This is a genomic window from Cohnella boryungensis, from assembly GCF_042651945.1.
GTDB classification, from domain to species: domain Bacteria; phylum Bacillota; class Bacilli; order Paenibacillales; family Paenibacillaceae; genus Cohnella; species Cohnella boryungensis.
On record NZ_JBHSED010000038.1, the window covers coordinates 57672 to 115342 of the forward strand.

General features: G+C 53.5%; 48 protein-coding genes, 2 tRNA genes and 1 pseudogene (2 of these 51 cut by a window edge). 12 read left to right on the top strand and 39 right to left on the bottom strand.

Features of this window, described 5'->3' with window-relative positions:
* On the bottom strand, positions 1 to 206 hold the 5' portion of the coding sequence (locus ACFO1S_RS18215) for a response regulator transcription factor (RefSeq protein ID WP_204604274.1). 1408 nt of this gene lie to the left of the window's left edge; 206 of the gene's 1614 nt are visible here — the first part of the coding sequence; its start codon is at positions 204 to 206; the stop codon falls past the left edge of the window.
* Positions 187 to 2031: a sensor histidine kinase gene (locus ACFO1S_RS18220; protein ID WP_378127299.1), complete on the bottom strand. Its 1845-nt coding sequence runs from the start codon at positions 2029 to 2031 to the stop codon at positions 187 to 189. Before ACFO1S_RS18220 ends, ACFO1S_RS18215 begins: the two co-directional genes overlap by 20 nt.
* Positions 2032 to 2176: 145 nt before the next feature.
* Here ACFO1S_RS18220 and ACFO1S_RS18225 point away from each other — a divergent pair, with 145 nt between their 5' ends.
* Entirely contained in the window at positions 2177 to 3130 is a 954-nt protein-coding gene (locus tag ACFO1S_RS18225; protein WP_204604275.1) for an ABC transporter permease, read from the top strand.
* 75 nt (positions 3131 to 3205) lie between these two features.
* Positions 3206 to 4078: a carbohydrate ABC transporter permease gene (locus tag ACFO1S_RS18230; RefSeq protein ID WP_204604276.1), complete on the top strand. Its 873-nt coding sequence runs from the start codon at positions 3206 to 3208 to the stop codon at positions 4076 to 4078.
* 174 nt (positions 4079 to 4252) lie between these two features.
* On the opposite strand, the gene bglX is transcribed toward ACFO1S_RS18230, so the two are convergent.
* Entirely contained in the window at positions 4253 to 6436 is a 2184-nt protein-coding gene (gene bglX, locus ACFO1S_RS18235; protein WP_204604277.1) for a beta-glucosidase BglX, read from the bottom strand.
* A gap of 227 nt (positions 6437 to 6663) precedes the next feature.
* On the opposite strand from bglX, the gene ACFO1S_RS18240 reads away from it, so the two are divergent.
* From ACFO1S_RS18240 to ACFO1S_RS18250, 3 genes are all read left to right on the top strand, one after another.
* Positions 6664 to 7644 (top strand): LacI family DNA-binding transcriptional regulator, encoded by a 981-nt coding sequence (locus tag ACFO1S_RS18240; protein WP_204604278.1) that lies wholly within the window; start codon positions 6664 to 6666, stop codon positions 7642 to 7644.
* 195 nt (positions 7645 to 7839) lie between these two features.
* Positions 7840 to 8409, top strand: coding sequence for a TetR/AcrR family transcriptional regulator (locus ACFO1S_RS18245; RefSeq protein ID WP_204604279.1), 570 nt, complete (start codon positions 7840 to 7842; stop codon positions 8407 to 8409).
* 21 nt (positions 8410 to 8430) lie between these two features.
* The gene (locus ACFO1S_RS18250; RefSeq protein ID WP_204604280.1) at positions 8431 to 9549 is read left to right on the top strand and encodes a serine hydrolase domain-containing protein; all 1119 of its coding nucleotides are present in this window, start codon (positions 8431 to 8433) and stop codon (positions 9547 to 9549) included.
* Between the two features lie 768 nt (positions 9550 to 10317).
* Here ACFO1S_RS18250 and ACFO1S_RS18255 read toward each other — a convergent pair.
* Positions 10318 to 11421, bottom strand: a complete 1104-nt coding sequence (locus ACFO1S_RS18255) for an ABC transporter substrate-binding protein (RefSeq protein ID WP_204604281.1) — start codon at positions 11419 to 11421, stop codon at positions 10318 to 10320.
* A 211-nt stretch (positions 11422 to 11632) separates the two neighbouring features.
* On the opposite strand from ACFO1S_RS18255, the gene ACFO1S_RS18260 reads away from it, so the two are divergent.
* Positions 11633 to 12736: a FecCD family ABC transporter permease gene (locus ACFO1S_RS18260; protein WP_204604282.1), complete on the top strand. Its 1104-nt coding sequence runs from the start codon at positions 11633 to 11635 to the stop codon at positions 12734 to 12736.
* A 1-nt stretch (position 12737) separates the two neighbouring features.
* Entirely contained in the window at positions 12738 to 13505 is a 768-nt protein-coding gene (locus ACFO1S_RS18265) for an ABC transporter ATP-binding protein (RefSeq protein ID WP_204604283.1), read from the top strand.
* Between the two features lie 130 nt (positions 13506 to 13635).
* Here ACFO1S_RS18265 and ACFO1S_RS18270 read toward each other — a convergent pair whose 3' ends face one another.
* The 4 genes from ACFO1S_RS18270 to ACFO1S_RS18285 form a co-directional block, all read right to left on the bottom strand.
* Entirely contained in the window at positions 13636 to 14736 is a 1101-nt protein-coding gene (locus ACFO1S_RS18270) for a BTAD domain-containing putative transcriptional regulator (protein WP_204604284.1), read from the bottom strand.
* Between the two features lie 131 nt (positions 14737 to 14867).
* Complete coding sequence (locus ACFO1S_RS18275; RefSeq protein WP_204604285.1) at positions 14868 to 16013, bottom strand: cation:proton antiporter; 1146 nt, start codon at positions 16011 to 16013, stop codon at positions 14868 to 14870.
* 294 nt (positions 16014 to 16307) lie between these two features.
* Entirely contained in the window at positions 16308 to 17471 is a 1164-nt protein-coding gene (locus ACFO1S_RS18280; RefSeq protein WP_204604286.1) for a hypothetical protein, read from the bottom strand.
* Positions 17464 to 17991: an RNA polymerase sigma factor gene (locus tag ACFO1S_RS18285; RefSeq protein WP_204604287.1), complete on the bottom strand. Its 528-nt coding sequence runs from the start codon at positions 17989 to 17991 to the stop codon at positions 17464 to 17466. Before ACFO1S_RS18285 ends, ACFO1S_RS18280 begins: the two co-directional genes overlap by 8 nt.
* A gap of 371 nt (positions 17992 to 18362) precedes the next feature.
* On the opposite strand from ACFO1S_RS18285, the gene ACFO1S_RS18290 reads away from it, so the two are divergent.
* The gene (locus ACFO1S_RS18290; RefSeq protein WP_204604288.1) at positions 18363 to 21161 is read left to right on the top strand and encodes an AAA domain-containing protein; all 2799 of its coding nucleotides are present in this window, start codon (positions 18363 to 18365) and stop codon (positions 21159 to 21161) included.
* A 51-nt stretch (positions 21162 to 21212) separates the two neighbouring features.
* Here ACFO1S_RS18290 and ACFO1S_RS18295 read toward each other — a convergent pair whose 3' ends face one another.
* The 7 genes from ACFO1S_RS18295 to ACFO1S_RS18325 form a co-directional block, all read right to left on the bottom strand.
* Positions 21213 to 23204, bottom strand: a complete 1992-nt coding sequence (locus ACFO1S_RS18295) for an AraC family transcriptional regulator (RefSeq protein WP_204604289.1) — start codon at positions 23202 to 23204, stop codon at positions 21213 to 21215.
* Positions 23205 to 23273: 69 nt separating this feature from the next.
* Entirely contained in the window at positions 23274 to 24281 is a 1008-nt protein-coding gene (locus ACFO1S_RS18300) for a FecCD family ABC transporter permease (RefSeq protein ID WP_204604290.1), read from the bottom strand.
* Complete coding sequence (locus ACFO1S_RS18305; protein WP_204604291.1) at positions 24278 to 25282, bottom strand: FecCD family ABC transporter permease; 1005 nt, start codon at positions 25280 to 25282, stop codon at positions 24278 to 24280. Before ACFO1S_RS18305 ends, ACFO1S_RS18300 begins: the two co-directional genes overlap by 4 nt.
* A 21-nt stretch (positions 25283 to 25303) precedes the next feature.
* Positions 25304 to 26266, bottom strand: a complete 963-nt coding sequence (locus tag ACFO1S_RS18310; RefSeq protein ID WP_204604292.1) for an iron-hydroxamate ABC transporter substrate-binding protein — start codon at positions 26264 to 26266, stop codon at positions 25304 to 25306.
* A 126-nt stretch (positions 26267 to 26392) separates the two neighbouring features.
* A complete protein-coding gene (locus tag ACFO1S_RS18315; RefSeq protein WP_204604293.1) occupies positions 26393 to 28051 on the bottom strand; it encodes a helix-turn-helix domain-containing protein in 1659 nt (552 codons plus the stop codon).
* Positions 28052 to 28309: 258 nt separating this feature from the next.
* On the bottom strand, positions 28310 to 31096 hold the full coding sequence (locus tag ACFO1S_RS18320; RefSeq protein WP_204604294.1) for a glycoside hydrolase family 3 C-terminal domain-containing protein: 2787 nt from the start codon (positions 31094 to 31096) through the stop codon (positions 28310 to 28312).
* 129 nt (positions 31097 to 31225) lie between these two features.
* The gene (locus ACFO1S_RS18325; RefSeq protein WP_204604295.1) at positions 31226 to 31933 is read right to left on the bottom strand and encodes a DNA alkylation repair protein; all 708 of its coding nucleotides are present in this window, start codon (positions 31931 to 31933) and stop codon (positions 31226 to 31228) included.
* Positions 31934 to 32186: 253 nt separating this feature from the next.
* Between ACFO1S_RS18325 and ACFO1S_RS18330 the strand changes: the two genes are divergently transcribed.
* Positions 32187 to 32960, top strand: a complete 774-nt coding sequence (locus ACFO1S_RS18330) for a class I SAM-dependent methyltransferase (protein ID WP_204604296.1) — start codon at positions 32187 to 32189, stop codon at positions 32958 to 32960.
* Positions 32961 to 33109: 149 nt separating this feature from the next.
* Here ACFO1S_RS18330 and ACFO1S_RS18335 read toward each other — a convergent pair whose 3' ends face one another.
* A complete protein-coding gene (locus tag ACFO1S_RS18335) occupies positions 33110 to 33697 on the bottom strand; it encodes a TetR/AcrR family transcriptional regulator (RefSeq protein WP_204604297.1) in 588 nt (195 codons plus the stop codon).
* A 125-nt stretch (positions 33698 to 33822) separates the two neighbouring features.
* Here ACFO1S_RS18335 and ACFO1S_RS18340 point away from each other — a divergent pair, with 125 nt between their 5' ends.
* A complete protein-coding gene (locus ACFO1S_RS18340) occupies positions 33823 to 34677 on the top strand; it encodes an alpha/beta fold hydrolase (protein ID WP_204604298.1) in 855 nt (284 codons plus the stop codon).
* A 114-nt stretch (positions 34678 to 34791) separates the two neighbouring features.
* Here ACFO1S_RS18340 and ACFO1S_RS18345 read toward each other — a convergent pair whose 3' ends face one another.
* From ACFO1S_RS18345 to ACFO1S_RS18380, 8 genes are all read right to left on the bottom strand, one after another.
* Complete coding sequence (locus ACFO1S_RS18345) at positions 34792 to 35226, bottom strand: DUF1801 domain-containing protein (protein ID WP_378127306.1); 435 nt, start codon at positions 35224 to 35226, stop codon at positions 34792 to 34794.
* A complete protein-coding gene (locus ACFO1S_RS18350) occupies positions 35184 to 35594 on the bottom strand; it encodes a VOC family protein (RefSeq protein ID WP_204604299.1) in 411 nt (136 codons plus the stop codon). Before ACFO1S_RS18350 ends, ACFO1S_RS18345 begins: the two co-directional genes overlap by 43 nt.
* 45 nt (positions 35595 to 35639) lie before the next feature.
* Positions 35640 to 36020, bottom strand: coding sequence for a DoxX family protein (locus ACFO1S_RS18355; protein ID WP_204604300.1), 381 nt, complete (start codon positions 36018 to 36020; stop codon positions 35640 to 35642).
* A 144-nt stretch (positions 36021 to 36164) separates the two neighbouring features.
* Positions 36165 to 37277, bottom strand: coding sequence for a glycoside hydrolase family 88/105 protein (locus ACFO1S_RS18360; protein ID WP_204604301.1), 1113 nt, complete (start codon positions 37275 to 37277; stop codon positions 36165 to 36167).
* 26 nt (positions 37278 to 37303) lie between these two features.
* Positions 37304 to 38179, bottom strand: a complete 876-nt coding sequence (locus ACFO1S_RS18365) for a carbohydrate ABC transporter permease (RefSeq protein ID WP_204604302.1) — start codon at positions 38177 to 38179, stop codon at positions 37304 to 37306.
* Between the two features lie 20 nt (positions 38180 to 38199).
* Positions 38200 to 39165: an ABC transporter permease gene (locus tag ACFO1S_RS18370; RefSeq protein ID WP_204604351.1), complete on the bottom strand. Its 966-nt coding sequence runs from the start codon at positions 39163 to 39165 to the stop codon at positions 38200 to 38202.
* A 106-nt stretch (positions 39166 to 39271) separates the two neighbouring features.
* Entirely contained in the window at positions 39272 to 40831 is a 1560-nt protein-coding gene (locus ACFO1S_RS18375; RefSeq protein WP_204604303.1) for an extracellular solute-binding protein, read from the bottom strand.
* A gap of 356 nt (positions 40832 to 41187) precedes the next feature.
* On the bottom strand, positions 41188 to 42720 hold the full coding sequence (locus ACFO1S_RS18380; protein ID WP_204604304.1) for a type 2 periplasmic-binding domain-containing protein: 1533 nt from the start codon (positions 42718 to 42720) through the stop codon (positions 41188 to 41190).
* Positions 42721 to 42855: 135 nt separating this feature from the next.
* On the opposite strand from ACFO1S_RS18380, the gene ACFO1S_RS18385 reads away from it, so the two are divergent.
* A complete protein-coding gene (locus tag ACFO1S_RS18385; protein WP_204604305.1) occupies positions 42856 to 45165 on the top strand; it encodes a helix-turn-helix domain-containing protein in 2310 nt (769 codons plus the stop codon).
* Positions 45166 to 45189: 24 nt separating this feature from the next.
* Here the strand turns inward: ACFO1S_RS18385 and ACFO1S_RS18390 are convergent, their stop codons facing one another.
* The 9 genes and pseudogenes from ACFO1S_RS18390 to nrdR all read right to left on the bottom strand — a co-directional run bounded on the left by ACFO1S_RS18390 (position 45190) and on the right by nrdR (position 50664).
* Positions 45190 to 45909: an SDR family NAD(P)-dependent oxidoreductase gene (locus ACFO1S_RS18390; RefSeq protein WP_204604306.1), complete on the bottom strand. Its 720-nt coding sequence runs from the start codon at positions 45907 to 45909 to the stop codon at positions 45190 to 45192.
* A gap of 42 nt (positions 45910 to 45951) precedes the next feature.
* Positions 45952 to 46710, bottom strand: coding sequence for a DUF4253 domain-containing protein (locus tag ACFO1S_RS18395; protein ID WP_378127308.1), 759 nt, complete (start codon positions 46708 to 46710; stop codon positions 45952 to 45954).
* Between the two features lie 49 nt (positions 46711 to 46759).
* On the bottom strand, positions 46760 to 46993 hold the full coding sequence (locus ACFO1S_RS18400; RefSeq protein ID WP_378127309.1) for a hypothetical protein: 234 nt from the start codon (positions 46991 to 46993) through the stop codon (positions 46760 to 46762).
* Between the two features lie 108 nt (positions 46994 to 47101).
* Positions 47102 to 47530, bottom strand: coding sequence for a hypothetical protein (locus ACFO1S_RS18405; RefSeq protein WP_204604308.1), 429 nt, complete (start codon positions 47528 to 47530; stop codon positions 47102 to 47104).
* Between the two features lie 67 nt (positions 47531 to 47597).
* Complete coding sequence (locus tag ACFO1S_RS18410; RefSeq protein WP_204604309.1) at positions 47598 to 48974, bottom strand: hypothetical protein; 1377 nt, start codon at positions 48972 to 48974, stop codon at positions 47598 to 47600.
* Between the two features lie 497 nt (positions 48975 to 49471).
* A pseudogene (locus tag ACFO1S_RS18415) lies at positions 49472 to 49660 on the bottom strand (stalk domain-containing protein); the annotation flags it as partial.
* 223 nt (positions 49661 to 49883) lie between these two features.
* Positions 49884 to 49959 (bottom strand) — tRNA-Lys (locus ACFO1S_RS18420).
* Between the two features lie 14 nt (positions 49960 to 49973).
* Positions 49974 to 50049, bottom strand: a tRNA-Ala gene (locus ACFO1S_RS18425).
* Between the two features lie 153 nt (positions 50050 to 50202).
* Positions 50203 to 50664, bottom strand: coding sequence for a transcriptional regulator NrdR (nrdR, locus tag ACFO1S_RS18430; protein WP_204604310.1), 462 nt, complete (start codon positions 50662 to 50664; stop codon positions 50203 to 50205).
* Positions 50665 to 50774: 110 nt separating this feature from the next.
* Here nrdR and ACFO1S_RS18435 point away from each other — a divergent pair, with 110 nt between their 5' ends.
* Entirely contained in the window at positions 50775 to 50990 is a 216-nt protein-coding gene (locus tag ACFO1S_RS18435) for a small, acid-soluble spore protein, alpha/beta type (RefSeq protein WP_204604311.1), read from the top strand.
* 105 nt (positions 50991 to 51095) lie between these two features.
* Here the strand turns inward: ACFO1S_RS18435 and ACFO1S_RS18440 are convergent, their stop codons facing one another.
* The 6 genes from ACFO1S_RS18440 to ACFO1S_RS18465 form a co-directional block, all read right to left on the bottom strand.
* A complete protein-coding gene (locus tag ACFO1S_RS18440) occupies positions 51096 to 51665 on the bottom strand; it encodes a lytic transglycosylase domain-containing protein (protein WP_204604312.1) in 570 nt (189 codons plus the stop codon).
* On the bottom strand, positions 51662 to 52258 hold the full coding sequence (gene coaE, locus ACFO1S_RS18445; RefSeq protein WP_204604313.1) for a dephospho-CoA kinase: 597 nt from the start codon (positions 52256 to 52258) through the stop codon (positions 51662 to 51664). Before coaE ends, ACFO1S_RS18440 begins: the two co-directional genes overlap by 4 nt.
* A 12-nt stretch (positions 52259 to 52270) precedes the next feature.
* Complete coding sequence (ytaF, locus tag ACFO1S_RS18450; protein WP_204604314.1) at positions 52271 to 52966, bottom strand: sporulation membrane protein YtaF; 696 nt, start codon at positions 52964 to 52966, stop codon at positions 52271 to 52273.
* 118 nt (positions 52967 to 53084) lie between these two features.
* A complete protein-coding gene (mutM, locus tag ACFO1S_RS18455) occupies positions 53085 to 54002 on the bottom strand; it encodes a DNA-formamidopyrimidine glycosylase (protein WP_204604315.1) in 918 nt (305 codons plus the stop codon).
* A 54-nt stretch (positions 54003 to 54056) separates the two neighbouring features.
* Positions 54057 to 56720, bottom strand: a complete 2664-nt coding sequence (gene polA / locus ACFO1S_RS18460) for a DNA polymerase I (protein ID WP_204604354.1) — start codon at positions 56718 to 56720, stop codon at positions 54057 to 54059.
* A gap of 143 nt (positions 56721 to 56863) precedes the next feature.
* Positions 56864 to 57671: the 3' portion of an EAL domain-containing protein gene (locus ACFO1S_RS18465; RefSeq protein ID WP_204604316.1), read on the bottom strand. 419 nt of this gene lie beyond the right edge of the window; the window shows 808 of its 1227 coding nt (coding positions 420-1227); its start codon lies off the right edge, out of view; it ends in the stop codon at positions 56864 to 56866.

The window sequence follows — 57671 nt, forward strand, 5'->3', positions numbered from 1 at the left end:
ATTTCCCCGATCAGCTCGATGCCCGTCATCTCCGGCATAAGGACGTCGGAAATGACGATATCGATCGGATGCGTCTCGATGATCCGCAGCGCCTCCTGCGCGGAATACGCTTTGTGAACGTGCTCGATCCCCAGCTTGTGCCAAGGCTTCGTCGTGGATAGGTTGTCTACCCAGTGCGCTTCGTCGTCAACGATGATCAGTTGCATTCGTCCCGTCTCCCTCTGTTTGGTGTGTCAGGCCGCTCGCCGTTCCCGCTCCGGGAGACGCGGGCTCCCATACCAGCTCTGCGCAGAGACCGCCAAGTTCCGAGCCCTTGAAGCTCAAGCCCGATTTATCGCCGAATTGCGTCGCGAGACGCTGGTTCGTATTCCAGAAGCCGTAGCCCATATCGTCCTGCAGCGGCCCCCTCATGTTGCGATTCAGACGATCAAGCTGTTCCTCGGTCAAGCCCGGGCCGTCGTCGTCTACGCGGATTTTGCATAGCCCGTCCGCCCGTTCGCCGGATATCCGGATTTCGCCGGAGGAATACGATTTTCCGACCCCATGGATGACCGCGTTCTCCACGATCGGCTGGAGCATAAGACGAGGCACTTGCAGCTTCTGCATCTCCTCGGGGATGTCGATCCGATAACGAATGCGTCCGTTGCGGAGCTTCTGGATATCCAGGTAATTGATAATAAGCTGGATTTCGTCGGCCAAGGAAGCCGTCGGCCGCTCCATCCGCGTGATATAGCGATAGTATGCGCTAAGATTGTAGCCCATCGAGACGACCGCTTCCTCGTCCTTCATTTGGGCCATATTAATCATGTAGCCGATGCAATTGTACAGAAAATGCGGGTTGATCTGCGCCTGCAGCTGCTTCAACGTCGCTTCCCTCGCCCTCAGCTTCTCGTTCAGCACATTCTCGATCAGGCCCTGAATCTGCCGCGACATGTCGTTGAAGCGATAGAACAGAAATGCGAACTCGTTGTTGGCGTTGGCGTCGAGCCGTACCGAGAAGTCCCCGCGCTGTACGCTCTGCAAGCCCCGAACGAGCTTGCGGATCGGGCGCTGCACGTTGCGATAGAGCAGCACGGAAGCGGAAATGCCGACAACGGACAGCAGAACCATCGATAAGTAGAACAAATTGCGGCTGAACGAAATCGGCCCCAGAATCTGATCCACGGGGATGGCGTCAACCAGATGCCAGCCCAATTGCGGCGACAGGACAGTACTCACCAGATAGCTTCTGTCTCCCAGCTTAACCACCGCTTGCGTCGTGTCGGCGAGCTCCTGTCCGTCGAGGTAGGCCGCAAGCCGCTCCGAAAGCTCCTCCGAGGCGCTGCGGTTCACAATCGGCGCCTCCCCCTTGCGGTAGAAGATCGGGTCGCCCCGGCCGCCCTCCTTGTACGTATCCAGCATGTTCTGAATATTGTCATGCTCGAAGCTGGCCTCTACGACCAGATTGCTTCCTTGCAGCACATTTTGCTGACCGTAGGAATCCGTGTACAACCAGTGGAACGCCCGATTCTGTCCCGGCACAGTCTCGGTCCCGTCTCCGTAGATCCATTTGCCGGTTGCGTTCCGTTTCAAGTATTCCTCGTCGTACGTCACCTGATCGTTCGCGTTCGAGATGGCCTCCCGGTTTAATTGCGAATAGACGGTGAATTTAACGGGCCATATGTTCATGACGCCCGACTGCAGCGCCATTTTCTCCTGCAGCACGTATCTGGTCTGCATTTTATCGTACCGGTCGTCCCATATATTCAAGCCGTTGAACTTCCGCACGTTCGGATCTCTGGAGAAGGTTACGACGAAATCCATCGTCTGGTTAATCCGCGAGTCGATCTGACTGGACAGGAAAGAAAGCTGCTTGATGTTCGAAGCCTTGAGCTCCTTGTCCACGACGTCGGTTGCGACGCCGTTCGAATAAGTGAACAGCAGCAGGATCGGGATGAAAAGCAGCAGAATCAGCCCGTTCATTTTCGCGAACAGACTGCCCTTGCGTCCCATTCTGTTTTTCATGTGGTTCATGCTCTTGCCCAGCTTCATCCGTCGTTCCCCCCGCGCAATGTCCCTAACAAAACCCTATCGATCCTAACAATGTCCTATAGTTCATAGCTCATACACGTTGTTACTATGATATAGCAGGCCTTCGCCTGAACTACAATGGCAACTTATGGAACGGGAGAGAGCTATGAACGATACAACGATGCCAAAAGCGAACCTGAAAGCTACCCGGAAATCGGAGAAGAGAAAAGGCTACAAGATTCCGTGGATGCTGCACCTGATGGTGCTGCCGGCTGTTTTGCTCGTTTTTGTTTTTTCCTATTTGCCCATGTCGGGCATTGTAATCGCGTTTCAGGACTACAAGGCGGCGCTCGGAATTACCGGCTCTCACTGGGTAGGCTTGAAGCATTTTCATTATATGTTCGAGAATGATTACTTTGTAAAAATCATCTGGAATACGCTGCTGTTCGCCTGCTCCAAGGTGGCGTTGAACCTGATCATCCCGTTTACCTTCGCCTTGCTGCTGAACGAGGTCAGGCATATGGGCTACAAGCGTTCGATCCAGACGCTCGTCTACTTGCCCCACTTTCTGTCCTGGGTTATCCTCTCGGGCATCTTGATCGACCTGCTCTCCCAGACCGGCATCGTCAATCAATTTCTGATGTATGTGTTCGATCTGCAGAAGCCGATTTTCTTCCTGGGAGACGGAACCTGGTTCCGATTAACGATTATTTTCAGCGATGTATGGAAGGAATTCGGATTCAACACAATCATCTTCCTCGCCGCGCTGGCCGGGATTAATCCTTCGCTGTACGAGGCGGCGGAAGTCGACGGAGCCGGCCGATTCAAGCAGACGATGTTTGTTACGATTCCCTCGCTTGTGCCGATCTTCATCGTCGTCGCGACTTTGGCTTTGGGCAACGTGCTTAACGCGAACTTCGACCAGGTGTTCAACCTGTACAGCCCGATGATCTATCAGCAAGGGGACATTATCGATACGTTCGTCTACCGGGAAGGCCTGTTAAGCGGTCAATTCAGCTTCGCGACGGCCGTCAGCCTGTTCAAATCGGTCATCAGCCTTGTCTTGATCATCATCTCTTATCGGCTTGCCTATAAGCTCGCGGGATATCGCATTTTTTAACCCGATCGGCCACAATCCGACGCGTGCCGCCGTCCTCGGACGGCGAAGCCGTTTTACTTGAAAGGATGACCCTCCATGTACCATAAAACGCTGCCTTATCGAATTTTCAGCGTATTCAACTATGCTCTGCTCGGCGTGATCTCGGTGCTCTGCTTGCTGCCGCTCCTTCACCTGCTGATGGTGTCCCTGAGTTCGACCGCTCCGGCCAACGCCGGTCTCGTCTCGTTCTGGCCTGTCGGCTTCACGTTCGAGGCCTACCTGAAGACGTTCGACAATGTCAATTTCCTGACGTCCCTCGGTGTGTCCTTGAAAAGAACGATTCTCGGAACGGCGCTGGCCCTGATGGTGAACGCCATCGCGGCCTACGCGCTCTCCAAGGATACCCGCGTGTTTCGCGCCCGAAACCTTTATCTTTGGTATTTTGTCGTCACCATGCTCTTCTCCGGCGGACTCATCCCCGGCTACATTCTTATCCTGAAGCTGGGCTTGATGAACAATCTGTTCGCGCTGATTCTGCCCGGTCTGGTCGCGGTCTACAACATCATCCTGCTGCTGAACTTCTTCCGCACCGTGCCCAAGGAGCTGGAGGAGGCCGCCTTCATGGACGGCGCCGGTTATCTTCGAAGCTTCTTCTCGGTCTACCTTCCGATCTCCTTGCCGGCGATCGCGACAATCGCCCTGTTCACGATGGTGGGGCACTGGAACGCCTACTTCGACGGCTTGATCTATATGAAGGAAGCCGAGAAGCTACCGCTCGCCAGCTTTATGCAGACCGTAATCGTCGCCAACGATATGACAGGCTTCGATGTATCCGTAGTCGTCAACAAGTCGCAGCGGACGATCAAGGCGGCTCAGATTTTCATCGGCGCGCTGCCGATTCTGCTTGTATATCCGTTCCTGCAGCGTTTCTTCGTGAAAGGCGTCGTCATCGGCGCTGTCAAGGAGTAAGAGCTTAATCGGAAAGCGCCTCTGCGGAGGCGCTTTTTTCGGTGCTCACGCTTGCAGTGCTCGCCTTACGACCGCTTTATCCGCGCAATCGGGGCTGTCCCATGAATCTTATGGAACAGCCCCGATGCGTTTCTTAATCACAATCTTCTATGCGTCTTCCCTGCCCTGCTGCGCTTACTTCGCCAAGCGGAAAGGCAGCGCCTCGTTCGTCTTGCTGCTTGACCCGACATATGCGATGAAATCTCCTGCGTCGCTGGCGTGCGTCAAATCGGAATGGTAGTAGCGAAGCTGCTTCTCTTCGAGCGCAAAGCTGATCTCCCGGCTCTCTCCCGGCTGGAGCGAAACTTTACGAAACGCCTTCAATTCCTTCACCGGACGAACGACCTCTCCCGACAAGTCCCGCACATAGAGCTGAACCGTCTCGGTGCCTTCCACGCTTCCTTTGTTCCTCACGGTCACCGTTACTTCAATCGGCTTGTCAGCCGTCATCAGCTCCGACGAGAGCCGAGCAGTCCCGTATTCGAACTCCGAGTAGCCTAAGCCGAAGCCGAATGGAAGCAGCGGCTCGTTCGGAATATCCAGATACTGCGACACATATCGTACCTGCGCATCCGGCGCGCCCTGCGGACGGCCCGTGTTATACGCGTTATAGTAAACGGGAACCTGGCCGACGCTGTACGGAAAAGACATCGTCAGGCGACCGGAAGGGTTGGCGTCGCCGAACAGTAGGTCCGCAACCGCGTTACCCGCCTCGCTGCCCGGATACCAGGCTTCGAGAATCGCATCCGCCTCCTCGATGACGCCATGCAGGTCGAGAGGACGGCCGTTGAACAGGACGATGGTGATCGGCTTGCCCAGCGACTTAATCTGGCGAATGAGCTCCAGCTGGATTTCCGGCAGCCGGATATCCGCCCTGCAGCCCGCTTCGCCGCTCATGTCCGAATGCTCGCCCAGCGCCAGGACCACCGTATCCGCAGCCTGTGCCGCGGCAAGCGCCGCCTGCCATTGCGCGGCCGTCGCGGTCTCGATATCGCAGCCTTCGGCGACCAGCAGCTTCGCCGACGAGCCGGCCAGCTTGCTCCTTACGCCGTCAGCGAGCTTAACCGCCTCCTCCTTGGAGCCTGTCCAGGACCACGGGCCGAGGACGTCCCCGCTGGTGGCAAACGGTCCGATGAGCGCGATATTCCCTTCTCTGCCCAGCGGCAGAGTCCCTTCGTTCTTCAGCAGCACGGCGGACTTGACCGCCAGTTCCCTGGCCGTCCGGCGATGAGCGTCGCAGAAGACGATCTCGCGCTCCCGCTCGGGGTCTGCGGCCCGGTAAGGGTTATCGAACAAGCCCAGCTTCTTCTTCAAGGTCAGGATGCGAAGCACGGCCTCATCGATTAACGCCTCGTCCACTTCCCCCTGCTCCACCAGCTCGGACAGATGCTTCACGTAGCAGGAGGTCATCATCTCGATGTCGACCCCCGCCTTGATCGCCTTAAGCGCCGCCTCCGACTCGTCTGCGGCAATTCCGTGAGCGATAAGCTCCTTAACCGCGCCCCAGTCGGAGATCAGAATTCCGTCAAAGCCCCACTCCTCCCGAAGCAGCTTTCTCATCAGCTTGGCGTTGCCTGTCGCCGGAATGCCGTCGATCGTGTTGAAGGACGTCATGACCATCTCGCAGCCTTCGTCCAGCGCGGCTTTGTAGGCCGGCAAGTAAAATTCGCGCATCTGGCGATCCGACAAATCGACCGTGTTGTAATCGCGGCCGGCCTCTGCGGCGCCATACGCGGCGAAATGCTTCACGCACGCGGCCACCCTGTCCTTATCCGACGCCAGATCCTCGCCCTGGAAGCCGCGAACGAACGCACGGCCGAACTCCGCGTTCAAATACGGGTCCTCTCCCGTCGACTCCACGACGCGGCCCCATCTCGGGTCGCGGACAAGGTCGACCATCGGCGCATAGGTTACGTGCACGCCCGATACGGATGCTTCCTTCGCCGCGATCTCCGCGCTGCGCTCTGCAAGCTCCAGATCCCAAGAGCAGCCGATAGCCAGCGGAACCGGAAAAATCGTTTTAAACCCGTGGACGATGTCCGCCATCATCAGCAGCGGAATCCCGTGGCGGTTGTGGCCGAGGTGCGTTCGCTGCACGTTGATGACTTCCTGAGCGCCGGCCATGCCCAGCACGGAGCCGGAGTTGTGAACCGTCGCTTCGTCGATCCCGAGCGAAGCCATCGGACCCGTAATGAGCCCGCTTTCCTGCGCGCCTTCATAGAAAGGCACGGCCAGTTGAATCAATTGCGCGATTTTCTCATCCAGCGTCATTTGCCCGATAAGCTCGTTTAAGTTCAGATCCTCGTTCTGCTGCGTCATCTCTCATGCAACCTCTCTGGATGTTGTCGTTGATCCTGTTCTGTTTCTTCCAAGGTTAATCGAAACGTTTCGATTAATCTTTATCAAGATTATAAAGCGGCGATTCTCGGTCTGTCAAACGTCATATTGCTACGAATATTAGGCAAATTTCCGGGGATTGAACGCGCTATTGTTTTCCTGTATAGTTGAATCGAATCGTTTCACCCGAATTTGAAGGAGCGAGCCTCTTGGTCAGCATTAAAGATATCGCCAAACAAGCCGGCGTCTCTATCTCCACCGTCTCTTACGCCTTGAACGGAAGCGATAAGGTGACCCGGGACACCGCAGCGAGAATATTGCGCATCGCCGACGAGCTGAACTATGTGCCCCATGCCGCGGCGCGCCTGCTCAAAAAGCGGCAGTCCCATCTGATCGGCATATTCCTGACCGACTTCAGCGGCAACTTCTATGGCGATCTGCTTCAGGGCGTGAAGGAATATTTGAGCGGCAAAGGGTACGATCTTCTCGTGTGCAGCGGGGCGCAGTCCCGAAGGCTGATTCCCGAACGAATGATCGACGGCGCGATCGTCCTGGACGAAACGTTCTCGGACAAGGAATTGCTGCAGTATGCCGAGCAAGGCTACAAGGCGGTCGTACTGGATCGCGAGCTGATTCATCCCAACCTGAACCAGGTGCTGCTTGACAATAAAGCCGGCGCGACGCTGGCTATGGAATACCTGCTGGAGTCGGGCCACGACAAAATCTACGCGATCACCGGTCCGAAGGGCTCCTACGACGCCAATCAGCGTCTCCATGCGGTGCGGCAGGCGGCCCGGCGCGCTCCGTTCGCAGAGGTCATCGAGCTTCCGGGCAACTTTACCCGCGAGGCGGGCGAAGAAGCGGCCAAGCGCATCGCCGAACAATACGACCGGCCTGCAGCCGTATTCTGCCTGAACGACGAGATGGCGATCGGCGCATACCGTTATTTCCGCAGCCACGCCCAGCTGACGCTGGGAGAACAGATTCACCTGATCGGCTTCGACAATATCGAGCTTGCGCAATTCGCGCAGCCGCGCTTGGCCACCATCGATTACTCCATGCGCAAGTGGGGCTCCCTCGCCTCGGAGCAATTGCTGAGGATGCTTGCCGGCGAGCCCGTCGAACCCGAGCGCATCTACGTCAGTCTGATCCGGGGCGAATCCGTAAAGCGGCTTCCGATTGCCCCATAGTCAACCTCGGCCGCGCGCTCCTGCGCGGCTTTTTGCATGGTCCGGCGCCCCCGGGTGTCGACCCTCCTCTGACAGCTTCTCCATTTCTCCCCCATTCCTTCCGCGCTTATTCTCATCCCCCTTTACAAAATCGCAATTTCCTGGCATGATATGGATCATACGATACATATCATTTGATATACAAAGGAGCAAGCGATGCCCCCGAAAGCCAAATTCGCCAAGGATAAGATCATAGACGCCGCCTTCGAAATTGCCGATCGGGAAGGCCTGGATGCAATTACGATTCGCAAAGTCGCCGACAAGCTGGGCAGCTCGATTGCCCCGATTTACGTAAACTTTAAGGAAGTCGATGAACTGAAGGACGAGGTGCTTAGGCGCATACAGGAGCTTTCCGCGCGAATGCTGGAAACCTTGTACAGCCCCGATCCTTTCTTGAACATCGGCATCGCCAGCCTGAAATTCGCCCGCGAGCATCCCGCGCTGTTCCGGGAGTTAGCCGTCAACGGCCATGCCCGCTTGCAGGACGGCCAGCTTCCCGTAGGGACACTGATAGCCCAGATGCAAAAGGAGCCGAGTCTGGAAAGCTTCTCGGAAGCGGAGCTAATGGGCATTTTGCTGAAGATGAGCATATTCCAGCTCGGGCTATCCGTCATGGACCTTAACGGCGCCTTCCCCGGATCAAGCGAGGAATGGCTGATCGAGCTGCTCAGGCAAACCGGCGAGGACCTTATCGCCGCAGAGCTTGTGCGGAAGCAAGCAGATTGATTGCTCAAGGAGGAGCCATTAATGAAAGCAACGGAAGCGCAATCCCGGATATCCGATCTGCTCAAGCGAACGGTGGATAAAGACCCGCTCATCCGCAACGCCTATCTTCTCGTTCATTCCGCACGGCTGGGCATTCATAGCCATCTGGCTGCGGGCTCGGAGAACAATCCCCCGGTTCATGCCGAACAGCCTTATTATATCGCCAGCGTCAGCAAGCTGTTCGCATCCGTGCTGTGCGGCAGGCTTGCTGACAGAGGACTGATCGACTTCGAGGACCCGATCGCCCGTTTCCTTGACGCCGAGCTGCTGCGCGGGCTGCACGTCTACAAGGGCCGGGATCGCACAAGCGAGATTCTCGTCCGGCATCTGCTGAACCATACGTCCGGCCTGCACGATTTTGTAGAGGATAAGCCTGCGGAAGGTCCCTCGATGATCAACATCACGTTGAACGAACCGTCACGTCTGTGGCAATCGCCGAGAGAGCTTGTGGAATGGGCCAAGCCGCGATTGAAAACCCATTTTACGCCGGGACAAGGCTTTCATTATTCGGATACCGGATATCATTTGCTCGGTTTGATCATGGAGCAAGTAACAGGCAAGCCTTATCATGAGCTGCTGCGGCACTTCCTGTTCGAGCCTCTGGGCATGAAGCATTCTTACCTGTCCCGTTACTCCGAGCCGATGGAGCCGAACGTTCATCCCATGGGCCGACTCTATTCCCGCAATACGGATATTACGCAGTATGATAGCCTGAGCTTTATGTATGCAGGAGGAGGCCTCGTCTCGACGACAGAGGACCAGTTGAAATTTATGAAGGCGCTTGTCGGCAATGAAATTCTGAGCAGAGGGACCTTCGAAAGAATGAAGGACTGGGCCAGATTCTTCCCTGGAATCGATTACGGATACGGACTGATGCGATTTAAACCCATGTTTCTATTAATGCCCGGCAAGTATAGCTCCTGGGGCAATGCGGGATCGACCGGCTCTTTTCTCTTCTATCACCCGGCCACGGACGCCTACCTCATCGGCAGCTTGAATCAGTTCCGCTACAACCGCAAAGGGATTAAGCTCATGTTCAAGGCGATCGACATTCTGCTTCAATGCGACAGGGCCAGAGCTCGCGAAAAAACGGCGGAATAGGTGATCCTCTGGACGGGAACGAACCCGCTCAGGAAGAGGCCTTGCGATATTCGACCGTCAGGCCTCTTGTCGGAGTGCGCCGCTGCCGATGCTGCCAGCTCTCTTTCGCCGATAGCATCACTAATGGTTCATTCACGCTATAGCTGCTCGCCGTTTGTTCGACTTTGCATCACTAATGGTCCATTCACGCTATAGCTGCTCGCCGTTTGTTCGACTTTGCATCACTAATGGTCCATTCGCGCTATAGCTGCTCGCCGTTTGTTCGACTTTGCATCACTAATGGTCCATTCACGCTATAGCTGCTCGCCGTTTGTTCGACTTTGCATCACTAATGGTCCTCTATCCCCCTGGCTCAGAAGCGGCCTTCTCATGAGTGCTCATAACGAGCTGGTAGTTCGGACAGAGGAACCGCTTCGGCTCATCGTACGCTTCCCTCTTACCCCGTCACTTTAATTGCACAGGTGCAGCTAATTCCGCCTCTCGGACAGCTTTGTGACCATTAGTTGCAATTGTGCAATTAATTCAATCCCTATCGTGCCAAGAGATCGACCTGACTTCGAAATAGCTGTAAAGAATGCAACTGTCGCCGCTCGTCTGCCCAACTTACTACGACTTAGTTGTATAAATGCAACTACCCTCCCCAAAACCGCGTGTCTGCCGCTGCATCGTTCCTTCGCAGTTGTCAAAGCAAAGGTACTCAGGCCGGAAACGGAAAAAACCGGAGCTGTGTGCCCCGGTTACAGATGCTTTTCATTCATTCGTTTGCGGTTAGGATTTCGCCGTGATCTCGTCGGCCAGCTTCTCGATGGCGTTGAAGATCTGGTCTCCATAGCCCCAGTACGCGTTAAAGTCGATGATGAACACCTTTTTGTTCTTAACGGCCGATACGTCCTTCAAGGCGGCATTCTCATACAATTCCTTCAGCGTCTTCTCCGGGTCCGGAGCTCCGGCATAGTAGGAAAGCAGCATAATGTCCGGATTGCCCGCAATCAGCTCTTCCGCGCTAACGGTCGTCGCTTCGATATCCCCGAAGGCATTATGCAGATTCAGCAAGCCGAGCGCCTCGCCCTGGAAGGTATCGTTGTACCCGCTGTAGGCCGTAATTCCGCCATCCCCGATATCCGATACGAAAGCGAACGTTTGCGACGACGCGCCGGCGAAACGAGACTTTAAGGCTTCCCCCCGTTCCTGGAGCTTCTTTATATGCTCGGCAGCCTTGTCTTGAACGTCGAAAATTTGCCCGATCTGCTCGATGTCTTGGTACAGGCTGTTCAGCGTTGCTCCCTTCACGCTTGTGCTGTGCACGAAAGTCGCGATGCCCAGCTCGTTCAAGCCGTCCACCGTTCCTACACCCCAGTCGGCATCCGCGAACAAATCGCCGCGTCCCATGACGAGATCGGGATTCGTGCCGACAACCGGCTCCTTGCTGACGTAATCCTTGGAGAGAACCGGCACCTTGGCGAACTCCCCTGCAACCTCAGGGTCTAACTCTCCATAGAGCGCAGCCACACCGACCAATTTATCCGTAAGCCCGAGCTTAATCAGGAGCTCCGCAATCGGCTGTGTATTCGCCACTACCCGTTCAGGCGCTTTATTGAAGGTTTGCGTCTTCTTCTCCCACGTTCCGCCTTCGCTTTTCATCGTGTAGTTCTCGATCGACAGCGGATAAACGGTTTTCGTGCCCGACGCAGACGCGCTGGAAGCCGGCGCGCTTTCACTCGGAGACGGCGAAGCGCTCTCCCCGGACGGAGATGCGGATGGCGCAGGCGTAGAGCCGGCGTTGCTTCCGGAATTGCTCGAGCACCCTGCTACTACGATTAAAACAAGAGCCAGCATGAGAGAAAGCATGAGTGTAAAAGACGAATTGCGCATAACCTGTTGTACCCCTTTTCGTATGATTTTCTGTAATTGATAAAGATTATCATTATCAATAATACTGAAAAAAGAGGCGATGTCAATGACAAAAGGATTTATTGACAAAGAGAATCATTCTCATTTATCCTGATTTTATCGTGTGTCTGCGTCTCCTGCTTTGCTCAGATCGTCGTCGCATGAACATTGCTGCCAGAAAGGCTTGATACTGATGTCAGACCCTCAGACTTCACCCGCACCACGCAAGGATTCTTTGATCGTTACCCGATTCGGCTTCGTTTCCATTCAACTCGTCCTCGTCGCCGTAGCTCTCCTGTCCGTGGGAATCGCCGTTTCCTTGGGCCAAGTGGACGTCCCGCTTGCCGATTCCTACCGGATTCTGCTTTATAAGCTAAGCGGCATTCAAATCGGGGATATGAGCGACATTCTGGCTGGACAGCATTTGAACATTATCTGGAACATTCGCTTCCCGCGCGTCATACTCGCTCTGCTCATCGGAGCCGGCCTCAGCTTATGCGGCACCGTCATGCAGGCGGCCGTGCAAAATCCGCTCGCCGACCCTTACATTCTAGGCGTGTCGTCCGGCGCCTCTCTCGGTGCGACGTTCTCGATCATGATCGGCTTCGGCACGATGGGCTTCCTCGGCCAGACCGGCGTCGCCTTCTGGGCGTTCGCGGGCGCGTTCGGGGCTTCCATGCTCGTATTGGCGTTGGCCGGCATCGGCGGGAAGATGTCGTCCGTCAAGCTTGTGCTGTCCGGTATGGTGATCAACGCCTTATGCACCGCCTTCGCTAACTTCATCATCTACTTCGCGAACAACACCGAGGGCATCCGGTCCGTTACGTTCTGGACGATGGGCAGCCTGGCCGCCGCCAAGTGGGACCGCCTGCCGCTCGTCGCCATCATCGTGCTGGCGGCCGCCCTGCTCTTCCTGTTCCAATCGAGAATTCTGAACACCATGCTGCTCGGAGACGAAACGGCCGTCACGCTCGGAATCAACCTGAACCTGTACCGCCGAATTTATTTGTTATTCACAGCAGTCATTACCGGCGTTATGGTGGCAAGCTGCGGCATGATCGGGTTCGTCGGCCTGATCATCCCCCATCTCGTAAGGGGAATCGTCGGCTCCGACCATCGCAGGCTGATGCCCACCTCGATTCTAATCGGCGGCATCTTCCTCGTCTGGACAGACGTCCTTGCGCGAATCGCCATTCCTAAGGTCGAGCTGCCCATCGGCATCATTACGGCTTTGATCGGCGCGCCAATGTTCATGTACATGCTGATCAAAAAAGGCTATAACTTTGGAGGCAAATAGGATGGAGCTTAACGTACATCATTTCTCCGTATCGCTGGGCAAGGCCGATATCGTCAGGGACATCTCCCTGCATGTCGGCGAGAAACGCTTCGTTGGTCTGCTTGGTCCGAACGGATGCGGCAAGTCGACGCTGCTGAAGAGCATATACAAAGTGATCAAGCCGAACTCCGGCCAAGCGTACCTTGACGGCACCGATCTTGTGAAATCCAGCCCGAAGACGGTGGCGCAGCTAATGAGCGTCGTCGGCCAGTTCAATGAGCTCAGCTTCGACTTTACGGTCCGCGAAATGGTGCTTTTGGGCCGAACCCCGCACAAGAAGCTGCTGGACCCGGATAATGCGGAGGATTACCGAATCGTAGACGATGCGCTTCGCCAGGTCGACCTTACCGCCTATGCCGACCGCAGCTATCTTTCCTTGTCCGGGGGAGAGAAGCAGCGCGTCATTCTGGCTCGGGCGCTTGCGCAGCAGCCTCAGTTTCTGATTCTGGATGAGCCGACGAACCACCTTGACGTCAAGTACCAGCTGCAGATTCTGAACATTGTCAAATCGTTGAATACCGGCGTCCTGGCAGCCCTGCACGATCTCGCGTTGGCGGCGAAGTATTGCGATTACCTCTACATGGTCAAAAAGGGAAAAATCGTGGCCGAAGGCGTTCCCCATGACGTCCTGACCAAGGAAACCATCGCTGAAGTGTTCGAGGTGGAATGCGAGATTTACGACAACCCCGTCACGGGCGGCTTGGGCATCGCCTATCTGACCGCCAAGTAAACACGTTTGTCGCCGCTCTTAGATCGGCGCAGACGTGTCGTATCGCTCGATCCGATGAAACAAAGGCCGTCCCTGAAGTCATTCGCCAATGACTTCAGGGACGGCCTTTGTTAATTCTCTATCGCCAAGCTCATTTCAGAGAGCTAATCAGCGCCTTGATGCGCGGATCAGGATCCGTTCCAAGCTCTCGCCTCAGCAGCTTCTCCACATCCCGGTAACGGCGCAGCGCTTCGCCGTTGCGGCCCAATTGAACGTACAGCCGAATGATCTCGTGCTGGGCGTCCTCTCTCATCGGATCCAGCTTGACGATTCCCTCGAAGTAGTGCAAGGACGCGTGCAGCTCTTTCCGATTCGCGTGGAACCTGGCTCCCTTCTCAAGCAGCTCGATGTAGTCCCGTTCCAGCCCATGCGCGTATGACCCGGCCCATTCGTACGCCTTGCCTTGCAGCAGTCCTCCCGCATAGAGGGCCTCCGCTTGCTTAAATACCTCCGCGAGCTGCCCCGAGCCGGCCTGGGCTTCCTTCAGCAAGCGCTGAAATTCATACAAGTCGCAGTAAACCGCAGTGCGGTCAATGCGGATTTCATTTCTCGTCGATTGTATGAAAGCCCGCGCCTTGCTCTCGCCAAGCGCCTTGCGGATATAGTACAGATTCGTGTTCAGATTATTGAGGGCTTTATCATAATGTAGATCCGGCCACAACGTATCGATGATCTCTTCGCGGCTCGCCGCTTCCTTGCACAGGAGCAAGGCAAACAGCTCCTCCGTCTTGGGGCTCCGCAGCTTCAGCAGCTCCTGCTCGCGATCCGGCAAGCGAATCTTGAATCCGTTGAACAAAAAAACCTCCAGCAGCTGCTCGACGGGCGCCGTGCGCTGCACTCTTCTGATTTTATCCAACGCTCGGTTCAGACGCTCCGCTGTGACGGGCTTTAATAAGTAGTCGATTGCATTCAATTCGAAGGCTTGCAGAGCGAATTCGTCATAGCTCGTAACGAAGACGATGTTCGTATGGCCGCCCAGCTGGGAAAGCATAGCAGATAGCTTCAACCCGTTAATCTCAGGCATCGATATGTCCAGGAAAGCCACATCAACCGAATTCAATCTGGCAAACTCATAGGCTTCACCAGGGTTCAGAAACGTATGGCAAGCCCCGATTCTGCCGCTCTCGGACAATATTCGACTTAACCGTTTGACCGACAATTCCTCGTCGTCGACGATGATGGCTCTAAGCATATCGAGTCTCCTGTCCTCCATGTCGCCTTAGGTCTTGTCTCCTAAATATAACCGAAGTAACTGGTAAAATGCACCTCATTTTCACTCTTTTTCGACATTTTCTACCGTTTGCAATCGCTCAGAAGCGCTTGTCAGGTCCGTTGCTTCTCCCGAGACAAGGCTTTCAGCAGCGGGGGCGTCGCCAGCGTCGTCACGATAACCATCAGGACTACGGAAGTAAAGTACTCCGGCAGCAGCAGGCCCGCCTGCAAGCCCGTAGCGGCGATAATCAAAGCTACCTCTCCTCTGCTGACCATGCCCGATCCGATAAGGAGCGAGGATCGCGTATTGAATCCGGTCAACCGCGCTCCTATCCCTCCGCCGACCAGCTTCGTCAGGCAGGCTATGACCGTGATCAGAAGGAGGAAGCCCCATTGCTGTCCGATTCCGGCGAAGGAGATATTGAGACCGATGCTGACAAAAAAGACCGGGACGAAAATGGAATACGCGATGGGCTCGACCTTGCGCTCCACAGCTTCCTTGTAGCCGGTTTGCGCAATCGCGATTCCGGCTGCGAATGCGCCGATGATTCCGGCCATTTCAAGCCATTCCGCAAAATAGGCGAACGAGAAACAGACCACAAGCGCAGCCGTAACGACCGCTTCGGTTACTCTTAACGGCGCCATCCACTTCATCACCTTCGGAACGGCGAACCAGCCTGCGACGATCACGCCAAGGAAAAACAGCGCCTTTTTGCCGATGAGCAGAGGAATGGAAATCTCGCCGCCCGTCCCAAGCACGCTCATCATAACGGCAAGCAGCAGAATGACCAGCACATCGTCAAGGACTGCCGCCCCCAGAATGGTCGTTCCTTCGCGGGAATTCAACTGATTCATTTCCTTCAAGACCTGAACGGAAATACTGACCGACGTGGCGCAGAAAATGATTCCGAAAAACAAGGCGTAGCTCTGGCTCAGTCCAAAAGCAAGGGCTGAGCTGTAGCCGCCCGCGAAGGGAAGAATAATTCCCCCGACGGCAACGGCGAGAGAGGACCTCCAGTTTTTGCGAAGCTGCTCCAGATCGGTCTCCAATCCGGCGATAAACATCAGGAGCAGCACTCCGATCTCGGACAGTTCATCGATAAAGGCTCCCTGCTGCACCCAGCCAAGCACCGCAGGACCCAACAATATGCCGACAATCAATTTCCCCAGCACCGCAGGCTGGCCCAGCCGAACGGAAGCCTCTCCCGCAACCTTTGTAAAAAATAAAATCAGCACCAAATAAAGCAGAAACATCATGAGCTTAACCTCCATGCCGTATAATCGCAGCCCCGAAAATAAAAAGAAGAAGCCCTTGGTGACAGGCTCCTCCAATAATATCGACCAATATTCGGTTGCTTATTATCCTACACGATGCCCGCAGCTTAGGCAAGAGGGTGTTCCGCAATTCGCTACTGTTGCTGCCCCTGATGCGAATTGCATTACAAGCCCGTTTAGCCCGCTTGTGCGAAGGCAACGGAAAATCACGCTTAGCCGGGCGGACGATTGTTCCTCAAAGCGAGTCGGGCTGTCTTGAGACACTCCCTATGGCTGCTAATTCAAATCAAGCACTCTGCCGGTGATGACTCCGTTCTCGTCCCTGGAAAACTGCATCGCCCAAGATCGGCTGTCGTCCCCACTGAAGTTGACAACCTCCGAAAAGCCTGTTTGGCCTTCCGAAAAAAGCATATCCGGAAGCATCGTCACCGACCAGCTTTCATATTCGTAATGAATTCTGCCTTGCTTGTCATAGGTTACTTCTTTTACTGAATCGGGAAAGAGCGTCCCACTGGGGAGCTTTCTCATCAGTTCTTCCCTTGTGGTCATCAGCTCCGCTTCGGCCATAGCTGCAGCGTCTGCGTCAGCGCCGATCGGCTCCTCCCCCTTCGTATCCGCAGAGGTTTCCTTCAGGAGCTCTTGCAGGTAGGCATCCGCTTTGGCGTGATCGGCTTTTGCTTTATCCAGCGGCAGCTCGAACAGCAGCGAGGCTCCCGGATAATCCGCTCTTGCGCTGACCTCGCCCGTGCTTTCGTCATAGGCGAAAGCCTCCAGGCTAAAGAAGCTGCTGCCGCTGCTGATCGCAAGATACACCCCTCTGTCCGCGAACATCTCCACTCCGTCGCATTCAATCAGTCGGTACATGATTCCGTCCAGCACAATTTCACTGTAGCCCCCGCCCATCGTGACGATGTTAACCAGCCAAGGCTTCTGATGCTTGATCAGAGGGGAGATGAAAAACGGGTCCTTGCCGTATTCCGGGTCGCTCGTATGCGGCATTTGACCGCCATCCTGTCTCTCGATGGAGACAACGGCATACGTTCGGTCAGGAAGGATGGGATTCGAGGTGTCGCTCAGTTCTTTTAGCCCTGCGCCGGTGACGATGCCGTGCAGCGTAAAGCTGTAATCCCCGGAAGCGATCGATTGATTGATTTCAATGGCATCGGGACCTGCGAAAGCTTGAGCCAGTACCTGCTCCCCCAGATGCTCTGCGACTTGCTTGGAGCTGAACAACTGCGTAGCCGCGTAGGCAGTGACGGACATGACGAGCAGCAGCACGGCGGCAAGCATTCCCGCGGAAATTCTTCTTCTGTATGGACGAGTCATCTGATTTCTCTCCTTATATCGCGTTATAAGATTCTGGTTCAATGCCTCTCCGGGCTCCGGCGCGGACGATAGAGCTTGCTTAAGCCGCTTGTCCCATTGATCGGACTCATTCACGGGACGCCACCTCCAACCTTTTTCTCATGGCTTTTCGGGCCAAGTAAAGTCTGCTTTTGACGGTGCCTGACGGGATGCCGAGCGCCGCTGAAATCTCTTCAACGGACATTTCGGCAGTATAATGCATATATAACGGAATTTTCAGCTTGTCGTTCAGCTTGTCCGCAGCAGCCTGAATCATGTCTCGAAGCTCGTCGGACAGCACGGCTTCCTCCGGCGTGGCCTCTCCCGTCGTACGCCAAGCCATATCCGCAGCATCATTCAGCTCGGCAGTAGGGGCTATCCTCTGTCTCCAGGCGAATTTTCTCCGCTTGTTCCTATGCAACTGAACGGCAATCCCAATGAGGAAGGCTTTCGGATTTTGGCTTGCGTCCATTCTATGCCGTACTTCCATCGCTTTAAGAAAAGTTTCCTGATAGAGATCATCCGTATCCGCCCGATTGCCCGCAAGCCTGTAGCAAAACCCGTAGATGGCTTTGCCGTGCCGCTGGACAAGATCGCTTAATTCTTCGATATCCAAGAAGCTGCTCCTTTCTGAATGGCCATTCACCTCTATATTGTCATCACCTCGATAGAGGTTCACTTCGCGCCGGAATCGAGGGAAAGGACACCCTTATGACCTGCCTTCTTCTATGCCAAACAGCACGCCTTGAAGGGTGTGCTGTTTGAATGTTCCGGAAAGGCCGAAAAGCCCCCCGATTCCTACAGAAAGGGGCAATCCTCAAAGTGTTTGCATGCAATGGAAACATCCCAATTTTCAAGCGAAGGCTCTCAAATTTCACTAAGGTGGGAGATCGGATCTCTTTTTCAAGGATTTAGGACATAAACCGCGAATTATGTAATAGGAACGCAAGAACTAAATAAAATCGCGAAGCCAAGGAACTGATACGGATGGATGAACGCCATGTTTTAATCGTTACAGATAAAGGAGACGTGACCAAGAATATTATCGATTATACAACGGTGGAGAATAAAGTACTCATTCGTTTCAACAATAAGGATGAGTGCTACAATTTCCCCGCTTCTAAAGTCAATATAATGACGAACCCTGTCTCATTGGCTATTGACCGTCAGACGGTATTCTATAAAGGACTTCCTCTTCGGAATGTACAAGAGGCTTTAGATTTCGGAGGTATCCTTAAAATTTTCTTCAAGAATCAGACAACACAAATTTACGAGACTGAACTCATAAATATTAAAGAAACGAATCCTGCCGATAAATGGGTAACGAACCTGATGAATTATTGGGAGGATATCGCTCAATATGTGAAAAGTGAAGAGGAATCAGCAGGATATTCAAAAAAGCGTAGCAGGTTGGATCAACAGGATACTTTCCTAAAGAAGCAATTTTCCAGGCTGAATTCGATCCATGCAGATAGCGTGCTGGCTTCTTATGTGAATCAAACTCCCATCACTCCTTTGGGAACGGGCACAGCACCGGTTATTTACCCGTTCCGTTTTAACTTGAGTCAGAAAAAAGCCCTTGAGCAAGCGCTTATCAGTAAAATATGTGTGATTGAAGGCCCTCCCGGCACCGGAAAAACGCAAACCATTCTAAATATTCTTGCAAACTTAACCGCTATGCAAAACAAATCCGTAGCTGTCGTCTCAGGCAACAATGCAGCCGTAAGGAATGTGAAAGATAAGCTCGATAAAGACGGATACGGATTTATCGCTGCATCATTAGGAAACATGGAGAATAGGGAGGCTTTCTTCAATAACTTACCGGACTATCAAGTAGCCGATTGGAACAGCGATATTCCAATTGAAACCCATATAAAAACGATAAACGACTTGTCTCGACGGCTCGATGAGCTGCTATTGCTTGCCAATCGCAAGGCCAAGCTGGATCAAGAAATCTCTGCTTACCGGCTAGAAAAAAAGCACTTTCAGCTACATAATCAGCAGTTTGATTATGATGGAATGGAACGGCTCTTCTATCGCCGTCAAACCCCCGAAACGGTTATTTCATTTTTAGCGGATGAGTATTTTTCCGGCATTCATTCGTTCAGATTTCTCCGCAAAGCCAAGCTCCTCTTCAAGTATGGCTTCTATCAGTTTAAGAAGCTTAAAAAGAACCGCTTGGAATTGATAACCCGTTTGCAAATGAAATACTACGAATCCAAGCTTGCAGAGCTAGAACTAGAGAGTCACGAAATCAAGCTAGAACTGGATCGGGAATCCTTCGATGATCTGATGAAGCAGCATGAAACAAGCTCGACTGTTTTGTTCAAGCATCACCTGTTTCGCAAATATCGGAGTAAAAAAACCTATAATGGAAATCTGAAAAATTACAAGCATAATTTCGATGCTTTTATCGACCATTTTCCAATTCTGCTAAGTACGACGCATTCCTTACGCTCCTGCATACCCGACAATTTCCTATTTGACTATGTCATTATTGATGAGGCCTCTCAGGTTGATCTTCTGACGGGCGTACTTGCCATGTCCTGCTGCAAACAAGTCATTATTGTAGGAGATACTAAACAATTACCCCAGATAGTAGACGAGAAGATTCAAGGTAAATTAACGGTCACAGATGTTAGTGAGGCGTACAACTATTTTAATCACAGCGTGTTGACTTCCGTGCTTTCTATTTACGAAGAGAATATCCCGAAAGTAAGATTAAAAGAGCATTACAGATGCCGCCCCAGAATCATTGAATTTTGTAACCATCAATATTACGATAATGAATTAATCCCGTTTACGAGTGAAGAGGAATCGGATATCTCAATCCGGCTTCACTATACATCTGCAGGCAATCATATGAGAAGAGTGACTCTGGAAGGAAAGCAAGGCAGCTTTAATCATCGGGAGATTGAAGCATTCAGAGAAGAGATATTACAAGAACTTCAGTTGCAAAATATCCCAAATGAAGATATCGGCTTTACAACGCCTTATCGGCTACAGGTGACAGAAGCGAATCTGATATTGGATGACAATATTGAAATGGATACCGTTCATAAGTATCAAGGACGTGAGAAACCGGTCATGGTCTTGTCTACCGTTCTAGATCAAACTAGAAACGGGCAAATAGGCAAAAAGTTTGTCGAGAATCCTCAATTGGTCAACGTAGCGGTCTCCAGAGCTCAGAAGCAATTTATTCTGGTCACTGACCACCAATTGTTTCGAACCTCCCGAAAAGATATCGGTAATTTAATCAGATATATAGAGTACAACACGCTCCACGAGCATATCACTCAAAGTGAGTTAGTCTCTGTGTTTGATCTGTTATATTCCGAGTATTCCGAAAAACTAAACGATTTGCAAAACCGTTTGTTCACAAAATTTAGATATAAATCTGAAAATATTATATGGCGGGTTTTAAGCGATCTGATTGAAGAAGACAAATACAAGTGCGTCATATTCGGAACCCAAGTATACCTTAAGGATCTCATACGCGAGACCGGTCATCTGAGCGAGTCGGAGACAACCTATATTAAGCATAGAGCGTCTTTTGATTTTGTTTTTTATGATGCTATCAACAAGCAGCCCCTGCTCGCTCTTGAGGTTGATGGTTTCGCTTCCCATAGAAACAATCCGGATCAACTGGAGAGAGATAAGAAAAAAGATAGCATCTGCAAAAAAATCCAGTTGCCTTTATTAAGGCTGCCCACTACAGGATCTAATGAAATTGAGAAAATTCGAAGGAATCTGGATATGATCTTGTACAGCCAGGCTGATATCTAGGCAGAATCGTTGAAAAGCACGCCGATCGGCGTGCTTTCCCTCAATCTAATGCTATTTAACAAGCAGCTCCGTCAGAAGCTCCAGTTGCTTCGTCACCGCTATCGGATCATTTTGCAGGAACAAATCGTAATCGATGATCTCTACCTTATTATTCTTGACAGGCGCGAGGTTTGCCCATAGCCCCGTCCCTTGGAAGCTTTCGAAGGCGGCTTTGGTCTCTTCATTCGTAGCCACGATAAGACGATCGCCCACGAACTCGGGAATGACCTCGGCCGATACTTCCTTATAAGGCGGCGCTTGCTCCTTATTGTTGATCAGATCGCTCAATACCTTCTCATTCGGCTTTAAGCCCAAATACTTGTAAATGATGTTCCCGCCCATATTCTGATCTCTATAAATTCTGGGGGACTTCTCAAACACACTCATAATGGTAAACGATTCATCTGGAGAGAGGACTTCATTCACCTTCTGCTTGGAGACTGCAATCTTCTCTTCGAATTCCTTGATCCAATTCTCTGCCTCAGCTTGTTTTCCCAGAATGTCGCCCATCAGGGCAATGTCCTTGATTGGATCATAGTAAGGCTCAATGACGATGGTCGGCGCGATTTTAGAGAAGGCTTCATACCCGCCGCTCATCTCCACGTAAGCCTCGATCAGAATGATCAAATCCGGCTCAAGCTCGGTTATTTTCTCCAGACTCAGCGGCACGCCCAAATCCTCCATCCCCGTCGTATCGAGAGCCGGGTTTTGCAGAATGTAAGTAGAAGAGCCGAGCGGCCGTACGCCGAGCGCCAACAGCTGACCCACATGAAACGCGGTCACAATGCGTTGCGGCTGTTCTGGGATCTCCGTCTCGCCATGTAGATGCTTGAACGTTCTCATTGGAGCGGTCTGCTTCTCGCCTTCCGGCGACGCCGTTCCGTTCTCAGGCTGTGCGCTTTGCGTCGTCGTAGCTTGAGACGCAGGCGACGCCCCGTTATTCAAGTTGTTTGCTTGGCTTCCGCCAGTCTGACATGCGCTAATCAACAAGGTCAAGCATAACAGCATGGCTGCGGCCATAGATGGTCTCGTGTTCCTAAGCATATCTAGTTGTACCTCTCCCTTTTGATGATATTGATTTTCATTATCAATATCACTATAGAGGAAGCGATTTTTAGGAACAATGGAAAATGTTGAACTCGATAATGGATTATGTTGAACCTGTTGTTCCTTTAATATCTTCTTTCTGAATTGCGCCGGCGAAACGCCGGTCTGCTTCTTGAACAGGCGGCTGAAATAATAGACGTCCGAGTAGCCCACAGAAAGAGCGATGCTCTGCAAGCTGGATTCCGACGAGGCTAGCCGTTGTTTGGCCTGCTCGATGCGCACGTGGATTAAATAGTCGATCGGACTCGTCCCCACCTGAGCCTTGAATATTCTCGCGATGTAGCTGACGCTGCAAGCCAGCATGTCCGCCAGATCTTGAATGCCAATCGATTCCGGGTAATGCTCATCGATGTATCGCATCGCCGACATCACCATGTCGGGGGTTCCCTCTGCGGCTTCATTCACCGAAAGCTGCCGCAGAAGCTCATGCACAAATTCATAAAATAACGACTTTACCCTGAATTGATCCAACGTCTTCCCCTGCCGCCAAAGAAGCTCCATTCTGCGGACTTTTTCATACAAGGAAAAGGGCTCCGGCGGAGCCGCATGATAGATTGTCCGGAAAGGCCCCAGCTCTTCGGCCAACTGCCGCAGGGAGCTGCTTACCGGAAACGGAAGCATTGCCTTATAGAAAATCAAGTAGTAGGCAAACGGCTCCGCGGCGGTAACAATCTCCACGCTTGTTCCTTTGCCGCCATGCAGCAGGTGATAACGCCTTAGCCGGTTGGGCTCCCCGTCCAGCCATACGCAAGCGCTGCCTTGCGTAGCAAAAAGAAAAGCGCTGGAGGGCAGCAAAAAAGCATGTCTCCCCTCTTCGCTGACCCGCATCTGGTGACGAATATCCAAGACCCTGACAGCCGCCTGATTCCATAATAAAATATGCTCGTTCCAGTTCATGTTGTGTCCCTCGGTCAAGTCATATGTACATGTAACATAGAGACATTATAGCATCAAACTGCACGAGCCTTACTTCTTCAGCAATAAATAAACGAAATACGGTCCGCCGATCAACGCGACCATGATCCCTGCGGCAATCCCGTCCGGATCGACCAAATTGCGGCCGATCGTGTCCGCGAGCAGCAGCAGCCACCCGCCGAGTAGAACCGCAACGGGGATAAACAGCTGATTGCGCGGGCCGACCAGCGCCTTGGCCATATGCGGCGCCATCAAGCCGATAAAGGCGATTCCGCCCGTGACGGATACGGCGGACGCGGACGCGGCTACGGCGGCCAGAATCAGCACGAGTCGTTCTCTCTCAAGCTTCAGTCCGAGACCGATCGCCGACTCCTCGCCCATGCTGAGAAGATTGAGGCTGCGGGACTTATACAAGGTAAACGGGATCAGCAGGATCACCCAGGGCAGCAGCGCCCAGACAAACGGCCAATCCGCTCCCCATATATTGCCCGCGATCCATTTCGCGATAAAATCGACCTTCGACCGTTCCGCCGAAGAGATGATCACGATCATAACCCCGGACAGCGCCAGAGAGAAGCCCACTCCGACGAGAACCAGCCGGATCGGATCAAGCCCCTTCGTTCGACTGTAGGAGAATACATAGACGAGAACGGCCGTTGCCAACGCGCCAAGGAAGGCGACCAGCGGCAGCACGTAGACGAAGGTACCGGCGTCGATGGGAAAGTACAGGAAAAAGACGGCAATCGCCACCCCCGCGCCGGAATTGATGCCAATGAGCCCCGGGTCGGCCAGATCGTTGCGGGTAACGCTTTGCAGAATCGAGCCGGCCAGCGCAAGCGCCATCCCCGACAGCAGCGTAATGACGATTCTTGGCAAGCGGACGGAGAACATCACAAAGTCTTCTTTGAAGGTGCCGTGACCGAACAGGACGGGAAGCAGCCTGTCGAACGACAGGGAAGAATACCCGAGCCCCATGCCGGCCACCGCCGTTGCCGCGATCAGCCCCACGCTGACAAGCAGGATCAGGCGCTGTTTGCGAATGAGAGCGAACTGGTTCATGAGAGAGCTTTCCCTCCTCTGCGCACGACGAACAAGAAGAAAGGCAAGCCGAGCATTGCGACGATGGCGACCACAGGCGTCTCGTAAGGCGCGTTGATCGTTCGTCCCAGCGTATCGGCAAGCAGCATGAAGGTCGCTCCGATCAATGCCGAGAAGGGCAGAACGTGCCGATAATCGGTGCCCGCGATTTTGCGGACGATGTGCGGAATCATCAGCCCCACGAACGCCATATTCCCGACAAGAGCGACCGATGCGCCGGAAAGCACGATCACCAGAACGAACAGGACGGCCTTGACCAGTACCATTCTCTGACCCAATCCGGTCGCCACCTCGTCGCTCAGGTTCAGAATGCTCAACTGGTTGGACAGAAGCAGTGCGCCCGCAATGCCCAGCAGAATGACCGGCGCTATCGCCTGGATCTGTCCCCATGTCGTTCCGATCAAGCCGCCCGCGGTCCACATGGAGACGTCCTTGGATATTTTGAACAGAATACTGACGCCATCCGAGACGGCATAGAGGAACGCCGATACAGCCGCACCTGCCAGTACGATCCGAATCGGGGACAGACGGCCACGACGCGTGGAGCCGAGAGCGAGAACCAAAGCCGCTCCCAGCGCAGCGCCGAGGAAGCAGGCTGCCAGGATGCCGACATAGCTCAATCCCGGGAAAAATACGAAAGCCAGCGCAAGCGCCATATTCGCGCCGGAGGTCAGCCCCAGCAAGCCCGGATCGGCCAGCGGATTGCGGGTGACTCCCTGCATGATCGCGCCGGATACGGCCAACGCGGCGCCAATCAGCATCGCGGCCAGCTCGCGAGGCAGCCGCAGCTCGCGAAGGACGAGAATGCTCTCGTCCTTCGCGGCGGAAGTCAAGGCAAGCCATACGTCGCGCAGAGTAGTATCCGCGGCGCCGAACACCATCGACAGAACGAAGCACAACGCAAGCAGGATTGCGCAGCCAAGCAGCTTGCAGGCAACGGCGAATCGTCTTTTACTCATCATTGAACGCTCATCTGCTCCCCATCAGCCGAGGAAATGTTGAATGAAAAAGGCCAGCTGGTATTCCATGCTCAGCGGATCGTTGAAGTAAAAGGCTTTGGCATCCGCCTCGTATACGTGCTGATTCTGGACGGCGGGAAGATTTTTGTAGGTTTCCGTGTTCTGGAACGTGTTGTCTTCGTCCGCGTTTTTGCTGAAAATGACATAGTCGCCGGTATAGTCCTTCAGCACTTCCGTCGATACCGCGAAAAAGCCGTCCTTGCTTGTCGCTTCCTTGACCTTCTCCGGCATGTCCAGCCCGAATTGCTGGTACAAAATTTCGGTTCCCCGGCCGAAATTGTCGCCATAGACGTAGAGCTGCTTGTTGAAGGTTTCGATGACCGACACCGTCGCGTTCGCGCCGATCTTCGCCTTGATTTCTTCTCCGGCTTTTTTGCTTCGGGCATCGAAGTCCTCCACCCAGGCCTGGGCTTCCTTCTCCTTGTTCAGCAGCTTGCCGATCTCCAGCTGCTGCGCCTTGAAATCGAGCTTACCGTAGGTGTACGTCACCGTCGGGGCGATCTGCTTGAATTTATCGATGTTCTTGATATCCGACAATCCGATAATCAGGTCGGGATTCAGTTCAATAATCTTCTCGAGGCTTTCGTCGGATACGGCCTCCGCATCCTTCAGCCTGTCTGCGAAATTCGGATTGTCCTTGGACATTTCGTCTGCGCCGACCAGTGGCACGTCCAGCAGCATGACGTTTCCGGTCAGGAATCGGGTAAGCACAACGACGCGCTGCGGATGAGTCGGCACCTCTACAGGACCGCTCTCGGATTGATAAGTAAAGGTGGCGGATTCCGATGCAGCCGATCCCGACGGAGCGGCTGGAGCGGATTCGGCAGCGGGACTGCTTGCATTGCCGTTCTTGCTCGTTTGACTGCCGCCGCAAGCGCTCAGCAGAAGAACAAGAACCAGGACGAACGGAACGGACAACTTTTTCATAATAGGACTCTCTCCCTTTTAAGTGCGATGTGTCTCTGAAGATGAAAATCATTCTCATTTACTTAAACTATTATAGAGAGCCCTTCCGCCCCTATCCATGCCTTATTGTTCGAATAATGGCTTGGATTATTGGATGCTCGTAAACAGCGCAACCGCCCGTTGAAGCTGCAAGCGAATCGATACCGGGTTATACGGAACCCATTCATCCATCTCCAGATGATGGACTTGATTCCGCCGTACGGCGGGAAGCTCGTCCCAATAGACGGAGCTGAATATCGCCTCCGAATGCGCCGTGGAGCCTTTCACATCCGGAAACGCAATGACCAGCAGCCGATCTCCCGCATAATCCGCAAGCTCCGATAACGCGATGGGAATGGAATGCAATTGATCCCCAAGCCGCTCGATCTCCTGCTTGATTCTGGCCGGAGGCTGCAGTCCGAGCGATTGATACAGGACATATCCGACATTGCGCGTTCCGTAGACGAGCAAGCTCTCGGGCTTAACGACCAGAATCGTGATTGTCTCCTTCGCCGCTTGGCTTTGCTGTACCTTCGCACGCGCCGCCTGCTCCTCGCGCTCGAATTCGGACAGCCATTGCTCGGCCCGATCGCTTCGCTGAATCGCCTTGGCGATCAAGCGAAGATGCTCCTTCCAGCCGAGCTCCATCCAGGATATATCCACAACGGGCGCTACAGCCCGCAGATGCCCGGCATTCAGCCCGAAGTGATTCAGATGCAGGCTTGCCGCAATAATCAGCTCGATGCCGCTATCAAGCAGAACCGATCTCACTTGCTCGACAGAGCTGTCCGCATTCATGAACCTCATCGTTTGCGACGGTTGCACATCGGCTGTGCTTACATACTCGTTGTTGTCCGATAGGATGACGGCAGGCTCCACGCCAAGCAGCAGCAAATGGCTGGCGTACGGCGTCAGCCATACGGCCACGCGCTTGAAGGGGGTGCGTGGATAGGCCGAGGGCGATGCCCCCGTCTGTTGTTTAAAGCGGCGGCTTAAATAAAACTCGTCCTTGTAGCCGACCTTTAACGCGATCTCCCGGAGCGTGCCCGATCCGTGAAGCAGCAGCTCCATTGCCCGGTGAACGCGAAGCCGCGACAAGTATTCGTTCGGCGTGAAGCCTGTAAGCTGCTTGAAGAGAATGGAATAGTGGGATTGGCTGACGCCTGCAAGCTCAGCTAACTGCTCGCGCGTGATTTTGTCGCTGAAGTGGTTCTCCGCATAGGCAATGCTGCGTTCCATGGACAACTGCTCGCTGGACGCATATCTGGATTCCTGACGTTCGAGACACAGGAGAAGAATATGATGAAACACGATCTGATTCCGCACATGGCGAGCTTCATTCTCGGGAGAACGATGGACGTACAGCTCCTCCATATGGGCTACAATCGAAGGCTCATACGGGAAAAAATAAAGACTTGAATTGGCGGCTACCTCGCTTCTGCGCATCATCGCGTCCGACTGCTCGGGTCTCGCTTGCTCTCTGGTCCCGATGGCCAGCTTATAGACATGAAGAGGCTGCGCGGGATTCGCCAGCAGAGCGGCAGGGCTGTTCGCCGGGAGAAGGACGACGCTTCCTTCCGCAAGCTCGCAGCTTTGGTCGTCGGTCTTGAGGGTGCCCTGGCCGCCAGCTACCGCAATAAGCACGCTCACATTCTCGTTAATCCTGTACATAGGCAGGCTTGAGGTGCTGTACAACGAATGAATGCTGTCTGCCGTATATAATGGAAACCGGGACTCCGCCCATTCCGAATTCATACCGTTATTCATAGCCCATGCCTCCATTGCCATAAGAACAACTCTATCTATACTATAATGCCCCATTCCGATTGTTCAAGGACAAGGTTTTGCTCAGACTTCGACGACGCACCGAGAGTTGCAACCGCATTGGCCGTTAGTCGCCGTCATCGTTCCGGGTCTCTCCCGATTCCACTCACACAAAAACCCGACCTTTTCGCGGTCGGGTTTCTCGTGGCGGAGGCAAGCGGCTGCGCAAAGCCGCCGCCGCTTGCCTCCGTAATTTCGAAGTTATACTTGTTTGAATTCGATCCAGTCGATCTGCAGACCCGGCTTGACGAACTCCAATCTCAGCTCATACAGACCGGCTTCCAGCCCAACCTTCACAAGCTTCTGTCTGATCCATTTGCCTTCCGTTCCGTTCGTTTGAATGGTCGTCATCAATTGACCGTTCAGCAGCACGTTGCATGCGCTTTGCGCCAGCTCGGATTCCGTGGACATGATGTGGACGATGATCCGATACTCCCCGGCCTGATCCACCTTCAGCAAGGTCGGCCCGTCGGCGGCCGGCTTCACTTGCCCATTCTCGGAGATGGCCTTCGCCTGCTCTGCCGAAAGCGATGCATTGCCCTTGAAGGCTTCAATCTTCTCCTCAATGACCTGCTTTCTGGAGAAGACCGGCGCATGCATGATGAATCGGCAGATGTTCATGGCCGAACGCTGCAGCTCTCCTCGCGTTAACGTCCCCTTCTCCAGCGACTCCAGCGTGTTGTCGTCCCAGCCGTTGATCTCTGCGCCGTAGTTCGGAACGACCATATACAGATCGTTTTGTGCGCGAACCATCCAGTTCGTATACTTCCGATCCGCCGCGCCCCCATGGACAACATCGTTCATGATCGCCCACCAGTCGGTCATCACAATGCCCGTAAAGCCCCATTCTCCGCGCAGAATCGTCGTGTTGAGATCGTAATTGGAAGCCGCCCAATGCCCGTTGACGGGATTGTAGGAGGTCATGATCGAATTAGCGCCGCCCTGCTTCACCGCGATCTCGAAGCCCTTCAAATAAATTTCCCGAAGAGCGCGTTCGGATACGACCGCGTCCACCTTGCTGCGATGCTTCTCCTGATTGTTGCAGGCAAAATGCTTCAGCGTAGCGTTGGAGCCGCCCTTCATGATGCCTCTCGTGCATGCCGCGGCGAATTCCCCCGAGATCAGCGGATCTTCGGAGAAATACTCGAAGTTGCGGCCGTTAAGGGGACTGCGCCGGATGTTCAGGCCGGGCCCGAGCAGGGCGTCCACTTGATTGCTTAACAATTCCCGGCCTTCCATAACATACAGCTCTTCGACCAAATCCGGATTCCAGGTTGCGGCAAGCAGCGTCCCGATGGCCACTTGGGTCGCCTTCTGACCGCTGTCCATCCGAATGCCGGACGGTCCGTCCGCCGTGCAGGCAACCGGAATGCCGTACTTGAACAAGCTGTCGCTTACGCCGCCGAACGCCGAAGCCGTACCCGGCGTGACCAACGGGCTGCTCATGCCCTCTCCCCTGACAATCGCAGCCAGCTCTTGATCGTCGAGCTGGGCGATAAAGGCCTCCATGCTCACTTTGCCGTCATGCACGTCTCTTAACCGGTGGCCTTGATCGCCGGTTTGCTTCAAGGTCTCGGGAAGATTGCTCTCGATCCGTTCCGCTAGAGAAATCTTCCGCTTGGGCGTTTCCTCGAAGACGAGCTCATACGTGCCCTCGGCCTTGCGAGCCCCCGGCTTCATTCTCGTAAAGCTTTCGGTCGGCGCAAGCGCTTCTTGCAGCCGCTCGACGACTTGCAAGGCTTCCACGACATAGCCGCTTTGTCCCTGAATACCGATCTCCGCAACGTTTTTGACACTTGTCCCTACATACAAGCGGTAGGCGCCTGCCTCCAGCACATAGGTCGAAGGACAGCCTGTCACGCCGGCGTCGTCATAGGAGGCCATGGAGCGAGCGGGGAAGCTCACGGTCAGAAGCTGCGATTCCCCCGGCTGAAGAACTCGGGTCTTCCCGAATGCCGCCAGAGCTTTGGCCGGCTGCCCCAGCATCCCTTGCGGCGCTTCGTAGTAGACCTGCACGACCTCCTTGCCCGCATAGAGAGCTCCCGTATTCGTTACGTTTACATCAATCTCGACGTACTCCTGTCCTTCGCGGGTCGTTAGTCTGGCTTCCTCAGGCTCAAGCTGAAACTCGGTATACGAGATGCCGAAGCCGAATTCATACTGGACTTTATCCGGGCAGAATGTCTCGAAATACCGATAGCCCACATAGATATCTTCCTGATACAGGTTCTTGAACTCATTGCCGTAATTGCGGGTCGATGGGTAATCCTCGATGGAATAGGCGATCGTGTCCGTCAGCTTGCCGCTCGGCGTAACGTCACCCGCCAGAACGTCGGCGATCGCATTGCCTCCCTCCATGCCGCCCTGCCAAGAGTAAATGGCGGACGAGATCGGATGGGCAAAGCCCTCATCGTTCATCCAGCTCATATCGATGATGTTCGAGACGTTCAGCACGACAACGGTTTGTTCGAAAAAAGCCGTAACCTGCTTCAGCATCGCGATTTCGTCCGCCGTGAGCTTGTAGCTTCCCGGCTCGTCGGCATTGTCCTGATCCTCTCCCGCCGTGCGTCCGATCACGACGATGGCCTTGCCCGATTGGCTTCTTGCCCGCGCCACCTGCTCATCGGTTAACGGCATTTCCTTCTGATGCCACGGTTCTGCCGCCCAGCCGCCTCCGCCGTTGTCGAAAGGATTTTGCTCAATCCATTTTTCGTAGACGGCCGCCAGCTCTTCATTGATTTTCAGGTTCTTTTTGCTGCGCAGACCGTCCAGCAGATTGGTCGTATAGGCCACGTGGACGCTTCCGCCCGAGCCTGTTCCGCTCCTATAATAGTTCACTTGGGTTCTGCCGAATATCGATACGGTCTCGCCGTCTCGAAGCGGAAGCACCCGATCTGTATTCTTCAACAATACCGCGCCCTCCGCGGCTACCGTCCGACTAAATTCAGCAAATCCTGCCAATGGGACACCCAGATTCTGAGTACTCAAGTTGTTTCCTCCCGTTTGTCGTTTCCCTGTGACTTCAATGACCTTTAAAGAATAAAAGATATAGGTCCAATATACAAGCAACAACGCTTGAATCAGACAACCCCGCAAGAGACGCTGCGGGGTTGCCGGTCAACATCTTACATATTTGCGTTTGAAGCCGAGCTGCCCTTTATCCACTGCCTTACGGATATTGTCGGAGGCGAGCAGGAGCTTGCTTTTGGCCTTGCCTCGCTGGACTTCGACGGGGCCGATTGCCTCTGCGGTCTCGACCGCCTTCTTATGAAGCGGCACATAGGATACCGCTACGGTGTAAACAAAATTGTTCATTGCATATTTCGTTCGCTCGGGAGAGTCGTGAATCGTGTTTGCCACTTGCTCAAGCATTTTGGCCAGTTTACTTTCGGAGAACTCGGCGTCCGGCCGATTTCCGAGCAGCCAGCAGTAACAGCTCCAGCCTGCCGACATTCTCAGCTCTTCTCCGCTGGCAATCCATTTGTCGGCAACCTGCTGGGCAATGTCCGCCTCGGCTAGGGTCACCGCAACTACAAAGTCGGACAGCATATAGAAATACGCGGAATCGATCCAACGGTCGAAATCCGCTTCAGTCATCGCGTTCGGATCGGCAATGACGCCGGCAAAGTACATGGCGTCGTAGTTCCCTGTAGCATAAAGCTGCTCAGCCAGCGGCTGATTTCTCTTGATTATTTTGGCGATGGGCTTCATTGCTCCGGTAGCTACGCCAAAAACCGGCTCGCTCGCGCCGTTGGACAGGTAGATTTTCTTGGTTCGTTCCTTCCCGAGAGCTTCAAGCTCCTGCATCACCATTTCTACATTCATGGCTCACACTTCCTCGCGCTAGGGTATGTCAAAAGAATAGCATTGCCGTTAGGGTCCTGCAAATCCAAGTACCCGCGACGACGAGCAATACCCAGGAGGATGCTGCAACCGGCGAATATCAACTCTGCGAAACGTCGTGGCGTCAGCGCTTATTTATAGATAATAACTATTAAATATATAATTTATATATCTTTAACATATAAGCATTCTTAACCTATACTGAGCTTACAAAACCTTGAAGGAGCTGAAGGACATGGAGCAAAACACCTCAACGAACCACTGGAACTCCGAGGCTTATGACAGCAAGCTGGACTTTGTATCCAAATTGGGCGGAGGCGTAATGGAGCTGCTTGCGCCCAAGCCGGGAGAGCGAATTCTCGATTATGGCTGCGGAACCGGAGATTTGACCATACAGCTCGCGGATGCGGGAGCAGCTCCGGTAGGAATCGATCTTTCCGCCGACATGATTACGCGAGCCAGGCAGAAGTTCCCCGGCATCGACTTTCAGATCGCCGACGGACTGCAATACCGTACGGATCATCCGTTCGATGCGGTATTCTCGAATGCCGCGCTCCATTGGATGCCGCAAGCGGAGGCGGCAGCGAAAGCCGTATGGCACGCGCTTAAGGGCGGCGGCCGATTTGTCGCCGAATTCGGCGGGCACGGCAACGTCGCAGCGATCACCGCGGCCATCTCCCGCGCTTTGGAGAAGCACGGTTACGATCCGGCGGGGCGCAGCCCCTGGTACTTCCCGACCCTCGGGGAATACTCGGCTCTGTTGGAACGAATCGGCTTCCGCGTGACCTTCGCCCAGCACTTTGATCGTCCGACTCCACTTAAAGGCGACAGCGGATTGGCGGATTGGCTCGATATGTTCTCCGACGATTTTTTCGGCGATATCGCCTCATCCGACAAGAAAGCTTCAATCTACCGCACTATTATGGAAGAAGCCGCGCCAACGCTTTATCGGGACGGCGGTTGGTTCGCGGATTACAAGCGGCTGCGAATTGCGGCCGTGAAGCCTTAAGACGGTTGTCGGGGGTACAAATTCCGGCGCAAGCGACATACAAAATCCCGGCATCCGATTCGGATCGGCTACCGGGATGACTGTTGTTCTGGAGCGGATTCGTCCCGCATCGCGCCCCGTGGTTATAGATTGGATGTGACGCGACAATTCTAGAATGATTTTAACAGCAGTTCAAGAATTTGTTTCGCTTGCTTGCGGGCTTCCGCTGGATCATCGGATTCGGCAATTCCGATCGCGGCCTCGGTGATGGCTCCAAATAGAATGTATGCCAGCATAGGAATCGACTTGTTCCTGATATCTCCAGAGTTCACGAGCTCCTGCAGCAACAAGGTCGACAAGCCGATTACGCTGTTCTTTTCTTTCTCTCTCCAATCTGCCCATCCCAGTACGACCGGCGCTTCCTGCAGCACGATTTGACGGTATGCCGGCTGAATACACCCCTCCAAGTAAACTTCCAAGGCTGTCAGGGCTCTTTCCCAAGGATCAACCATGGGTTCGATCGTTCTCGTAATTCGCCCTACCATTTCGTCAAGAAACTGATCTACGACTTGTTCGAAGATCGCTCTCTTGTCCTTGAAATTGTAATAAAAGGCTCCTTTCGTCAGTTGTTCCTGCTTAACGATTTCATCAATCGAAGTTTTCGCGTATCCAAACTCGGTAAAGAGCAGTTCGGCTCGACGAAGCAGCGCCGCTCTAGTAGATTCGGCCTGTACTTGCTTAGGGATTTGTCTATTCATATGACCATTATAGCGTGAAGCACGCCGCTTAGAAAGCGTTCTCCCCGTATAACATACTCTCGGTATTGCCAACATACTGAGAGTATGTTACATTGATTGCATCGAAAACGACAGGGGGCTCACTAATGAAAAAAGCTCAGGTTAATGCCGGGATCATCCATTACCGCGATATGGGCAGAGGCCAAGCCATCGTGTTCCTGCATGGCACGTTAAGTAACGGAAACACATGGAGAAAGGTTTTGCCGCTTCTTGCCGAACGGTTTCGTTGTGTTGTTCCCGACTTACCGCTAGGCGGGCACTCCGCCCGCCTTGTTCCTTCAGCGGATTTATCCCCGAAAGGTATAGCGGTCATGCTTAAAGAATTTCTGGATTCACTAGAATTGGATAAAGTAATTCTCGTAGGCAACGACACCGGCGGAGCCTATGCGCAGGTTTTTGCGACGATGTACCCCGGTTCCCTTAGTCGATTGGTGCTTTGCAATACCGACGCATTCGAGATTTTTCCCCCGAAGGCGTTTGCGCTTCTACAATCGGGCGTGAAAATTCCGGGCTTCACCTGGCTCATGGCCCAGCTGTTTCGGTATAAATCTCTACTAAAAACCTCTCTTGTACTGGGCTTACTCTCCCATCGCTTGACGAAGGATCAATTGTCCGATCTATATGTTCGTCACTTTATTCGGAATAGCGGAGTTCGCGCAGATTTCGTCAAAGTCGTGAAGGGTTGGTCGCCGGAGTATACCTTGTTGGCTGCCAAAAATTTAGAAAATTTCCGGCAACCCGTCCTAATTCTATGGGGAGCCGATGATCGAAAGCTGTTCCCGCTAGAATTGGGCCGACGCTTACATGCCCTTTTCCCGAATGCATCCTTCAAGCTGGTCCCAGACTCCCTTACCTACGTTCAAGAGGATCAGCCTGAGACTTTCGCATATGAGCTTATTCACTTCTGCAGCAGTTCGGCGAAACAAACCGATTTCGCGTGAATCCATCAGGTCGGCCGATCGGCATAAGTCTCGGACCCTGCCTCCGTTTCTCCAGTAAGAAACAAAAACACTGACTAAGAAGGTCAGTGTTTTAACGGACAACCTGCGCTTGCCCTAGGCCGTCGCCTCTATCCAGTCCCTGACGACTTGCGCAAGGGCTTCCTTTCCGGCCTTAATGTCCTTCGTCTCCGCGAATTTGATCGTCGCCCTGTCCGGGGCCAAGAAGGTCAACAGCCCCGTTGCGTCCTGGAAGCGGAACTCCTGTTCCTCGTCCGATGGAACCTTCGCGCCGCGATGAAAGATGAGCAGAAAGAAGTCTTTGGCGCGCAAATTCATCGTGACCCGATCCTCCCCGTTCGCGCAGAAGCTGGGAGCGTTCCATTTGATCCGCTCAGTAAGCCTGTTGTCGGCGCCAAGCACGATTTGCCGCACGGTCTCGATGTCCTTTTTCAAGGGATGCTCCAGTCGGTTCATGAATTCCTCGACCTGTCGATGTCCGGAAGGCTTCATTGCGGCATCCCGCTCATGTCCATGTAAAGCACGTTCCACCGGTGGCCATCCAGGTCTGCGAACCCCGCTCCGTACAGCCAGCCGTTATCCTTGGGCCTGCCGAAGACGACGGCTCCCGCTTCCTCGGCCTTTCGCACCAGCTCGTCCACTTCCTCCTTGCTCTGCGCATCGATGGAGATCAGCATTTCCGTCCCGCGCGTCGTGTCCGATACCTCGTTGCCCGCGAAGCCTCTGAAGGCAGCCTCCGGGAACAGCATCACCAGAATTCCTTTCTCTCCAATGACCAGGCCCGCAGCCTCGTCGCTGCCTTCATGTCGCGGATGGAACGCGAAGCCCAGCTTGGCGAAGAACTCTCTGGATTTGGCCAGATCCTTCACCGGCAGATTGATCCACAGCTCTTTGGTCATCCTTGATTCCCCTTTATATTAGAATCGTCTTCATGCGTCTCCAGGCTAGGAGAAAAACAATCGACGGACGCTTTCCTTCCTCAGCCATAAGCCTCCCCATACGAGTACAGCCACATACACGGGAAACAGCGTATGGGTGAACAGCGGAGAATCCAGCCTCACATGAGTCGCGATCGCCCCGCCCAAATAGCCGGTCAGCAACACAGCGCCAAGGAAGGCCGTCCTCGAAAAGGCATAGAGTAGAGTCGAGATCAACCCGATGATCCCGATCGCCGCGAGATGATGCTCCGCATAGCCGAGCTCCAATGTGCTTTCCACCACGACGGCGGGCTTGAACAGCTTCCCGACGCTGTCGAACAGCATGAACGCGATGGCCGCCCCGCTCAGAATTCCTGCCGCCCACGTTCTCGTTTTCGTTTGCTCCATCCGATAAGCCACCCTTTGTCCAGTTTTGTTGCCTCCATCATAACACAGAACTTAAAGCCATATTTCTTACCGATTGCCCTTCTAACCCGGGCAAGGGCCGCGAATCCGGATTCGCGGCCCTTGCTTCTTATATTCTGTGCGGGGTTAGCGCTTCTCAGCCAATCGCGGATCGTTCAGGGCCGTACAGGCCATCACGAAGGCTCCAACGCCATGAAGATCGTTACGGCTCGTAGGCCGGGTAACGTAGTTCTCATAGTCTCCGGCGGAGGTTCCGATGCAGATATCCGGTAATACGACGCCCCCTTGATCATCCACAATCAGCTTGCCGACCAGGCCTTCATAGCCCTTAAGCGCCGCGTGTAAGCAATCTCGCTCCACAACGTTCTGTTGAACGGCTTTGGCAATCGCGTATACGAACAGGCTTGAGCAGGACGTTTCCAGCCAATTATCAAGCAGATGGCCTTTATCCACCACCTGATACCATAGCCCGCTTTTCTCGTCCTGATAGCGGATGAGGGCATGGATGAACGCTTTCTGCACACCCTCCAGCTCAGTTCGGTCGGGATGCCCGCAGGGCAGCAGATCGAGAAATTCCGCCAGAGCGAGCCCGTACCACCCGAGCGCCCTTCCCCACAGTTCCGGCGAGCAGCCCGTCCGGGCATCCGCCCAGGACATTCGCCGCGTTTCGTCCCACGCATGGAAGAGAAGGCCCGTGCGCTCATCCCTCATTGCTTTACGCATCAGCCGCTCCTGATGGATCGCCATTCCGATCAGGCTGTCCTCCCCATAAGCAGCCGCATATTTTAAGGCGAAGACGCCCCCCATATAGAGTCCGTCCAGCCACATCTGTCCCGGGTATTTGTCCTTATGCCAGAAGCCGCCCTCGGACGTTCTATTCAAGGTGGCGTACAATGCCCGCAGCTTGTCCGCGGCTATTCGATATTTCCGCAGCCCAGTACGCTTCTCCAGTCGAAACAGCAGCAAGCCGGCCTGGATGGCATCAAGCTCGTCCCTCGCAAAATAAAAATTGCCGTAATCATCCACCAGCCCGTCGACGTATTCCTGGATATATCGGTCGTATCGAAGCTCCTCTCCCGCTTCTTGCAACTGCTCCATCCCGCAGAGGAAGACGCCTTGGTGATAGTGCCAGCGGCGAGCCGGGGGCAGCTCCCCGGGAGCGTATTGCTTCATAAGCGTGTCGCACGCGGCCGTCGCCCATTCCAGGGGACTTCGTCCGCCCTGTTGCATGCTTGACATGGCTAATCCCTCTCCTCTCTCTATGCCTATCCTTTAATCGATCCCAGCAGCGCGCCCTTCGCAAAATGCTTCTGCAAGAAAGGGTACACGAGCAAGATCGGAAGCGTCGCGACCACGATGACCGCCATCTTCACGGTTTGATCCGGCGGCGGCACCGTGGCGTCCAGACTGGAGCTATATTCCATCCCGCTGGCCAGCACCACGATCTGCCTCAGCAGCACCTGGATCGGCCACTTATCGCTGCTGTCCAAATAGAGAATGGCATTCAGATAGGTGTTCCAATAGGTCACCGCGTAGAACAGGGAGATTGTGGCGATGACGGGCATGGAAAGCGGAAGCACAATTCGGAAGAAAATCCCGAAATCGTTGCAGCCGTCGATCTTGGCCGATTCCTCCAGTCCCTCCGGGATGTTCTGGAAGAAGTTTTTGAGAATGATCAGGTTGAAGGCGCTAATCGCGATAGGCAGAATAAGCGCCGCGTAGCTGTCGATCAGATGCAATTCCTTCACGACCAGGAAGGTCGGGATCAGCCCGCCGTTGAACAGCATCGTGAATACGACGGCGAACATAATTGCCTTTCTTCCGTCCAGATCCTTGCGCGACAAGCCGTAAGCCATCATCGAGGAAATCAGCATGCTGAACAGCGTGCCGATCAGCGTGACGAGCACAGACACGGCCATCGCCCGGAATATCGTGTTCGTCGAAAATATAAACTTGTACGCGTCCAGACTCCACACCTTCGGAATAAGCACGAACTTATTGACCGCCAGCTCCGCGCTTGTCGTGAACGATCCCCCGATCACATGAACGAACGGCAGGAACGACGCCAGGGCGATCGCCGAAAGCAGCATATAATTAAAGGTCGTGAACAGCTTACCGCCGATTGTACGATCCTCTACCATTTGTTGGCCTCCTATCCGAGCTAGTAAACGCCATCCTCGCCCATTTTGCGGGCCAGCCGATTGGCCGCCATGACCAGCGCCAGCCCGATGAAGGATTTGAAAAATCCGATCGCCGCGCTATAGCTGTACTGTCCCTGTCTTAATCCCGCCGTGTAGACGTAGGTATCGATAATTTCGGCTACGTCGCGGTTCATCGAATTGAGCAGCAAATACACATGCTCGAAGCCCAGCTCCAGCACATCTCCGATTTTCAAGATCAACAGAACAATAATGACGCTTCGGATCGCCGGCAGCGTAATATGCCAGATTTGTCTGAACCGGCCGGCTCCGTCGATTCTAGCCGCTTCATACTGCTCCACATCCACGGACGCGATGGCCGCCAGATAGATAATCGTCCCCCAGCCCGCCTCTCTCCAGATGACCTGAAGGATGTACATTGGCCTGAACCAGTCCGAGCTGAGCAGGAAATTGATTTTCTGGAACCCGAAATAAGCGATCAGCTCATTGATGATGCCCCCATCCATCGTCAGCATGACGTAGCTGATGGAAGCGATAATTACCCACGACATAAAGTGCGGAATATAGATCAAGGTTTGAACCGTGCGCTTGAACGCCGCTGCGCGCACTTCGTTCAAGAGCAGCGCCAGCAGAATCGGAATCGGGAAAAAGAACACCAGGTTCATTCCGAACAAAATTAACGTATTGCTGAGGATTTGAAGGAAATCCGGCTCCGCGAACAGCCTTTCGAAATGCTTGAGCCCTACCCAATCGCTCCCGGAGATTCCCTTATAGGGCTTAAAATCCTGAAACGAGATGACCAAGCCGTACATCGGCGCATACTTGAAGATCAGAAAATACAAAATGCCGGGGAAGATCATGACGTACAGCCATTTGTTTCTCTTCAGCCTTCTGCTCAGCTCGCTGCCGCGAGACTTTCGTCTGATCGGCATCGGCAGCCTTCCCGGTTGAACGCCCGCTTCCTGCATAGGATGCATCCTTTCCGCAATTGAGGTGGGAGGAAGAGGGCTTTCCCTGCCCGATGGACGGGGAAAGCCTTTCTCCGAATCGAATCAAGCTACGGGCTATCGGTTCTTATTGGCGGTACGCCGCATTAAACTCCTCGATAATCTTGCCGCCTCCTCGCTTATTCCAGTCGTCGATCATCGCTTTGAAGCCCGTCTCGTCGATCGTTCCGTACATATATTTGTAGGTTGCGTCTTTGATCAAGTCCTGAAGCTGAACGCCCTGAGACGTGAAGGTCGGAGAATCCAGGGCCGCAGTCGGGTCCTGAATGGCGATCTTCTCGTTCTCGACAATCCATTGCTCCGCATGAATTCTCGCTTCCAGCGTGTGGTAGGGAACCAGCATGCCGTTCGTTTCCGGCTCGCCGATCGCGCTATCCTTGAAGCCTTTCACTTCTCGCTCGATCTTCTCCTTGTCGTCCAACTCCTTCGCTTTGCCGTCCACGACCTCATAGTGCTGGCCTTCAATCCCCCAGAACATCGTCGTGGACACTTCAGGAGTCATAAGCTTATCGAAGAATGCCAATATTTTTTTGAGCTCCGCTTCATCCTTGATCGCCGATTTGGGGAACAGCACGACGTTGTTGTAGCCCGGAATCGACCAGGTGTAGGCTTGACCGTTCGGTCCTTTGATCAAAGCGTGCGTGTCCACCACCGCTTCGGGCGCATTCTTGATCAGATCCTTCTGCAGGGAGTTGACATCCTGCATATTACCGATATAAATGCCGGCCTTCCCGCTGGTAAACAGGTTGGTCTGATCGGTTTTGCTCGTGGCGGCAAAGTCCTTGTTCATGTAGCCGCCGTCGCGGAGCTTCTTCATATAGTTCATCGTGTCAATGTACGCAGGGAACATGAACTCAGGATTGAGCTTGCCGTCCTGCTCCCCCCAGTTGTTCGGCGTTCCGAACCACGAGGAGACCGTCTTGAAGGCGCCGTAGATCAGATCGTTACGGTCCGCCAAACCGATCGTGTCCGGCTGGTTGTTGCCGTCCGGGTCCTTCTCCGTAAATTGCTTGGCCATCTCGAACAGATCATCCACCGTCTCGGGCGCTTTAAGCCCGAGCTTATCCGCCCAGTCCTTCCGGTAGATGATCCCTTGCCGGGCCAGCGGTCTTCCGACATATAAGCTGTAGAGCTTGCCGTCCACCTTCGTATTGTTCAGCACGAATTCCTTCATCTTGCTCAGATTCGGATACTCGCTCATGTAAGGCCCGATCTCCCAGAACTGACCTTCGCGGATCGCATCCTTCATCAGCAGGAACGTCGATTGATTTTTAAGATAAGTCACCTGTGGCAGCGATCCTGTCGCGAATGAAGCGTTCAGCTTCTCCTCGTACGTGTCTGCAGGGAAAAACTGATAGGTCAACTCGGTGTTGGTCAATTGCTCGATCACCTTCTCTACCGTATCCGGCGGAGTTTCGGCAATATTCAGCGGCAGCATGATCGTAATTCGGGTCGGCGGCTCCGCCTCCGGCGACGCCGATGCGGATTCCGCGGCTGGCGATTCTCCCGGAAGGCTCCCGGACGGAGAGGCGGCAGGCTTCTCCTTGTTGTTGCCCGAGCAGGCCGACAGCAGCAGGGTTGCGGCCAACATCACGCTAAGTAACACCGATACGCTTTTCTTCTTCATTCCGTACTGACCTCCCAATTGGAATCGTGTCTTGCACTTCCGACGATAGAGAGGATTCGAAATTACGTATACAATCATTTGCTCACATCGCCCTGGCGCGCCTGGCGATCTGATGAAATGATTATGGGGAACTCCCCCTCAACAAGCAAAAACGCCTTCGGCGTCCTCCGACAGCCGGAGAAGCTTTGCGGAGACGATTCAGAGAAGGATAAGCGTGAAACTTATAAAGCCTGTATCGTCAAGTAAAAACGGCTTCGCCCGCCTTCGGCACGGCGGCACACGTTTTGTATCGCGCGATCAGATGAGGATAAAAGAGGTTTGAATCTTTTACTTTCGGATCGTTCAAGAAAAAGACGCTACGGGCTTGCGCCCGTAACGTCGTTATCGAAATAGTCGTTCGTATATTCGGCGATGATCTTGCTCCCGCCGTTTCTCTTCCATCGTTCGATCTCCTGCCGGAAGCCTTCTTCGTCCAATTGGCCTAAGATGTAATTGTAGGTTGCATCCGAAATAATCTTGTACAGCTCTACATTTTTCTCGTCCGCGGTGTCCGACTTCAGTCCGACCGTCGGATCGCGCACGATAAAGCTTTCGTTGTCCTCGCTCAGCCGTTCGGCCGTCTCGCTTAAGCTGTCTTGCTTGACCACCTTCATGATGTTCGGATTGCTGAGATCCGCGATCATCAGCGTATAGATGACGCTCAGCTCGTTCGCTCTCAGCTCCTTGCTCTCTTCCGGCAGAATAACCCGATCGCCTTCCGTCTGGTAATGGCGTCCTTCGAAGCCGTACTTCATCAGATTCGCGACATCCTTCTCCATGGACCGATCGAAGAAGCGAAGGACCTCCAGAAGCTCATCTTCTGTTTTAATGGCTTTCTTGGAGAACAGGTAAAGGCCGTTATAATTCGGGATCGACCAGATCTTATAGCCCTGAGGCCCTTTGATCCGGTTGATCAGGGCAAATCTGGCCTGCGGATTGATCAATTGGGCCGCATCCGCCAGCCGCTGGACGTCCAGCATGCTTCCCATGTAGACGCCCGCTTTGCCCCGGATGAATAAATCCCGCTGAACCTCCTTGCTCGTCACGGCGAAATCCTGATTCATGATTTTCTCCTCATACAGCTTGCGCATGAAGTTCATCGTCTCCAGATACTCGGGGGTTTCAAACTCGGGGACAAGCCTCTTCCCCGTCACTCTCCAATTGTTCGGCGTTCCGAAGTACGAGCTCAGCGTCTTGAAGACCCCGAAGATCAGATCGTTTCGGTCCGCAATCCCGATCGTATCGTCGATACCGTTGCCATCCGGGTCCTCGTAAGTAAACGCTCTCATGACCTTGTACAGCTCGTCAATCGTCTCCGGCTTGTGCCTCCTCAGCTTCTCCAGCCAATCCTCGCGAATAATAATGCCTTGGCGGGACGACAGGCGTTCCGTATACAGTCCGTATATCTTGTCATCCAGCGCGGACTGGTTCAGAATCTCGCCGTTTAACGTATTCAGATTCGGGAAGCGCTCCAGATACGGGCCGATCTCCCAGAATGCTCCCGATCTTACGGAGTTTTTTACGACGTTGTAGTCTGTGTACTTGACGAAGGTCGCCTTCTTCAACGAATTCGTCATCAGGGACGTGTTCATCTTGTCCGAGTAGATCCCATCCGGCACCCACTTGATGTCCAGACGGGTGTCCGTCAGCCGTTCGATCTCCTTGATCAGCGCCGGGTCCGGCGCATGAGGAAAATGCAGCGGAGCCATAATGCTGACCAGCGGACGATCGTCGGCCGATTGTCCGGTTGTCGTCGGGCCCGCGCAGGAGGCCAGCGAGAGCGTTGCCAGCAGAGCGGCCGACATCACGCAGCCGAGCTTCAGCAGACCGTGCAGATTATTGGCTGCCATCGCGAATCCTCCTTGTACATGCTGGATTTATGCAGGAATCTAAGAAGATGATTATCGATGGAGCAGATGATTATTGTTCGGATTGTATCCGAGGCTTACAATAGAACTATCTTAGGACATAGGGTGTTGGCTTGTATGCGTTCATTCAGTTTCCTCACCAGGATGACGATCTTCGGATTTTTGCTAAGCACGCTTCCGGTTGTATTCATCGGCGTCTTCTCTTACATCACATCCTCCAACCAAATACAAAATCATGTAAATAAAGGAAATCTCCAGCTTCTCACGCAAATTAATGCCAATGTAGAACAAATTCTCACAACTGTCAATCACACCTTGAATCAGACGATCAACTCGACCGTTCTCAAGAAGGCGATGGTTACTCCGCTGACCGTGAACGATTTTATGCTCTACGACAACATCAGGAACGAGCTTCGCCACATGCAATCGTTCGATACGAAGGTCGAGGACGTCATCCTGGTGAACGAGCGTCAGAACTGGATGATTAAAAATTCCGGACTTTATCCGTTCGATCAATACGAGCATTACGACACGCTGAACGGCTTGGTGAAATCGGACGCTCTAGCCAACTGGATATTGACTCCGACCAGCTGGTTCTACAGCGAGGAGAACGCTTCGAACGTCATGTGCGAATACAGCATCAGCCTGGTCAAGAAGCTTCCCGTGAACGGCTTGGAGAAATACGGACTCGCCATCGCGAACATTCCGACCTGCAGCTTGCAGGAACTGCTGAATGCGAGCCCGGAACAGACCGATCGGATGATGGTCGTCGACGAGAATTATCGCATTCTTATTCATCCCGATCCTGCTCTCATCGGCAAACCGATCGCCGAATCCGGGTTTGCCGCCGTTGAGCAATTGCAGAGCTCGTCTGGACAAATCAAGACCGAAATCGATCAAAGCTCGTATTCCGTGACCTATTACCGCTCTTCGTTTAACGACTGGACCTATCTCTCCTATACTTCGATCGCTAGTCTGACGCAAGAGTCCGATAAGATCGGAAGGTATACGTTGTACGTTTGCCTGCTTCTGCTGCTGATTACGATGACGCTCGCCTGGCTCGGCTCGCGCCGGATGTATTCTCCGATTCAATCGCTGCTAAAGCAGGTCAGCGACAGCTTTCCGGGAATCGGCAGGAAAAGCTCGAACGAATTTCAAGTGATCGGCGAACAGCTGCGCAATCTGTTCCAATCCAAATCGCAGCTGGAGAAGGAAGTTCACCAGCATATCGGGCAGGTTCGAACGTATTTCCTGATCAAGGCGATTCAAGGCAACGTTAAGCTGAGCGAGCTGTCGGAGCAACTGCACAGATTCGGCTATGGCGAGCAGCTGGAGAAGTGGAGGACGATGGTCGTTCTGACGCTGCAGATCGATACGCTGGAGGGAACCCGTTACGAGAAGAGAGACATGGATTTGCTGCTGTTCGCGATCCATAACATTATTGAGGAGATGCTTCCTTTCCCTCGAAGGCTGACGCCGGTAACCCTCGACTCGACTATCGTGACGATACTGGGCAGCTCCAGCGAGGCCGACGGGGAATTCAACGCTTCCTTATATTCGGTGACCGAGCAATTGCAGCAGAACGTACAGCGCTATCTGGGCCTGCAAGCCAGCATCGGCATAAGTCTGACCTTCGATTCCTTTTCGAATCTGCCTGCGGCTTACCGGGAAGGGCTGGAGGCTTTGAAGCATCGCTTGAAGCTGGGCAAGGGAATTATAATTCAGTACGAGAACCTGAACTCAGGCAATCATTATTTGAACATGAATTACCCGACACTGGTGGAGAACGAGCTGATGGACGCGATCAAGCTTTGCGAGGCGGAGAAAGCGAAGGAGCTGCTGGCCCAGTTTCTCGTGCCCGTGTTCCATGCGGATTTGTCCCCGCAGGAGTGCCAGCTCCCGCTGGCGCGGCTGCTCAACAACCTGCTCATTGTCGTGCAGGAATCGGGCATTCGTCTGAATCAAATTCATCAGGCCAGAAGCTCCTTATACGAGGAGCTTCTGGAGCTCAATACCGCGCCCGAGATCGAGGACTGGTTCTGGACGATTGTCATCCATCCGATGATCCGGGTATTCCGGGACAGACAAGAGGCGCAATACCACAATATTTCCGAGAAGGTCATCGATCTGGTCCAGCATTACTACGACACCGATTTGACGCTGGAGGATTGCGCGGCGAGGCTGCATTACAACGCCAATTACTTGAGCAGCGTGTTTCGCAAGGAAACCCGCATCTCCTTCACCGAATACTTGACCTCTTACCGGTTCAACATGGCCAAGAAATGGCTAGCCGAATCGGATATGCCGATTAAGGATATCGCCGCGCGGCTGAGGTACACCAACCCGCAGAACTTCATCCGCTCCTTCCGCAAGCTAGAAGGCATGACTCCCGGCCAATACCGGGACAAGAAGACTGCGGGTGGATAAGAGAAGGCATAGCCGAATCAGAGGTCACGCATTGACATCGGTAATCGCCGGAATATGAATTTCTTTGACGCATGCGACTCTCGACAGGCTGACAATACACTTTACGATCGACACGATATCCTGTACCGGAATCCTTGTGCCGTCATATTCGGCAATCGCCCGTTCAGGACCTTCGTCATATGGAATTTCAGCCGCCAGCTCTCCCGGATTAATGCAGGTGACCGCAATGCCGTCCTGGCGCACATGCTCCCTTAAGGCGTTGGCAATGCCGCGCAGTCCGAACTTGGAGGCGACAAACGAGACTTGAGCGTTGTTCGTATGATCCAACCCGGCTGTCGAACCGATCAAAATCAACTTGCCCGCTTCCGATCGACGTAAATTAGGCAGCAGCACCTGGATGCATATAATCGTTGACGTGATATTAACATGGATGATATTGGCTATATCCGTTGGCTCGTCCTTCTCAAAATCATAATGGCTTTCGAAGCCTTCCTTCTCCCAAATGCCCACGTTGTACACCAGGACATCTATTTTTTCTTCCTGCAGGGCATTCGCAATCCGCCGCGAGGCATCCGGCTGCGCCAGATCTGCAGCGATCCAGGTCCGCTTGACGCCATCCTCGCGCGCCAAGCTGGCCGGCTTGCTTCTGGACACGATCCAGACCTGATCCCCCTGCTCGGGGAGCCCTTTGACAAAAGCATCTCCTAATCCCTTGCTCGCTCCAAAAATAATATAGTTCTTCATTCTATCTCCTTGTGTAATTCGATAATCGGATGCATCTTCAGGTCAATCCCACCAAAAATGCCAAATCTCTTGCTTCATTAAATAATCCGCATATTGCCCAATAGAATCGAAGGACTCCAGTACATATTGACAGAACATAAAATGCTCCTTGGCCAGCCCCAACGCCTCTGCCTCCGATGCAGGGAGCCGCTGGGCCCGAACCGCCCATGAGGACTCCGTTACGGCAAGCGGCACGATCCCGTAGGCGTCTTGCCAATGCTTGAACAGAACCGCCTGGTAGACGGGCTGCGGACATTCATTGTAGCCCCCCATCGGAATGATCAGCGGAGCATGAAAACTTTCATCCGGCTGGAGCGCAAGCAGCAGTGCGCCGTCCTCGGCACGGGAAGCAGCCCACTCGCTATCGATTGCGGGATACGCATACTTCGCCTCCACCCGCTGCTCGTCCAGCATCTCGTGTCCTTCCCATACAAGCGCATACGCCGCATAGATGCCGGCCTCGTCCTTGTCGTCCAGCTTTTTTTGTTCAGGAGGCAGCTCTACGTCGTGCAGATAAGCGCTTACGATGCTGCGCAGCGCATCCAGCTTCGACATGCTCTTGACCGACGCCAACTGCGTCCCGACAAATGCCGGCAGAGAATCTTCCTCCTCCAGCGCCTCCTCCATCATCTCCAAAATGTTGCTGCTGGACAGAACCAGCAGGGGCGTCCTTCCGTCTTGTCCTTCTAAGGGGAACGCCAAATCCTCAATGTCGCTTCTCGTACAGTTATACGGCTTAAGCAGCTCTGCGATTTCTTCCATGTCTGTTTCCTCCCCTATCTATTCTTTTCTGCAGAATACTCGTCTTTCGTTAATTAAAGGGAATGTACCATATTTCCGCATCGAACGAAAGAAACGTCCTATCCGCCGTACTCCTCTTCCGGATGTCCGAGTTTCGCACGTAAGGCAGCGCCTCGTCCTCCTGGTTCTCGGATCGATGCAAATAAGCGACGCGATGAAGCGCAACGGAGGTTTTGCCCGATCCGGCCACGCTCTGTATGATCAATTCGTCATGGACACCTTTCTCTCCATGGTCCATATTCACAGAAAGCGCCCGCAATTTACGCGGGCGTAATTGGATCAACATGTATTGAGGAAACTTTCGTGGTTTTTACACGTTGCCTGGTTAATTAAAGGCTACAGCGTATTTTCATTAGAATTCATCTAAGTCTATATCTAAATCAATGATTTTCTGTTCACCATCAATCGTTAATACTGTCTGAGTATAAAGTACTTTATCTTCAGGAAGTATATTTATCAGTTTGTCCTTATCGTAACTATATACTTCATTCTTATCTAATATCTTTTCGATACCGACAGAACTGACAACAAATTCTGGACGATTAGAGCGATCTCCGAGAACTGTAACAACCAAAGGATCGGTGTGGATGATCTCAATAGAGTTGTCCCCTGTATACACCAATTCTGTATGAACTTGAACTTTCGATACTTCTACTTTTTCGACTTTGACTTGAAGTGTAATTAGCCCGGATGAAACTTCCTTAATTATAATATTGTTCTCTTTGCTTTGACATCCGATTACTAAAAAAAGAAAAAAGCTTAAAATGATCATTCGTTTCATTTTTTTCAATCCTTTCTGCAAAAGCAAGAAATGAGACTCTGTTAACAGAGTCTCATATTATTAAAAGTTACGGAAATGATACGTTTGCAGTCAAAATCTGAGTCATGCCGAGGTCAGTGAATACCCTATTTGCTTTGGAGTAAAAATACCAAACATTGGTTACACCACCGCTAAGCACCCCATGAATCTGTCTCTTTTCGGGCGGTTCATTTGGTACTCTGGCATACACAGAACCTCCGCTATCTCCACCCGTAGTCTGATTATTGTCAACTTGAACCACATTCGTAAATGGCGTTTGACCGCTATCATACGAAGTCTGATAATCAGAATCAATTATGGTCCCACATGTCGGGCACTCGTTTTTCCTGCCGACAGCACACACATAGGTACCTACCGTATGGTCTTGATTCAGTACGTAGCTTACAATATTTACATTATCAGTATCAGTATTCTGGATTTGTGCACTTGCCCGATTTGCAGCGATTTGAATCGCAAGAATATCGGATTGTCCTCCATAATTTCTGTAAGCGGCTGTTCCCATACTGGATCCACCTTGAGTCCATGTACTAGCAAGCGCTCCGCAATGAGCAGCAGTAATCGTATAATATAGGTAAGTACCATTTGACTGTTGTTTTCTTGCGTTGAATGCTGAGCTGCATATTACATTAGAAGTTGGACTTGTTGGTCTATCAATACCTAGCCCACCTCTTAAATAGGTTGAATAATTAGTTCTAGTGTTGAAGGGCTCAGGCACATTGGGATTATAAATATATTCGACATGGTTCTTAGCAAAATCAGATAGACGACTCTCTATTTCATCAGTATATGCTAGGTCTTGGACGCCTATAATGACTTTATTCTTTTGAAGAGAAACACTTGAATCCGTAATAGGGAGATCTTTAAAAAGTGGCGTAAGTTCATTTTGAATACTCAGAAGCTCATCGTGATTGATACTCGCATTATAAAAACTCACGCGATCTGATAAAGAAAATGATTTCAACATTTGATCAGCTATGTAACTATTTTGTTCTAAATCGACAATTCCAATCTTTATTTTTCCATTGTCTTTATTATCAAGATAAAGACCTGCAAAGGACTTCCTCCAATCTTGGTTAATTTCTTTATTAGAAGTAATTATATTACCGATCTCTTCAGGATAGATCAATTTTCTCAAGTTTGAAGCCTCACCGAGTAGCGATTCACGTATATTCATTTCAGCAACCTCTTCATCACTCAATGAAAGACCATAAATATTTCTTGTATCCCGATACTCGGATTTAGAGTTGATATTACGCACATCAGAAATATTAGTATTGAAGCCAAGCTTCGCTCTTAGTCTCAGGCTTGCATTCAAATTTTCATCTCCGTCATTCGAGTCACCAAATACCGGTGCACTGGTTAAGAGTAAAACCAGCATGGCAACAAATAGAACTACCTTTTTCATTACATTTCCTCATTCTAATTTGTTTTATGAATCAAACTCAAATTAACCATTATCCCCCTCCTTTTTATATATTTGTAACATGTTGGAACATAAGTTAAAATGGACTTTAGTATGAATTTTCTTTCTATTTTTTAGGTTTATTCATTATATTGCTCATCTGTTACCTACTATTGCTTCTAGTTCTGCAACTTACAAGATTTTCACCCTAGACTCACCCGTTTCAGCTCTAAAAAACAAAAACCCCATAATTGAATTAAGGGGTTCAAACTCATGATGTCTGTTTGTGGGCAGTAAATGCTGAAGCACCCGGCAGTCTAAAACTTTATTTTCACCGAACATGAAGATGTGCGATTCCGCTGGAATCCCGCACCGGGTTACCGCTCCCCAGAAAATAGCGGCTGTATTCATGGAATATAAAAACCGCAGACCTCATATACAGAAGTCCTGCGGCATACGGACATACATTCCTATAATTTTGGCTTTCTAAATTACTAACATCACTTTGCAAGTTTCTCGACAGACGTGATGATTGCTGTAGACGTTGCGTTCTCCCAACCTACTTGTGCTGCTACTAAACGGAGGGGTACCATTGTGTTGCCGCTGTTTATTATAGCTGGGGTTACTAATGTCACCGATTCACTGTTTACTGTGGCGGTGTCTTTGCCGATTGTTAGGATGATATTCGCAGTGCCTTTGCTTGATCATGGCTCCCAGTTTCTCGAAAATCGCTCTCATCGGAACCAACCTGTTACCCTCGGAAGAGAGAACTGCCGATTGGGGGATAGGTGCTTATTTTAATATAGCTATATCTACGCAAAAAGGCAGTTTCTTCCTTTATATCGAACAACAGTTTAAACACTATTGAAATGCAAAAAAACGGCATCTCTGCCGTTTCGATTCGAACGATGATGGTGGGCTCTCAGGGATTCGAACCCTGGACCAATTGATTAAGAGTCAACTGCTCTGCCAGCTGAGCTAAGAGCCCGTCTTGAAAAATATTGGTGGACCCTAGCGGGATCGAACCGCTGACCTCTTCGCTGCCAGCGAAGCGCTCTCCCAGCTGAGCTAAGGGCCCGTAATTGGCGACAAAAATGAGTTTATCACAATACTCTAACCACTGTCAACGGCTTGCCTGCAAAAAAATAAATTTTCTTCGCCCTAACAGTAATGCGCCGGAGCTGCGCGCAGCAATCGCGAATTCAGCCCCGGTTTTCGTTCGCAGTCTTCCTTATATACCGTGCTTGCTCATGAGCGTATTCAGCTCTTTCAGGAACATATTTATGTCCTTGAACTGTCGATATACCGAAGCAAACCGAACATAAGCAACCTCGTCCACATGATAAATATGCTCCATGAGCAGCTCGCCGATCATCCGGCTCTCCACTTCGGCAAGCGCGGTATTACGCACTTCCCGCTCCACGTCGGAGACCACGACTTCAAGCTGGCCGACGGACACCGGCCGCTTCTCACAGGCGCGGAGCAGGCCCCGAAGCAGCTTGTCCCGGCTGAACTCCTCGCGGCTGCCGTCTTTCTTGATGACCATCAAGGGCGTTTCTTCAACCGTCTCGAAAGTCGTGAACCGGCGGCTGCACTTCTCGCACTCTCTTCGACGACGAATCGATTTGTTATCGTTGGCCGGTCGGGAGTCCAGAACCTTCGTTCCGTTGTAATCGCAATAAGGGCACTTCATGTCGCTGATTTCGCCTCCTTCGACTTTTTCTTAATTTCCAAGCCTTCCCTTACATGATCGGGAAAATAACGCACATAATACAGTTACCAACCGCAAGGAGGTGAACACACATGGCCGGACAAAACAACAACAGCAATCAATTGCTCGTCCCTCAAGCGACTGCGGGCTTGAACCAATTGAAGTACGAAGCCGCTCAAGAACTTGGCATCGCCATCCCTCAAGATGGTTACCAAGGCAACATGACTACGAAGGATAACGGTTCCATCGGGGGACACATTACCCGCCGCTTGGTGCAAATCGCCGAACAACAACTGGCAGGCCGTTAATCCCGCGATCAATCCAATACCGAAGGCATTTCATAGAGGAAGCTTTGGGGCCTTCGCTCCAAGGCTTTCTCCGCTTTATGCGACGATTGCGCGGGAAGTGCGCATTCACAGCGTTTCGTAAATGTCCTGATACTTCTTATAATAATACAACACACGTTGTACATAATGTCTAGTCTCTCCGTAAGGGATATTCTGAATCGTCCCTTCCTTGCCGTCCCATACGCCTTTGTCCAGCCATTGTCTGACTTTTCCCGGCCCTGCGTTGTACGCCGCCAGCGAAAGCACGAGATTCGCGTCGAACTGACGGTTCAGCTCCTTCATATACCAGGAGCCCAGCGCGATGCCCGCATGAGCCTCGGTCCCCGCCTTCTCCACCGTAATATCGCCGAAATCGCCCTTCTCCAGAATCCAGGAGGCCGTGTCCGGCATAATCTGCATAATGCCCACCGCTCCCTTGCGGGAAACCGCCGATTGCTTGAAGTTCGACTCCACCCGGATCACGGCGGCAATGAGCAGCGGGTCGAGCTCGTACAGCTCGGCATTGCGTTTGATCTCCTCCTTGAAGGAGATCGGGTAGATCCATTTGCCCAGCCAGTCCGACTGGATGAACAGCGCGCCCAACAGGATAAGCAGCAGAGGAATGATATAACGCTTGCGTCTGACTCTCCGCTTCATCCTAACCCCTTTTCCCGCCAGAAACGCGCGATCTGCTCCGCCGTCTCCGCGAGTGACCCGCTATTGTCAATGAGAATATCGGCCCGCTGTTTTTTCTCCTCGATGTCCATCTGCGCTTGCAGCCGCTTGTCCGCTTCTTCGGCAGACAGCCCGTCGCGCTCCATTAGCCGGCGCAATTGCGTTGGCCGGGGAACGTACACGACCATCACCTGCTCGAAGTAGCCTTCCAGCTTGGATTCATACAGCAGCGGAACGTCTACGACGACCAGCTTGTCCGGCTCCGTCGTTTCGTAATGCGTCATTCGAGCTTTCATGACGGCCCGAATGGCGGGATGCGTGATCGCCTCAAGCGCTTTGCGCTCCGCCGCATCCGAGAAGACGATCGCACCCAGCTTCTTGCGGTCCAGCGCTCCGTCCTCCAGAAGCACGGACGGCCCGAAGCGCTCCGCAATTTGTTGCAGCGCCGGCTGTCCCGGCTCGACAACCTCGCGGGCGATTCGGTCGAGATCGACCAGAATCGCCCCGCGTTCCGTAAGCAGCCTGGCTGCCGTGCTCTTGCCGGTGGCAATGCCGCCCGTTAATCCAATATTCATAAGCCCTCTTCCCTATACAAACAATTTGAGTATTCCCATCGTAATCAGAATAATGCCGGGGAGCATGGACAGTTGCCTCACCCAACGCCACTTCGACGCCCAGAATCCGACCTTCGTTCCCGACCACAGGAATAATCCGCTGGAGGCTGCGATCAGCACCGCCGTCAGAATGGGCGGAAAGCCGACCAATGCGGCGCCTATTCCCGCGCCGAAGGCGTCCAGCGACAGCGCCGTCCCCAGCAGAAAAGCCTCTCCCGCGCTGATCGTTCCGGAGCGGTCCACATCGGCCGCCGACGGAGTACGAAGAATTTGAATGATAAACCCGAATAGTTGAAGCTCCAGCTTGACGACGGGAGCGTTATTGGTCGTTTCCGTCAATTCCGTATCGCGATGCTTATACGCGTCCATGTCGCCTTGGGTGCGCTCTTCGCGCTCGCCGCTGCGCATGAACTGGATTAAAGCCGCAAAACCGATTCCGATCAGAATGACCGCGCCGACGACGGAAGCCCCTTGCGGCGGAATCCATTTCGCCATGGCTACGCCGACCAGCATAGAGAGCAGCAGGATCAGGCCGGAGCACAACGAAATAATCATTACGGACAGAACGGGAATCTTGATCTTCCTAACGCCGTAGGTCATGCCGACGCCAAAGCCGTCCAGACTGACCGCGAAGGACAACAACAGAAGAGAAGCGACATGTGCCATCATAACGGATTTCCCCCTGCATGGATGCGATCCCGCTCTCCCGTGTTCGGAAGCCGGGTACTTTCCATCCTATGCAGGTAACCGCGCGAATGCCCCGCCGCCTTCGCTTAATCGCGAAGTCTTACTGTCCTGCGCCTTCCAGCCGTCGCTTGACGGCGTGAGAACGCGGCTTCAACGATCCTCCGGTCAGCGAAGCGCGGCCGCTGCCTCCCGGAGGCTTCTGGCACCTCGGGCAAATGTGCGTTCCGCGTCCCCCGACGACCGATTTCTCAATCTCGGCTCCGCAGGTCAGACAGGGCTCGCCGGTTCTTCCGTACGCCTTCAGACTATGCTGGAACAACCCCATCTCGCCTTGACCGTTCACATACGACTTGATCGAAGAGCCGCCAGCATTGACAGCCGCCGCCAATGTCTCCACGATCGCGGCGTGAAGCCTCTCCTGATCCTTGCGCTTCAATTCGCTCGCGGGCGTCTCCGGGTGAATGCGCGCCGTGTGCAGCGCTTCGTCCACGTAAATGTTGCCCAGCCCGACAACGAGCTCCTGATTAAGCAGCAGCGGCTTGATCTTCGTCGTTCGTTTCCCCAGCGCTCCCCGGAACGCTTCCAGCGTGAAGCTGTCGTCCAGAGGCTCTAATCCAAGTTTATTCAGAGGAGCGGCTTGCCATTCTTCGCCCGGAGCGAACAGGTGCATCGTCCCGAACTGGCGAACGTCCTTGTAACGCAGCTCCGTGCCGTCCGTGAAATGAAAGATGACATGCGTGTGAAGCTCCGTCGGCTCCTCTTGACCATACAGGCCGTAACGGCCTTCCATGCGCAGATGGGAGATCAGCACCAGCCCGTCCAGCACGAGGCGAAGAAATTTGCCCCGCCGTTCGACCGCGACGAACGATCTCCCCTCCAGATAAGCCGCGAACAGCAGCGGATCGTCCGGACGCTGTAGAATGCGCGGAAGATTTACCGTCACGCGTTCGATTCGCTTGCCGACAATCAGTTGATTCAACGTTCGCCGTACCGTTTCTACCTCCGGCAATTCCGGCATTATCGTCCCCTCCCTTCTTCAGTAGCTCATAACCTTCGCTCCATGACGAGGAGCTTACTTGGCCTCGTACCAGTTGCTGCCGACGCTCACTTCCGCCAGAAGCGGAACATCAAGCTTTAACGCGGTTTTCATCGTATCCGGCACGAGCCGCTTCATCAGCTCCAGCTCCTCCTCCGGCACCTCGAACACCAATTCGTCGTGAACCTGAAGCAGCATGCGGCTGCGTAAGCCGCGACCGGTCAATTCCTCATGCATGCGCATCATCGCCAGCTTGATAATGTCCGCAGCCGTGCCTTGAATCGGCGTATTCATCGCCGTGCGTTCCGCAAAGGAACGGAGATTAAAGTTGGAATGGCGGATTTCCGGCAAGTAGCGGCGGCGCTCCAGCAGCGTGGTGACGTAACCGTCCGTCCTCGCTTTTTCGACGATGTCGACCATATAACGGCGGACTCCGGGAAACGCCTGAAAATACTGCTCGATAAACTCTGCCGCTTCGCCTCGCGTAATGTTCAGGTTCTGCGACAGGCCCCAGTCGCTAATGCCATATACGATGCCGAAGTTGACGGCCTTCGCTTGCCGTCTCATATTGGCGTCCACCTGATCGGCCGCAACGCCGAATACGTCCATGGCGGTTTTCGTATGGATGTCCATTTCCTTCAGAAACGCTTCCTTCAAGCCTTCGTCTCCCGAAATATGGGCGAGTACCCGCAGCTCGATCTGCGAGTAATCCGCGGCGACGATCGTCCAGCCCGGCTCCGAGGGCACGAAGGCTTTGCGGATTTGCCGGCCTTCCTCCAGACGGATCGGAATATTTTGCAGATTGGGGTATTGGCTGGACAGCCTTCCCGTCGCAGCGATCGTCTGACGGTAGAAGGTATGGATCTTGCCGGACTCGGGTCGAATTTCCTTCAGCAAGCCTTCGATGTAGGTCGACTGCAGCTTCGAAAGCGTACGGTAATGGAGAATGAGGCGCACGATCTCGTGATACGGCTCCAGCTTCTCCAGCACCTCCGCATCGGTCGAATAGCCGGTCTTTGTCTTTTTCACGACAGGAAGTCCAAGACGTTCGAACAGCACCTCGCCGAGCTGCTTCGTCGAGCCGATGTTGAACTCGAATCCCGCGCTGGCGTAGATGGACTCCGTCGTCTCCTCCAAGCGACGCTGAAACTCCGTTCCAAGCTCCTTAAGCGCCTCCGCACGCACCTCGATCCCCTGCTTCTCCATGCCCGCAAGCACGACCGAAAGCGGCTGCTCCAGCTCGTAATAAAGCCGATGCATACCCAGCTTCTCCAGCTGCTCCGCAAGCGGCTCACGCAAGCGGCGAACCGCATCGGCCTTGGCCGCCAGATGCTTCGCCAGATCGCCGGCAGCCGGAACGCGGAACTTGGCTCCCTTGCCGTATACCGCTTCGTCGGTCGGAATCGGCGCCAGGCCGTAGCGTTGCAGCAGCCCATGCAGCGAAGGATCGGCCTCAGTCGGGTCCAGTAAATAAGCGGCCAGTTGAACGTCGAACGACTGCCCGCTCAGCTCGATGCCCGAACGGGCCAGCACAAGCTCTGCCCGATGAAGATCGTAACTGATCTTCTGCGCGCCGCCGTCGAGCAGCCATTCCTTCAGCCGGGAGGCTTCCGGCGCGAAGAGCGACGCATAGGGGACGACATAACATCTGCCGCCTGCGGCAAGCGCCAGACCGATCCCTTCGCTCTGATGCGGATTGTCTCCGGCCGAATCGACTACAACGGCCTCGGCCTCGGCCAGCGCCCCGTTCAGCGCCTCCCAGCCTGACTGGCCGTCCACAAGAATGACCTCGTAATGCGTCGCGGTCTCCTCCGTCTCGGCCGTCATCGCCTCATCCGCCGCGCCCAGATTCAGCCGCTCGCTAAGGCTCTTGAATTCCAGCTTGCGGAAAGCCGCTGCCAGCGTCGACGAATCGTAGCCCTTCCAGGAGACATCGTCCAGCGAATAGGTTAACGGAACCTCGCGGTAGATCGTCGCGAGCTCCTTGCTCATCGTTGCGTTTTCCTTGTTGGCCTCGATATTTTCGCGCAGCTTGCCCTTGATCTCCTCCACATGCGCCAGCACGTTCTCGACCGAGCCGAATTCATGCAGCAGCTTCAGCGCCGTCTTCTCGCCGACGCCGGGAACGCCGGGAATATTGTCGCTCGCGTCTCCCATCAACCCCTTCAGGTCGACGATCTGCGCGGGAGTCAGACCGTACTTCTCGTCGATGCCCGCCGGGGTGAAGCGTTCGACTTCGCTTACTCCCTTGCGCGTAATCCACACGCTGACCCGCTCCGTCGCCAGCTGGAGCATATCCTTGTCGCCCGAGACGATAATCGCCGTCTTGCCCTGCTCCTCCGCCTGCTTCGCCATCGTCCCGATAATGTCGTCGGCCTCGTAACCGGCCAGCTCGAATTGCGAGATCGAGAACGCTTGCAGAAGCTCCTTCAGCAGCGGAAATTGCTCAGACAGCTCCGGCGGCGTTTTCTGACGGCCGCCTTTATATTCCGAATAGCCTTCATGCCGGAACGTCACCTTGCCCGCATCGAAGGCGACAAGCACATGGCTCGGCTTCTCTTCCTCCAGCACCTTCAGCAGCATGGTCGTAAAACCGAGCACCGCGTTCGTATGCAGCCCGTTGCTGCTCGTCAGCGGCGGCAGCGCATAAAAAGCGCGATTGATGATGCTGTTCCCGTCGATTAAGACAAGCTTGTCCATTTCATTAGTCATGTCCGTTCGCCCACCTCGCCGACTATTTTCATAGCCTCATCATAACATAATTGCGGAACGGCCCGCGACCCGAAGCTTGCCGCGTACGGCCCGGAGGCTTCACCCAATCATGGAAAAAGGAGCCTCCCCCATCAGGCTTTAGGGGTGACTCCCGGACTGGCGGTTATCGGATGCTCGCTAGGTCTTCCGATCAGATAGCCCTGCGCGTAATCGAATCCCATGGCGCGAAGAAGGTGAAGCTCCTCCTGCCTCTCGATTCCTTCCGCGACCGTGCGGATGTTCATTTTTTGCGCGAAGCCGACGAACGTGCGCAGCATGTGCTCCTTCATCTCATCCTTGTCCGCCATGCGGACGAGCGAACGATCGATCTTGATATAATCGGGATTCAGCTCGACGATGGATTGCAGCGACGAGTATCCCGCTCCCGCGTCGTCGATGGCAATCTCATAGCCTTGGCTGCGATAGTGCGCCAGAATTTTTTTGGCTGCGGGAAAATCGTCGATAGAGCTTCGCTCCGTCAACTCGAACACGACCTGCTCGGGAATGAGTCCCCGTTCTCTCAGCCAGTGGACGGTCTGTCCGGATACGAAATGGGGATCGTTAATGATGCTCATCGTGACGTTGATGAATATTTTCTGCACGGGCGCAAGCTCCGGAGAATGGCGAATCGCCGTTTCCCTGGCCAGTCGATCCAGCGCCAGCGCCATATTGCTTCGCTCCGCGAATTGAAACAGGGCAAGCGGCCCGTCGAACAGACTGTTCTCCGGACATCTCGTCAACGCCTCGTAGCCGAAGATTCTGCCGTCCCGGAGCCGTACGATCGGCTGGTATACGCTGCGAATGCCGCTTTCCGCGATCAGTCGGTTCAGCTCGAAGCGCAGCTCCCGATCCGGGTGCGCGATCCAGGAGTCGCGAATAAGCGCGGTCGCCTTCAGCATA

Bases quoted from the DNA above. Each gene is read 5' to 3' on its own strand.
- ACFO1S_RS18220 (WP_378127299.1), bottom strand. From the start codon at position 2,031: ATGAAGCTGGGCAAGAGCATGAACCACATGAAAAACAGAATGGGACGC.
- ACFO1S_RS18225 (WP_204604275.1), top strand. From the start codon at position 2,177: ATGAACGATACAACGATGCCAAAAGCGAACCTGAAAGCTACCCGGAAA.
- ACFO1S_RS18230 (WP_204604276.1), top strand. From the start codon at position 3,206: ATGTACCATAAAACGCTGCCTTATCGAATTTTCAGCGTATTCAACTAT.
- bglX (WP_204604277.1), bottom strand. From the start codon at position 6,436: ATGACGCAGCAGAACGAGGATCTGAACTTAAACGAGCTTATCGGGCAA.
- ACFO1S_RS18245 (WP_204604279.1), top strand. From the start codon at position 7,840: ATGCCCCCGAAAGCCAAATTCGCCAAGGATAAGATCATAGACGCCGCC.
- ACFO1S_RS18250 (WP_204604280.1), top strand. From the start codon at position 8,431: ATGAAAGCAACGGAAGCGCAATCCCGGATATCCGATCTGCTCAAGCGA.
- ACFO1S_RS18255 (WP_204604281.1), bottom strand. From the start codon at position 11,421: ATGCGCAATTCGTCTTTTACACTCATGCTTTCTCTCATGCTGGCTCTT.
- ACFO1S_RS18260 (WP_204604282.1), top strand. From the start codon at position 11,633: ATGTCAGACCCTCAGACTTCACCCGCACCACGCAAGGATTCTTTGATC.
- ACFO1S_RS18265 (WP_204604283.1), top strand. From the start codon at position 12,738: ATGGAGCTTAACGTACATCATTTCTCCGTATCGCTGGGCAAGGCCGAT.
- ACFO1S_RS18270 (WP_204604284.1), bottom strand. From the start codon at position 14,736: ATGCTTAGAGCCATCATCGTCGACGACGAGGAATTGTCGGTCAAACGG.
- ACFO1S_RS18275 (WP_204604285.1), bottom strand. From the start codon at position 16,013: ATGATGTTTCTGCTTTATTTGGTGCTGATTTTATTTTTTACAAAGGTT.
- ACFO1S_RS18290 (WP_204604288.1), top strand. From the start codon at position 18,363: ATGGATGAACGCCATGTTTTAATCGTTACAGATAAAGGAGACGTGACC.
- ACFO1S_RS18295 (WP_204604289.1), bottom strand. From the start codon at position 23,204: ATGAACTGGAACGAGCATATTTTATTATGGAATCAGGCGGCTGTCAGG.
- ACFO1S_RS18300 (WP_204604290.1), bottom strand. From the start codon at position 24,281: ATGAACCAGTTCGCTCTCATTCGCAAACAGCGCCTGATCCTGCTTGTC.
- ACFO1S_RS18305 (WP_204604291.1), bottom strand. From the start codon at position 25,282: ATGATGAGTAAAAGACGATTCGCCGTTGCCTGCAAGCTGCTTGGCTGC.
- ACFO1S_RS18310 (WP_204604292.1), bottom strand. From the start codon at position 26,266: ATGAAAAAGTTGTCCGTTCCGTTCGTCCTGGTTCTTGTTCTTCTGCTG.
- ACFO1S_RS18315 (WP_204604293.1), bottom strand. From the start codon at position 28,051: ATGAATAACGGTATGAATTCGGAATGGGCGGAGTCCCGGTTTCCATTA.
- ACFO1S_RS18325 (WP_204604295.1), bottom strand. From the start codon at position 31,933: ATGAATGTAGAAATGGTGATGCAGGAGCTTGAAGCTCTCGGGAAGGAA.
- ACFO1S_RS18330 (WP_204604296.1), top strand. From the start codon at position 32,187: ATGGAGCAAAACACCTCAACGAACCACTGGAACTCCGAGGCTTATGAC.
- ACFO1S_RS18335 (WP_204604297.1), bottom strand. From the start codon at position 33,697: ATGAATAGACAAATCCCTAAGCAAGTACAGGCCGAATCTACTAGAGCG.
- ACFO1S_RS18340 (WP_204604298.1), top strand. From the start codon at position 33,823: ATGAAAAAAGCTCAGGTTAATGCCGGGATCATCCATTACCGCGATATG.
- ACFO1S_RS18350 (WP_204604299.1), bottom strand. From the start codon at position 35,594: ATGACCAAAGAGCTGTGGATCAATCTGCCGGTGAAGGATCTGGCCAAA.
- ACFO1S_RS18355 (WP_204604300.1), bottom strand. From the start codon at position 36,020: ATGGAGCAAACGAAAACGAGAACGTGGGCGGCAGGAATTCTGAGCGGG.
- ACFO1S_RS18360 (WP_204604301.1), bottom strand. From the start codon at position 37,277: ATGTCAAGCATGCAACAGGGCGGACGAAGTCCCCTGGAATGGGCGACG.
- ACFO1S_RS18365 (WP_204604302.1), bottom strand. From the start codon at position 38,179: ATGGTAGAGGATCGTACAATCGGCGGTAAGCTGTTCACGACCTTTAAT.
- ACFO1S_RS18370 (WP_204604351.1), bottom strand. From the start codon at position 39,165: ATGCAGGAAGCGGGCGTTCAACCGGGAAGGCTGCCGATGCCGATCAGA.
- ACFO1S_RS18375 (WP_204604303.1), bottom strand. From the start codon at position 40,831: ATGAAGAAGAAAAGCGTATCGGTGTTACTTAGCGTGATGTTGGCCGCA.
- ACFO1S_RS18380 (WP_204604304.1), bottom strand. From the start codon at position 42,720: ATGGCAGCCAATAATCTGCACGGTCTGCTGAAGCTCGGCTGCGTGATG.
- ACFO1S_RS18385 (WP_204604305.1), top strand. From the start codon at position 42,856: ATGCGTTCATTCAGTTTCCTCACCAGGATGACGATCTTCGGATTTTTG.
- ACFO1S_RS18390 (WP_204604306.1), bottom strand. From the start codon at position 45,909: ATGAAGAACTATATTATTTTTGGAGCGAGCAAGGGATTAGGAGATGCT.
- ACFO1S_RS18395 (WP_378127308.1), bottom strand. From the start codon at position 46,710: ATGGAAGAAATCGCAGAGCTGCTTAAGCCGTATAACTGTACGAGAAGC.
- ACFO1S_RS18405 (WP_204604308.1), bottom strand. From the start codon at position 47,530: ATGAAACGAATGATCATTTTAAGCTTTTTTCTTTTTTTAGTAATCGGA.
- ACFO1S_RS18410 (WP_204604309.1), bottom strand. From the start codon at position 48,974: ATGAAAAAGGTAGTTCTATTTGTTGCCATGCTGGTTTTACTCTTAACC.
- nrdR (WP_204604310.1), bottom strand. From the start codon at position 50,664: ATGAAGTGCCCTTATTGCGATTACAACGGAACGAAGGTTCTGGACTCC.
- ACFO1S_RS18435 (WP_204604311.1), top strand. From the start codon at position 50,775: ATGGCCGGACAAAACAACAACAGCAATCAATTGCTCGTCCCTCAAGCG.
- ACFO1S_RS18440 (WP_204604312.1), bottom strand. From the start codon at position 51,665: ATGAAGCGGAGAGTCAGACGCAAGCGTTATATCATTCCTCTGCTGCTT.
- coaE (WP_204604313.1), bottom strand. From the start codon at position 52,258: ATGAATATTGGATTAACGGGCGGCATTGCCACCGGCAAGAGCACGGCA.
- ytaF (WP_204604314.1), bottom strand. From the start codon at position 52,966: ATGATGGCACATGTCGCTTCTCTTCTGTTGTTGTCCTTCGCGGTCAGT.
- mutM (WP_204604315.1), bottom strand. From the start codon at position 54,002: ATGCCGGAATTGCCGGAGGTAGAAACGGTACGGCGAACGTTGAATCAA.
- polA (WP_204604354.1), bottom strand. From the start codon at position 56,720: ATGGACAAGCTTGTCTTAATCGACGGGAACAGCATCATCAATCGCGCT.